40 protein-coding genes and 1 tRNA gene are annotated in these 45,512 nt (G+C 33.9%); 26 read left to right on the top strand and 15 right to left on the bottom strand.

What is annotated here, in order from left to right:
• Positions 1 to 95: 95 nt before the first annotated feature.
• Positions 96 to 1,184 (bottom strand): 6-bladed beta-propeller, encoded by a 1,089-nt coding sequence (locus AB1410_00520; protein ID MEW6455183.1) that lies wholly within the window; start codon positions 1,182 to 1,184, stop codon positions 96 to 98.
• Between the two features lie 218 nt (positions 1,185 to 1,402).
• Positions 1,403 to 1,687, bottom strand: a complete 285-nt coding sequence (locus AB1410_00515; GenBank protein ID MEW6455182.1) for a hypothetical protein — start codon at positions 1,685 to 1,687, stop codon at positions 1,403 to 1,405.
• A 294-nt stretch (positions 1,688 to 1,981) separates the two neighbouring features.
• Here AB1410_00515 and AB1410_00510 point away from each other — a divergent pair, with 294 nt between their 5' ends.
• Together AB1410_00510 and AB1410_00505 are read left to right on the top strand one after the other, a co-directional pair.
• Positions 1,982 to 2,467: a 6-bladed beta-propeller gene (locus AB1410_00510; protein MEW6455181.1), complete on the top strand. Its 486-nt coding sequence runs from the start codon at positions 1,982 to 1,984 to the stop codon at positions 2,465 to 2,467.
• Between the two features lie 185 nt (positions 2,468 to 2,652).
• Positions 2,653 to 3,174: a hypothetical protein gene (locus AB1410_00505; protein MEW6455180.1), complete on the top strand. Its 522-nt coding sequence runs from the start codon at positions 2,653 to 2,655 to the stop codon at positions 3,172 to 3,174.
• A gap of 99 nt (positions 3,175 to 3,273) precedes the next feature.
• On the opposite strand, the gene AB1410_00500 is transcribed toward AB1410_00505, so the two are convergent.
• The gene (locus tag AB1410_00500; GenBank protein ID MEW6455179.1) at positions 3,274 to 5,610 is read right to left on the bottom strand and encodes a prolyl oligopeptidase family serine peptidase; all 2,337 of its coding nucleotides are present in this window, start codon (positions 5,608 to 5,610) and stop codon (positions 3,274 to 3,276) included.
• Between the two features lie 276 nt (positions 5,611 to 5,886).
• On the opposite strand from AB1410_00500, the gene chrA reads away from it, so the two are divergent.
• Complete coding sequence (gene chrA, locus AB1410_00495; protein MEW6455178.1) at positions 5,887 to 7,044, top strand: chromate efflux transporter; 1,158 nt, start codon at positions 5,887 to 5,889, stop codon at positions 7,042 to 7,044.
• A 40-nt stretch (positions 7,045 to 7,084) separates the two neighbouring features.
• Here chrA and AB1410_00490 read toward each other — a convergent pair whose 3' ends face one another.
• Genes AB1410_00490 through AB1410_00480 form a run of 3 tightly spaced genes read right to left on the bottom strand, consistent with a single transcriptional unit; the run spans position 7,085 to position 9,066 of the window.
• On the bottom strand, positions 7,085 to 8,566 hold the full coding sequence (locus tag AB1410_00490; protein ID MEW6455177.1) for an aldehyde dehydrogenase family protein: 1,482 nt from the start codon (positions 8,564 to 8,566) through the stop codon (positions 7,085 to 7,087).
• 19 nt (positions 8,567 to 8,585) lie between these two features.
• Positions 8,586 to 8,894, bottom strand: coding sequence for a hypothetical protein (locus tag AB1410_00485; GenBank protein MEW6455176.1), 309 nt, complete (start codon positions 8,892 to 8,894; stop codon positions 8,586 to 8,588).
• Positions 8,887 to 9,066, bottom strand: a complete 180-nt coding sequence (locus tag AB1410_00480) for a hypothetical protein (GenBank protein MEW6455175.1) — start codon at positions 9,064 to 9,066, stop codon at positions 8,887 to 8,889. Before AB1410_00480 ends, AB1410_00485 begins: the two co-directional genes overlap by 8 nt.
• Before the next feature lie 298 nt (positions 9,067 to 9,364).
• Between AB1410_00480 and AB1410_00475 the strand changes: the two genes are divergently transcribed.
• Positions 9,365 to 12,124: a pitrilysin family protein gene (locus AB1410_00475; GenBank protein ID MEW6455174.1), complete on the top strand. Its 2,760-nt coding sequence runs from the start codon at positions 9,365 to 9,367 to the stop codon at positions 12,122 to 12,124.
• Positions 12,125 to 12,473: 349 nt separating this feature from the next.
• Here AB1410_00475 and AB1410_00470 read toward each other — a convergent pair whose 3' ends face one another.
• A complete protein-coding gene (locus tag AB1410_00470) occupies positions 12,474 to 13,178 on the bottom strand; it encodes a hypothetical protein (protein MEW6455173.1) in 705 nt (234 codons plus the stop codon).
• A gap of 31 nt (positions 13,179 to 13,209) precedes the next feature.
• Entirely contained in the window at positions 13,210 to 14,637 is a 1,428-nt protein-coding gene (locus tag AB1410_00465) for a DUF5916 domain-containing protein (GenBank protein ID MEW6455172.1), read from the bottom strand.
• Between the two features lie 171 nt (positions 14,638 to 14,808).
• On the opposite strand from AB1410_00465, the gene AB1410_00460 reads away from it, so the two are divergent.
• Entirely contained in the window at positions 14,809 to 15,000 is a 192-nt protein-coding gene (locus AB1410_00460) for a hypothetical protein (protein ID MEW6455171.1), read from the top strand.
• The gene (locus AB1410_00455) at positions 14,960 to 15,520 is read left to right on the top strand and encodes a nucleotidyl transferase AbiEii/AbiGii toxin family protein (protein ID MEW6455170.1); all 561 of its coding nucleotides are present in this window, start codon (positions 14,960 to 14,962) and stop codon (positions 15,518 to 15,520) included. The genes AB1410_00460 and AB1410_00455 overlap by 41 nt, the downstream gene beginning before the upstream one ends.
• Before the next feature lie 148 nt (positions 15,521 to 15,668).
• Here the strand turns inward: AB1410_00455 and AB1410_00450 are convergent.
• The 3 genes from AB1410_00450 to AB1410_00440 form a co-directional block, all read right to left on the bottom strand.
• Positions 15,669 to 15,754: transfer RNA gene (locus AB1410_00450), tRNA-Leu, on the bottom strand.
• 79 nt (positions 15,755 to 15,833) lie between these two features.
• A complete protein-coding gene (locus AB1410_00445) occupies positions 15,834 to 16,379 on the bottom strand; it encodes a class I SAM-dependent methyltransferase (GenBank protein MEW6455169.1) in 546 nt (181 codons plus the stop codon).
• Between the two features lie 160 nt (positions 16,380 to 16,539).
• Complete coding sequence (locus tag AB1410_00440; protein ID MEW6455168.1) at positions 16,540 to 16,998, bottom strand: hypothetical protein; 459 nt, start codon at positions 16,996 to 16,998, stop codon at positions 16,540 to 16,542.
• 319 nt (positions 16,999 to 17,317) lie between these two features.
• On the opposite strand from AB1410_00440, the gene AB1410_00435 reads away from it, so the two are divergent.
• The 5 genes from AB1410_00435 to AB1410_00415 all read left to right on the top strand — a co-directional run bounded on the left by AB1410_00435 (position 17,318) and on the right by AB1410_00415 (position 23,458).
• Entirely contained in the window at positions 17,318 to 18,184 is an 867-nt protein-coding gene (locus AB1410_00435) for an alpha/beta hydrolase family protein (protein MEW6455167.1), read from the top strand.
• A gap of 31 nt (positions 18,185 to 18,215) precedes the next feature.
• Positions 18,216 to 18,731 (top strand): NTPase, encoded by a 516-nt coding sequence (locus AB1410_00430; protein ID MEW6455166.1) that lies wholly within the window; start codon positions 18,216 to 18,218, stop codon positions 18,729 to 18,731.
• Between the two features lie 110 nt (positions 18,732 to 18,841).
• Complete coding sequence (locus AB1410_00425; GenBank protein MEW6455165.1) at positions 18,842 to 20,587, top strand: ATP-binding protein; 1,746 nt, start codon at positions 18,842 to 18,844, stop codon at positions 20,585 to 20,587.
• On the top strand, positions 20,532 to 21,011 hold the full coding sequence (locus AB1410_00420) for a response regulator (protein MEW6455164.1): 480 nt from the start codon (positions 20,532 to 20,534) through the stop codon (positions 21,009 to 21,011). The genes AB1410_00425 and AB1410_00420 overlap by 56 nt, the downstream gene beginning before the upstream one ends.
• 23 nt (positions 21,012 to 21,034) lie before the next feature.
• The gene (locus AB1410_00415; protein ID MEW6455163.1) at positions 21,035 to 23,458 is read left to right on the top strand and encodes a protein kinase; all 2,424 of its coding nucleotides are present in this window, start codon (positions 21,035 to 21,037) and stop codon (positions 23,456 to 23,458) included.
• On the opposite strand, the gene AB1410_00410 is transcribed toward AB1410_00415, so the two are convergent.
• The 4 genes from AB1410_00410 to AB1410_00395 all read right to left on the bottom strand — a co-directional run bounded on the left by AB1410_00410 (position 23,448) and on the right by AB1410_00395 (position 28,566).
• Positions 23,448 to 25,643 carry a radical SAM protein gene (locus tag AB1410_00410; protein MEW6455162.1) on the bottom strand — a complete coding sequence of 732 codons (2,196 nt, stop codon included), beginning with the start codon at positions 25,641 to 25,643 and terminating at the stop codon, positions 23,448 to 23,450. The two genes, AB1410_00415 and AB1410_00410, sit on opposite strands and share 11 nt — an antisense overlap.
• A 76-nt stretch (positions 25,644 to 25,719) precedes the next feature.
• Positions 25,720 to 25,863, bottom strand: coding sequence for a hypothetical protein (locus AB1410_00405; GenBank protein MEW6455161.1), 144 nt, complete (start codon positions 25,861 to 25,863; stop codon positions 25,720 to 25,722).
• 418 nt (positions 25,864 to 26,281) lie between these two features.
• The gene (locus AB1410_00400; protein MEW6455160.1) at positions 26,282 to 27,475 is read right to left on the bottom strand and encodes an isocitrate/isopropylmalate family dehydrogenase; all 1,194 of its coding nucleotides are present in this window, start codon (positions 27,473 to 27,475) and stop codon (positions 26,282 to 26,284) included.
• Positions 27,476 to 27,669: 194 nt separating this feature from the next.
• Positions 27,670 to 28,566, bottom strand: a complete 897-nt coding sequence (locus AB1410_00395; protein MEW6455159.1) for a GWxTD domain-containing protein — start codon at positions 28,564 to 28,566, stop codon at positions 27,670 to 27,672.
• A gap of 205 nt (positions 28,567 to 28,771) precedes the next feature.
• Here AB1410_00395 and mdh point away from each other — a divergent pair, with 205 nt between their 5' ends.
• The 15 genes from mdh (at position 28,772) to AB1410_00320 (ending at position 45,396) form a co-directional block, all read left to right on the top strand.
• Positions 28,772 to 29,698, top strand: a complete 927-nt coding sequence (mdh, locus tag AB1410_00390) for a malate dehydrogenase (protein ID MEW6455158.1) — start codon at positions 28,772 to 28,774, stop codon at positions 29,696 to 29,698.
• Between the two features lie 13 nt (positions 29,699 to 29,711).
• Positions 29,712 to 30,266: a Fe-S-containing hydro-lyase gene (locus AB1410_00385; protein MEW6455157.1), complete on the top strand. Its 555-nt coding sequence runs from the start codon at positions 29,712 to 29,714 to the stop codon at positions 30,264 to 30,266.
• A gap of 120 nt (positions 30,267 to 30,386) precedes the next feature.
• A complete protein-coding gene (gene sucC, locus AB1410_00380; protein MEW6455156.1) occupies positions 30,387 to 31,571 on the top strand; it encodes an ADP-forming succinate--CoA ligase subunit beta in 1,185 nt (394 codons plus the stop codon).
• Positions 31,555 to 32,427 (top strand): succinate--CoA ligase subunit alpha, encoded by an 873-nt coding sequence (gene sucD / locus AB1410_00375; GenBank protein MEW6455155.1) that lies wholly within the window; start codon positions 31,555 to 31,557, stop codon positions 32,425 to 32,427. The genes sucC and sucD overlap by 17 nt, the downstream gene beginning before the upstream one ends.
• A 113-nt stretch (positions 32,428 to 32,540) precedes the next feature.
• Entirely contained in the window at positions 32,541 to 33,362 is an 822-nt protein-coding gene (gene ccsA, locus AB1410_00370; GenBank protein MEW6455154.1) for a cytochrome c biogenesis protein CcsA, read from the top strand.
• 9 nt (positions 33,363 to 33,371) lie between these two features.
• Positions 33,372 to 34,001: a bifunctional precorrin-2 dehydrogenase/sirohydrochlorin ferrochelatase gene (locus AB1410_00365; GenBank protein MEW6455153.1), complete on the top strand. Its 630-nt coding sequence runs from the start codon at positions 33,372 to 33,374 to the stop codon at positions 33,999 to 34,001.
• Positions 33,992 to 35,278: a glutamyl-tRNA reductase gene (hemA, locus tag AB1410_00360; protein ID MEW6455152.1), complete on the top strand. Its 1,287-nt coding sequence runs from the start codon at positions 33,992 to 33,994 to the stop codon at positions 35,276 to 35,278. The genes AB1410_00365 and hemA overlap by 10 nt, the downstream gene beginning before the upstream one ends.
• Positions 35,268 to 36,269, top strand: a complete 1,002-nt coding sequence (hemC, locus tag AB1410_00355; GenBank protein ID MEW6455151.1) for a hydroxymethylbilane synthase — start codon at positions 35,268 to 35,270, stop codon at positions 36,267 to 36,269. Before hemA ends, hemC begins: the two co-directional genes overlap by 11 nt.
• 77 nt (positions 36,270 to 36,346) lie before the next feature.
• On the top strand, positions 36,347 to 37,858 hold the full coding sequence (gene cobA, locus AB1410_00350; protein ID MEW6455150.1) for a uroporphyrinogen-III C-methyltransferase: 1,512 nt from the start codon (positions 36,347 to 36,349) through the stop codon (positions 37,856 to 37,858).
• A complete protein-coding gene (gene ahbC / locus AB1410_00345; GenBank protein MEW6455149.1) occupies positions 37,855 to 39,039 on the top strand; it encodes a 12,18-didecarboxysiroheme deacetylase in 1,185 nt (394 codons plus the stop codon). The genes cobA and ahbC overlap by 4 nt, the downstream gene beginning before the upstream one ends.
• Before the next feature lie 10 nt (positions 39,040 to 39,049).
• A complete protein-coding gene (gene hemB, locus AB1410_00340; protein ID MEW6455148.1) occupies positions 39,050 to 40,072 on the top strand; it encodes a porphobilinogen synthase in 1,023 nt (340 codons plus the stop codon).
• Between the two features lie 166 nt (positions 40,073 to 40,238).
• Positions 40,239 to 41,306 carry a radical SAM protein gene (locus AB1410_00335; GenBank protein MEW6455147.1) on the top strand — a complete coding sequence of 356 codons (1,068 nt, stop codon included), beginning with the start codon at positions 40,239 to 40,241 and terminating at the stop codon, positions 41,304 to 41,306.
• Positions 41,307 to 41,313: 7 nt separating this feature from the next.
• Entirely contained in the window at positions 41,314 to 42,600 is a 1,287-nt protein-coding gene (gene hemL / locus AB1410_00330; GenBank protein ID MEW6455146.1) for a glutamate-1-semialdehyde 2,1-aminomutase, read from the top strand.
• A 7-nt stretch (positions 42,601 to 42,607) separates the two neighbouring features.
• Positions 42,608 to 43,645, top strand: a complete 1,038-nt coding sequence (locus tag AB1410_00325) for an Lrp/AsnC family transcriptional regulator (protein MEW6455145.1) — start codon at positions 42,608 to 42,610, stop codon at positions 43,643 to 43,645.
• 359 nt (positions 43,646 to 44,004) lie between these two features.
• Positions 44,005 to 45,396: an ATP-binding protein gene (locus AB1410_00320; protein ID MEW6455144.1), complete on the top strand. Its 1,392-nt coding sequence runs from the start codon at positions 44,005 to 44,007 to the stop codon at positions 45,394 to 45,396.
• Positions 45,397 to 45,512 lie beyond the last annotated feature (116 nt).

Here is a 45,512-nt window from a genome sequence, read left to right as displayed (position 1 = left end):
AAAAGAAAGTCATCCTTGACTCAATCCAGCCACTCTGAGGTATAATGAAAATTCAGCGTCACTTCGCTCCGACAGGTGGCCGGTTTCAATCAGAATCAGTGGCCAGATTCATCGGAATATGCAAATATACCTGTTTGAAATTTCTTCAAACTTTTCCTCGAAATGAATACTCCTTCAGGAGTAAAAATATCAAAAATTACCTCTCCTTCTTTCTCTCCTTTTTCATAGGTTTCAACAAATATCCTTCCTTCTTCATCTGAAAATATATTGTGATAGGGAGGAAGATGATCGGGAAAATATATTCTTCCTCTTATTTGATCAAAAATGGGACTCTTGAAGAGCTCTAAAAATTTTTTCTTGTATTCCTCTGTTGGAGAAACCCTTTTATATTCTTTTCTTATTTTCTTGAGTAATTTTCCATTCAAATCATAGAGTTCAATTTCATAGACATCTTTCTGGTTGTTTCCGATTATTATCTTGTTTTTTTGAGTTTTTGAGAAAACAGAAACTTCAACGCCTTTTATTTTTATGTTCTTTAGAGGGTTTGGTATTTCAACTTTTCCATTTAAGTCCTTAATTTTATGAAATTCTGAATCATAAAGAGAAAGTCCAATATACATATAATTTGCATTTGGGTCAAAGCTATGAATTGAAAATATATAGTTTCCATTTTCCAGTAAATAACTATCTGGAAGAATTCTCTCTGTCAGTGTTAGCTTTCTCTCTTTTAAAAGAGCTTCATCCTTTTTAAAAAAAGAAAATTTCATACTTAATGTATCCCAGGTAATTAACTCTCCAGAGGAATTAATATTTATTTTAGAAAGACTTCTAAACTCACCAGGGCCTTCGCCTTTCTTTCCTATAGACCTTAGATATTTTCCATTTCTATCGAAAACAAGAACCTTGTTAATTTTAGTCTCAGAAACATAAATATTCCCTTCATCATCAGCTTCAATTCCTCCAACGCTTGAGATAGCTTCATCCTCAAAAAATTCAGTGTCGATTGAAAACTCCTCTTGCAATGTCATTTTTGTCGAAACATTTTTTATCTTATAGGGCTCAAGATAATTCAGGATAACCTCAACTCCATCTTCAATTTTTTTATCAACTTTTTCTATGTTTTTATCCGCTCCATATACCAGAATCCCAAATAAAGCAGGAATTACAAAAAATATTTTTCTCATTTTACCCCCCAATTATTTTAATTAAATTCATTTTTATTTAAATTATATCCTTTCAAATATTTTAATATCAAATTTTAGAAAAAGCTTATGCTCAGAAAAAAACTTTTCAGTTTCAAGCTTGAAAATTTGATTTTTTAACCTTAACAATTTTTGACCTGTCTCCAATTTGCACTCCTCTTTGGAAAACAACTATAAACAAAACCAAAATTTGTTATCAATTATATAGATGATTCGTTTATTTCAAGAACTTTTATGAAAGGATAAGGATCCCCCCATCTGTAGAGAATTATGCGATTTTGCCATACTGCTCCTAATTCCATAAACTCACCCTCAGAAACCTCTCTTATCTTGATCAGGCGATTCTTTTTCAGACAATAAAGGAAGAGCTTTTTGGATTGTGGGTTTCTGAACGAATCAACGGTCTCATCCCTGTACTCCAATTTAGTTACTAATACGTAGATATTATTATTTATCAATATCGGTTGAGCAAAATTATAAAACATTATCCTCCATATATCCTGACTTTTAAGTATTTTACACTTCTTATAGCTTTCGCTTATAGGTATATTTTTTACTATTTTATGCAAAATGAGATGTCAAACAATTTTCATAATGCAGCCCAAGCACGCTTGACATCTGTTCTTTCCTTTGATGAAGAAGGCTTCCACAAAATAATTAAATACAGAATATGGGATTGATTATCTAAAAATCATCCTTTTGTCACAGATTTCTAAAATCATTAAAAAATTCATTTAATAGATTTATAATTTAAATTAAAATATAAACAGGATAGGAAAATGGTTAGGAAAATAATAACATTTGGACTTTTTGTTGTTTTAATTTTATTTTTTATGTCTTTTTCAAACTGTTCAAGGGAGAGATCAGAAAAATGGAAGGGAAAGATTGAGTATGAGGGAAAAATAAAAGTTATGAAAAACCCCTCTGAGCCTGTGTATGGTGAGTTAATACTTGAGCTAAAGGAGATTCTTTCAATTGGAAATCCAGATGAAGAGAATTACTCCTTTTCAGATGCCTGGAATTTTGATTTAGATGGAGCTGGAAATTTCTATGTACTTGATTCTGGAAACTTCAGGATTCAGGTTTATGATGAAAATGGAAAATATTTAAAAACCATCGGAAAAAAAGGGCAAGGACCTGGAGAATTCGAAAGACCTTTTGGAATGAAACTTGACAAAAAGGGAAATGTTTATGTGTATGACTCCCCTAAAAGAGGTCTTCTTGTTTTTGATAGAGAAGGAAAATATCAAAAAAAATCCCAATAAATTATTCTCTCCTGACATATTTTACAAGTTTACAAATAGACGAGCATGGATCAATCTTCTGTATTCTACATCGGACAACTGAAAAAGAAAGATATCAAACATTTGCAAAATTAAACAATGATGGAAAACTCGATAAAGAAATTAAAAAAATTCTTGATCCCATCACAACAATCAATACAGGAAAAATGATAATCCAATTCTCCCATTGGTTTGTTTTCAATCAATATTTTTATTTCTCAGAAATCTCAAATCAATTTATCCATGGAGAATCCTCTAAATATGAACTCTCATCTATTTCTCTTTCAGGAGAATTGGTTTTTAAATTTAGAAAGGAGGAGAAGGAAACTCCTGTTAGTTCAGAGGAAAAAGATAAAGTATGTGACGCCTTTAAGCCTTCTCTTACAAAAGAGGTGAGAGATAAAATTTACTTTCCACCCCATAGACCATTTTTTTCTTCAATTTTAGTTGATTCAGATGGAAGGATTTATGTATCAAGAATGAGATCACCTGTTGATGAATCAAAGGAATATGAATTTGATGTATTCAGTCAAGATGGATATTATATTTATAAAACAAAACTAAACTTTTTCCCGAGCATAATAAAAAATGGGTTTATTTATGCAAGAATAGAAGACGAAGAAACAGGCGACATATTTTTCAAGAAATTCCAGATAGCTAATTATAAATACATCAAGAAATCAATTTAGAAATCACTCCCGCTCAAGTTAAAATCAATTTATTAATTAAAGAAACTTTTTTACATCTGAATTATTTATATTATATCCAGAAAATAATAAATAATTTTTTTATTTTTTTAAATATCTCCCAAAAAGCTTGAAAATTCTTTTGTATTCGTCAGCCCAACTTGTGGGATTTTTGAATCCATGGTCTTCTACAGGATAGATTGCCACCTCCCAGTTCTCCTTTCTTAGTTCTATCAGTCTCTGGACAAGCCTTACTGTATCCTGAAAATGAACGTTTACATCAACCATTCCATGGCATATTAAAAGAGGATTTTTCAATCCTTCTGCAAAATATACAGGAGAACTTTTCTCGTAGGCTTCTTTGTCTTCCTGGGGAATGTTTAAGATGTTTGAAGTATATGAGTAACTATAATGAGCCCAGTCTGTTACAGGTCTTAAAGCAGCTCCAGCTGCAAAAACATCAGGCTTTGTAAACATAGCCATAAGTGTCAGAAATCCTCCATAACTTCCTCCATATATTCCAATTCTCTTAGGGTCGACTTTATGCTCTTTAACCAAATACTTTGCACCTGAGACCAAATCATCAAGGTCTTTGCCTCCCATATGGCGATAAATCGCAGTCCTCCAGTATCTTCCATAACCAGAACTCGCCCTGTAATCAATGTCTAAAACAATATATCCATGTTCCATAAGAAAATGATGGAACATGTATTCTCTGAAATAGCTGCTCCACCATTTGTGGACATTTTGCAAATACCCTGCTCCATGAACGAATAAAACTGCGGGATTTCCTTTTGCTGGTTTTTTTGGCTTGTACAACCTTGCATAAATTGTAACTCCATCATCACTTTTAAATGTTACAATCTCTGGTGCTATCCAGTTATACGAGCGAAACTCCTCTGTCGTTGATGTGGTTATCCTCTTTACTTTTGCACTGGGTTCATTTTTCTTTAGGTAAATCTCTGGTGGCTGATTACTGTATGAATAAAGAATCGCAATCATTGATTCATCTGGAGAAAGATAGCACATATTATTTCCAACCATTGAGGTAATCTTTGTCCTTTTTCCTCCCTCTATTGGCATGGAGTAGAAATGCCTCTCTCCAGGATGAACCTCATTAGAGGTAAAATACCACTTTGTTTTATCATTCGATATTTGAGGCGAATATATCTCAAATTTTCCCTGAGTCAGCTGGTTTAAATCTTTCCCATCCAGAGATAATGTGTAAAGGTGGGCATATCCATCTTTTTCAGAGATAAAATATACATGTTTATCATCTGGCATCCAACCGAAAGTATTTACTCCAGGGCCATCTATCCATGCATCGTCATGGAAATGATCAAGAACAGTAGTTTTTCCATCAGAAGGACTCAACAAAAGAATCCATCTATCCTTATGGTCATCAGAGAATGCGATCATAGCACAATTTTTGCCATCAGAAGACCAAGTATAATTTAGAATCGATACTTTTCTTTCTCCCTGCCCATGGTCAATCCAAACGACTTTTCCGTCATCTACATAATAAATTCCAGTTTTTGCTATTCCGAATACATCTCCAGCTTTTGACCTTGATTGAATATCCCTTGTGTATCCATCACGAGTTACATAATCTGGAACTATGGTTGGCTTTGAATCATCAGATCTTTCAAAAATTGTAAAAATTACATATTTCTCATCGGGTGAAAGCTTTAAATTTCGAACACTCTGATTTTTTTCAAGAAAAAATGGTTGCCTTTTATCTCTGAAAGCTGTTTCCATCCTCTGCCTCATAGCTCTACCAAACTGAGCTTCTCTTTCTTCCCTTTCTTTTTTAAATTGCTCGAACAACTTTTTCTGTTGTTCTATTAAAAATTTCTGTGTTTCTGTGAGTTTGGGTGGTGCCTCAGGTTTGGTAGTTTTAAAATCTGTAGCCTGAATTAATTCTCCTTTTTCTAAAGATAATACGTAAAGATTGTTATCTTTTGCAAATGTTATCTTTTTACCATCTGCTGTAAAATGAGCCTCCCATTCCATATCAGAGGTTCGTGTTATCTGGTATTTTTTGTTATCCGAGCTGTCAAAAATAAAAATATCCCCTCCTTCAACAAATAAAGCTAATTTTTTAGCTTTATCCCATTCAGCACTTGTAGGAGGAATATTTTTTATCTCTTCCTCAGCAAGTTTCTGGGGCTCAGCTCCATCTTTTGTAGTAAAATATGTTGCTGACTTTTCTTCTCCTGACTTTTTCCATTCAAAATAAATTCGCTCTCCATCGGATGACCATCTGATTCCAGATGGAGAAGTCCCAACAAGCTCCTCTTCTCTCATAATATTATCAATTGTCATCTGGAATTTCTTTGGCGATTTCTTCTCTGCCTGATATGAAGGAGAGAAAATCAAGATTAGCATAAAGAGAAGTAAAATCATCTTCCCAATTTTTTGATTTTTTCTTTTTCCCATAATTTCTCCTCCTAAATTTTGGAATTATAAAAATAAATTTATATGATTTTATTTATATTTAAAAGTATTAACTTCAGCGTTCAGCTTCATTTTGGTGTCAGGCTTGACTTTTTGATTTTATTTGACTTTACGTCAGATTGAATATAAATCTTTTCTATAATATGATTTTTGAAATGAATGACAAATATTCATTCGGATATGTTTTCTATAATAAAAACTATAATTTTCGGTATGGTGCTAAAGTGGGATTAGAGATGTATGTTCTTTTAAAAATTTATGATGGAAAAGTCAGTAAAAATTAGAAATTTATTTCTTTCTTTTTTAAAGCTTGGGCTCACTGCTTTTGGTGGCCCTGGAATGGCTTCGTATATTCGAGACATTTTTGTTCATCGAAAAAAATGGATCTCAGAAGAATTGTTCAATGATGGAATTGCCCTATGTCAATCAATACCCGGAGCTACTTCCATGCAAGTATCTGCCTACGTTGGTTTAAGGTTAAGGGGAGTATTTGGAGCTATAGCATCATTTGTTGGATTTGGGCTACCTGCTTTTCTGCTTATGGTATTTCTTACTTTCTTTTATACACACACCCGTAATATTCCTGTTGCAGCTTCTGTATTAAAAGGACTGCAGGTTATCGTTGTATCCATAATAGCAAATGCAACCATCTCTTTTGGAAAAAGTTCTATAAAGAACTGGAGATATATACTTATTGCAATTCTTGCGGCGATTTTTTTCCTTATAAAAATTAATCCAATCCTGGTGATAATTTTAATGTCAGGCGTTGGGATCCTCGTTTTTAAAAAAGAGGCTCCATCATCAACTGATCAAGCACCCTCAAAAAATGCAAATGGAATAAAGCGTTTATTAATTCTTTTTATGCCTGTGTTAATCGGCTTCGCTATTCTCAGACTTATAAATGAAAAATTATTCAGCCTCGCATTCCTGATGTTTAAGATTGACCTTTTTGCTTTTGGAGGAGGTTTTGTCTCGGTACCACTTATGTTTCATGAAGTTGTCCATTCTCGAAGATGGCTTGATAGTAGCACTTTCATGCATGGAATTGCACTTGGACAGATTACACCAGGGCCAATTGTAATCACAGCAACTTTTATAGGCTATTTGCTATTTGGCTTTCTTGGTGCTGTTGTTTCAACTCTATATGTGTTTTCACCATCTTTTATCATTCTGGTGAGCATTGTTCCTTATTTTGATCGATTGAAGTATTCATCCTATTTCCAGAAGGCAATCCAGGGAGCTCTTTCCTGCTTTATTGGCTTGCTCCTATCCACTACCATCCATTTTGCTTCAAATGTCCACTGGGATTTTCAATCAGTTCTCCTTGCTGGAGCTTCTTTTCTAGCTCTATTACTGAAATTTGACATTTTATGGGTAGTGATTGGAGGAATACTTCTATCAGGAATAATTTTTTAAAATTATATAATCTAAAAATTCTTTTACTTTTTTGAATTTCTTATTTCCCTTCCTCAATCTGAGCTTTCTGCAATTTAGAGCTATAATCAATAAAGACAGTTTTTATTTCGGTAAATTCATCTATCGCTGTAGAACCAGCTTCTCTTCCACCATTTCCGGAATCTTTTACCCCACCGAAAGGAAGTTGAACTTCAGCTCCAATCGTTGGAGCGTTAATATAGGTTATCCCTGCTTCTAATAACTCAATTGCCTTAAAAGCTAAGTTGATATTTTTAGTATAGATAGAGGAAGAAAGACCATATTCAACATCATTAGCCACAAAAATGGCTTCCTCAAAATCCCTGACTTTTATTAACGCTAAAACAGGACCAAATATCTCTTCTTTAGTAATTCTCATCCCATGTTTGGCTTCGAAAATTGTTGGCTCAATATAGAAACCTTTATCAAAAATGCCCCCTGTTAGTCTCTTTCCCCCAGTGAGAAGTCTAGCTCCTTCCTCCTGTCCAATTTTTATATACTCCATTATCTGCCTTCCCTGAGATTCATTTATGAGAGGGCCAATGTCAATCTCAGGGTCCAAAGGGTTTCCGATTTTTAATTTTTTCGTTCGGGTTATCAGTTTTTCCATAACTTGATCATACACTTTTCCTTGAATTATAAGCCTTGATGTTGCGGTACATCTTTGACCTGCTGTCCCAAAAGCTCCAAATAAAACTCCATCAACCGCTAAATCTATATCAGCGTCTTCCAATATAATCTGAGGATTTTTTCCTCCCAATTCCAATTCTACTCTGGCTAATCTTTTAGCGGCTTCGACATAAGTATGTCTTCCTACTTCAACTGAACCAGTTAAGGAAATAGCTTTAACATCCGGATGATGAACTATAGCTTCTCCTGCAACTGATCCTGAGCCAGTTATAAAATTAATCACACCCTCAGGAATACCTGATTCTATTAAAATTTCAATCAGCTTAGCTGCAATGAGAGGAGTGTCAGTTGCTGGCTTAAAAACAATTGCATTTCCTGCTACTAAAGCAGGCATTATTTTCCAACATGGAATGGCAAAAGGGAAATTCCAGGGCGTTATAAGTCCAACCACGCCTATTGGTTGCCGAACAGTCATAGCGAATTTATCTGGTAGTTCTGATTTGACTGTCTCACCCATTAATCTTCTACCTTCTCCAGCTACATATTTGGTCAAATCGATTCCTTCCTGAACATCTCCTTTACCCTCGGCAATTATTTTCCCCATTTCGGAAGTTAAAAGCGCCCCTAATTCATTCTTTCTTTCTTCCATAATATGAGCTGCTTTAAAAAGAATTTCTGCTCTCTTGGGAGCTGGGGTCTCTCTCCATTTAGGAAAAGCTTTTTTAGCTGCCTCGACCGCTTTATTTACATTTTCTTCAGTAGCCTTAGGAAAAGTGGCTAATACTTCTCCAGTAGCTGGATTTTTGGTCTCGAATATTTCTCCGTTAGATGAAAGAAGCCATTGCCCATCAATATAAAGCCCATATTCTTGCATTTTATAATACCTCCTTATTTTATTGAATCTCCAATTCCTTCATTTTCTCCTGAAGAGTGGCTACTTCATCCTCTACAGCAATAATTGGAAGAGACATTGCTCTAAAGGAACGAAACGGTCCTGAAATTTGATGCCAATCTCGCATATCCTCTCCTTTCATCACATTCCTTACTTCTACTACAACTCCCAATTCTTTTTCAACTGACTCCTTAAAATTTCTTATTTCTTCATCGGATTGTCCTATAGGACCACAACAGACAGATTCAGGTCCACAGGGAAATTGAAGAGGCATTGCAAATATTCTTACAATCTTGTTATTCTTATTCATTTTTATCGCCTCCTTTAACATTTCCGATAAAGCCTGCATCGTTTATAATTTTTATTATTTTGTCCTTTTTATTTTTGCTTTCAACCTGAATGATTGGAAACCCTTGTTGATTGTAATAATATGAGATAACTTTTACTCCACATTTTTTGAGAATACTTTTAATGAAATTCATCGCCAATGGACAGGGAAGAGGGATTTCTCTCTCTGTGAGCCTGGCCTCCTCTCCAACTAATATAAAAAATATCTTGTCAATGAAAAAATTTTTATAATTTTGAATAAAATTATGAAGTCCTAAGCAATGATGTAATTCTCAGTCTGAAATAGGGAGACACAATATTAAACAATAAATGGGATGTGCTCGTCATTAAATTTGAATTGGCGCACTTTTTATAATATATTTTATAAAATGAAGATAAGCCTGGGAAAAATAAAAAAATTAATAGATAAAAAACATCATTAAAGGAGGCTTTATGATATTAAAACGATTATCTTTGTTTTCCATTCTAATTTTCTTCCTGGTTTTATTCTCGATAGCCTCTGAGCCATTGGTAAAATTCGAAAAATTTGAATTGCAAAATGGACTTCGTGTTATTCTATCAGAAGACCACTCTAATCCAGTTATCGGATATGCAGTCTATTATAACGTAGGGTCAAGAAATGAAGTTAAAGGAAGAACAGGGTTTGCCCATCTCTTTGAGCATATGATGTTTCAGGGCTCTGAAAACATCCCAAGAAACATGCATCATATGTGGATTGGAAGAGCTGGAGGAAACGACAATGGCTCTACAAGTCAGGATAGAACCAACTATTTTGCAACCATGCCATCAAACCAGTTGGAAATAGCTCTCTGGACAGAATCAGACAGAATGAAAGCTTTAAACATCACAAAAGAAAATTTCGAAAATCAACGCGCGACAGTTAAAGAAGAAAAGAAACAGAGTTATGATAACCAACCCTATTCTGAAGGAAGAGCAAGACTTTATGAACTTGTTTTTGAATGCTTTCCATACAGCCACACTGTTATTGGCAGCATGGAAGACTTAGATGCAGCAGAATTAAAAGACGTCCAGGAATTCTTCAACACTTATTATGCTCCGAACAACGCAGTTCTTGCTATCGTAGGAGACATAAATCCCTCAGAGACAAAAAAATTAGTGGAAAAATATTTTGGTTCTATCCCTGCTCGAGTTTCACCTCCCTCAGTTGTAATCAATGAACCTGAAAGAACAAGAGAGAAAAAACTCACTCTTATCGACAAATATGCGAACCTTCCTGCGATATTTGCAGGCTATGGAATTCCGAAACGACTTCATCCTGATACTTATGCTTTAAGACTGCTATCCGACATTCTTCTTTCAGGAGAAAGCTCAAGACTCTATCAAAAATTGGTAAAAGAAAAAGAAGTGGCAATAAGTGTCTCAGGTAGTGCAAATCCAATGAGAGATGCTGGTATTTTTACCATTAACATCATGGTAAAACCTGATAAAAACCCGGATGAGGTATTTCAGATTGCCCTTGATGAGATTGAAAAAATAAAAAAAGTTCCTGTTCTTTCTGAGGAATTACAGAAAGCAAAAAATCGATTAAAATCGAGCATGATAAATATTCTTGAAAGAAATCTCTACAGGGCAATGTTTCTATGCGAATATGAACTCTATGACGGAGATGCAAATCTTATAAATACAGAGCTTGATAAATACATGGCAGTGACAGAAAAAGATGTAATGAATGTGGCAAATAAATACTTCGCAGTTAAAAACAGGTCGGTCGTCACAGTCCTTCCTTCATCCACAAAACTCCCTGATGAATCATTCAGAAAAAAAGTTCCTTTCAATGAAACTCCTCTAACTTATAAATTTCCTTCTTCAAAAGAAAAAACTCTTTCAAATGGTCTTTCTATTCAATCATTCGAAGACCATTCCCTACCTAAAATTACGATTCAATTCTATATGAAAGGTGGAGCTTACTTTGAACCTCATGATAAACCAGGTATCTCAACTCTTCTTGCAAATACAATTAAAGAGGGAACGAAAAATTTTCCAGGAAAGAAAATTCAGGAAAAGTTAGATTCATTGGGAGCATCAATCGATATATCATCATCACCAGACACAATCATAGTAACAGTAACAACTCTTAAAGAATACTTAACTGAAGTGCTTGACATTACCGCTGATTTAATTCTTAATCCAACTTTCCCTGAAGAGGAATTTCAGAAACAGATAAGAAATTTTAAAGCAAGAATAATTCAGCAAAGAGCTTCTCCCCTTTTCCTTGCTTCAGAAATGCTTTATAAACAGGTATTCGGAAATCATCCCTATTCAAAAATAACCACCCCTTCTGGAGCTCCTTATGTAAATATCTTCCAGATTCTTCCTACACAGGAATACCTTAACACGGCCACAAGACAGGATTTAATTGACTATTACAATAAATTTTTTATGCCCAACCAAACCTTTGCGATTGCAGTAGGAGATTTTAAATCCGAGGAAATTTTTAAAGAAATCGAAAAGAGATTCTCAGGATGGAAAAAGGGAGCTCCTATTGAAGAAATTAAATCAGAACTACCTTCAAAGCCTTCAAAAAGAGTTCTTTATTTAGTCGATAGACCTGGCTCTGTTCAATCATATATTCTCATAGGAAATCTTCTTTTTGAGCGAAAACACCCAGATTACATCTCCCTTCTCGTGGCAAATAAAATCCTCGGTGGTGGAAGGCATATCGGTGGAGGCGCTACAGGAAGACTATTCATGAATCTCAGGGAGGATAAAGGCTGGACTTATGGCTGCTACTCATGGATTATGCCTTTTCTAAATTCAGGAATTTTCGCAATCAACGCTGAAGTAAGAACAGAAGTTACAGCTTCTGCAGTAAAAGAAATACTGAAAGAAGTAGAAAGAATCAGAAAAGGAGATGCAACTAAAGAAGATTTGAAATATTCAAAATCTTTTCTCTCAGGTGTTCTGCCGCTTCTGATGGAAGGGTCAAGGGGAATTTCAGGTGCTGCAGCAGAACTTAAACTGAACGATCTTCCTTCTGATTATTGGAATACTTACCCTAATATAATAAATTCAGTAACGTACGATGAAATGAAAAAAGCTGCAGAAACTTACATCGCTCTTGATAACGCAGTTATCATTGTAGTTGGAGATGCTTCAAAGATTGAATCAGAACTAAAGTCTCTTTGTGATGAAATTGTAAAATTTGATACAAAAGGAAATAGAACAAAATAGTATTGCTAATACAAACGAAATTAATAATGTTACATTTACCGTCATTCCTGCAAAAGCAGGAATCCAGAAACATAATGATAAAACTGGATTCCCGCCTACGCGGGAATGACAATACTATTAGTTTATGTCATCTTATTTAATGCGTTTGTATTAATACAAACGCTTTAAATAACTTGGAGGGCAACCCTTCTCCGAAACTTGCCCTGAACTTGTTTCATGGGTTGATTGTGGGGTTGCTTAATGCAAGGCTAAAGCCTTGCCCTACATGTCAAACATTCCCTTATTATCATCACCATTTTGAGTATATAGCCATTATTTAATTCGTTTGTATTAGTGAAAGAGAATTAATTTAAACACGCCACCAGTAGGAGAATTTTAAGAAAATAGTACGATTAGTTCGGACATAACTTCCAAACTCATCCCTTTGGAAATTATCGTCATATCCCAAAAAGAAAACAGTTCCTGGCCGAAGGATGTAGCTTAAAAGAAAACTACCATATAATTTTTTATAATAATGATTATAATCAATTATGGTTCTCAAGGAGATAGTTTTAGATATTTGATAAGTTGTTATCTGTCTTAATACATTATAATCCCAGAGAAGCTTTCCTCCTCTTTTTTCCCAGAAAGTGTATTTGCTAAAACTCAATCCAGCTTGTAATTGAGTATTCGGTCTAAAATTCAACCATATCCATGGAGAAAAACTCCACCCTAAAAATGGACTCTCGGGATCATATTTAATCGAATCTCCGATGGAAAGTCCTGCATTAAAATCCAGCCAGCGGATGAAATTCGATTGACCATTAATCTGGAATCGATTTTTCTTAAAATTTATCCCTCCATACCTTTCCATGTTGTTTGAAAAATGAATAAAAATACGGTTGAAATTGGAGAATTCAACATTAACATTCATACCTGTCCATCGATCTGTCACTACATCTCCAGCATGATCATCCATCTTCCCTATGTTAAGAGATAAATTAATGGAATTAAAAAATTTCTTCTCTGGAAGCCAAGTGTATCTAATCCAAGTTCCGATTCTCCTGTAATCCACACGATTAACAAATCCTGAGGAAGCTTGGAAATCAGGGGTGAATACTCTGATACTCGATTCCTGAGCCCCAGTGTTTGGATGTGTAGAAGAATTCTGAGTAAAAAGCTGGAGCCCAACCAGTTTCTTCATCCTGATATTTTGTTTTTGCTCCCACAGCCTGAAAAGAAAAGTAGAAATTCTTCGAAAACTTAAATTTTCCATCAATTGAACCGACTCGATTGAAAGACCCATCTATTTCTTTATCTGTAAATGCAAATCCTACATAAGATTCTTTAAAGACATCTGTTTTCATTCTAAATATATTAAAGAGAGCATCTTCACTGAGGTTTTTACCGCCATTACTAATTTCCCACAAGCTTTCAGTTGGGTTTTGATCTAATGCAGATATATACCCAAGAGTAAATCGGCCAACTTTTCCTGTGAATTTTCCTCCCCATCGAGGGTCGATTATTCTTCTTGTATAAATAATATTAATTCCTTGAGGGTCCCACTGGGAGCCATACTGAAAAATCTCAGTTCCTTCAAGGAAAAAGGGTCTCTTTTCAGGATAATAAAGGGCAAACCTTTGGTTTATGTCAATCTGAGGAGCATCTGCCTCGATATGGCTGAAATCAGGGTTAAATGTGAAATCAAATGTTAAGTCTGAGCTTAAACCATATTTGAGATTCACTCCTGCTTCTGGGTCGATTCTTTCTCCTTCATTTTTCAAAGAGGTGAATATTGGCATAACTTCTAAATTTTTACCTCTTTCCACGTATCCTTCAATCATAATCTGGGCTTCCTGAGTAAGGACTCCTCCCATTCCCCTTTTAATTATTGGAAAAGTAATCAATTCACCCTTTCTCGGAATATTCCGAATTATAAAAATTCCCCAGACTTTCTTCTGAAGGTTTGGAAAACGAATGCTTTTAAAGGGAAGAGCAATTTCCACTACATATCCTTCCTCATTCAATTTTCCATCAGTATAAAAAACAGTATCCCATGTTTGCGAGTCGCTTTCGTTTCCACCTTCTTCAGTTCTGATACCATCTCCTTGAATTCCTATTGGATTAACAAAAAATTCAAAAGCACGTCTTTTTTCATTGAAAGTATCAAGAAATATCAAAATCCAATCATCATTGAAAGCACTATCGCGATTAGTTAAAGATGCACGAATTTTTTTAGGCTCTGAATCAAAACATTTAACTGCACAATAAAAATTTTTCTCATCATAACCCAGATATGCGATGGTTTTTTCAGAAGGAATTGCTCCCTCTTTTGGCTGAAACTGAACAAAATTCTCAATCTTAAGAGCTTCTTTTTCCCATAAAGGGTTATCCAGAACCCCATCTATCTTTGGAGCCCTGGAAAACTTTGGAATTTTAAGTACTTTTTCATCAGATAACATGAATCCTGTAAAAATAATTAACATCGATATCATCGATATTATTAGGATATATGGTGACTTATTTCTTTTCATTATTCTAAAACTCCTTTTCGAATCCATTGTCTTTCATGTATAAATAACGAAATCTTTATAAAAAAAGTTTCATTGCCCTCCAAAACAAAGTAAAAAAGATCTCTGAATAAAATTAATTTTGAAGTTTATAAAAAGATTTTAAAAAAATATAAAGAGTGCTATTATTATAAAATGAAAAGAAAAAGAAGCTTTGAAAATTTTCGAGAATTAAAAAAGTCAACTATTAAGAAAAGGTCAAGAAACATTCCTTTAGACAAAAAAATAGAAGAAGCAATTTTTCTATCTGAGCTCTGCCGAGATCTGAAAAAAGGAATAAAGAAAAATGCGAGAATCCTTTCAAAGGATAGTCAAATTATTAAATAATTTAACCCAAGAAAAAATTATTAAAAATTTTGCACTCGTAGGAGGTCTCGCTGTGTCTTCATGGACTGTTCCAAGGGCAACAAAAGATATAGATTTTCTTGTCCACCTTACAGAGCAATTAAATAAAAAAAATATTGACCTATTAAATAAAAGAATACAAAAGGAATTCCACAAGACTGAGGTAATGATGGATAACCTCTTGGGAATGTATGTTATAAGAATAGATGATGGAGTAACTATAATTGATTTAATAATTGCTTCAAAAAATTGGCACGAAAAAATTCTAGATGATTTAACTCAGGTTAATTCTTCTATTTTTGGAACACAAATAAATATTGCAAAGCCAGAAGGTTTGATAGTGATGAAAATGAAAGGAAGCAGTCCTCAGGATATAATTGATGTGAAGAATTTATATGAATTAGAAAACATAGATAAAAATAAATTATTTTTATTAGCAAAATCTGCAAGAGTCGATAAAAGATTAAGAAAACTTCTAACTAATAAAAAAGCTTTATCTTAACAAAGTTACCTGCTCCTGCTTTACCTAATATTTCAGTTTTGAATCAGTTTTTTCAATTGAGAATAATTACATTATTCTTCTTTATTCCTTTGTAAACAAACTCAAACTTCTTAACAAAAAAATTATTAATTAATAAATAATAATGCAATGCCGGGAGCCGGACTCGAACCGGCACAGCACTGACGTGCCGAGGGATTTTAAGTCCCTTGCGTCTGCCCATTCCGCCATCCCGGCAATATAGTTAATTTTTAACACTTTTTATTCTACCGGTCAACAGAGAGAAAAGTTAAAATATTTATGTTTTTCTTGTTTTCTATTTTCTACCAACGTATATTCCGTATCCCAGGTATTTAAAGAGGCTCTTAATGTGTCTGGAGAATATATTTCTTTTGCATACTTTCTGAAAGCTGAGCTTCTGTCTTTGTTTTACCACTCTCGCATACTCATTTACCGCTCTCTTTTTATCTTTTGGAAATGCGGTAACAGATTCGCAAATGACTGCATCGAAAACTCTCTCTTTAAAAGGAAGGTTCTGTGCATCAGCCATAATTAAATTAACTTTATCCTCTACGCCCTCCCTTTTCACTCTTTCGCTTGACCTTTCAATCATACTTTGAGAAATATCCACTCCCATCACTTTACAATCGTATCTTTTTACAATGTAACAGGTGGTCTTTCCAACACCACAACCTACATCCAGGATGTGTTTATCTTTATTTATTTTGCAGAGCTCTATCAGCTCCTTTGTGGCCTCTAATCCTCCCATATGTTTTGTAATTCCCCAGTATGCCTGCAATTCAAAGTATGAAAGCCGCTTTCTTGGTATCTCTTTTAGTAATAATTGTTTTCTGGTCAACATTTTTTCACTACTGTTAAAAATTATGGAATTATTGCATATTTTAATAGATTTCTAATCTGCCAAATACTTCAAATCTTCTGTTTTTTTGGTATTAATGGGAAAAGAGATTGAATAAGTGGTACAAAAATAGCGTTTTTATGTATCCATGATAATATTGAAATTACTCTATTTTTTTCTTCCCTAAAATGGTTTTTGCTGGAATTACTATACCTATAATGAATAAAATTAGACCCACAAGGTCCATTGTTATGCTGATTGGATCTTTACCAAAAATCCCAAATATCAATGAATTTACCCAAGCTATAAGGGAGACAAACAAGAGGCAGAACCAAGACCATTTTTCACCTTTCTTAAATGATGTTAAAAGGACAAAAAATCCAGCAACGACAGTTGAAAGTGCAAATCCTCCTGCCAATCTTGCAGTCGCTCTGTGGTGATTTGCTAATTTTGGACTTGAAGCAACAAAATCGGACCAGGATTGTCCTGTATATCCTGGAAATATTCGCACTGCAAAAACATCAGGAATTATTATTGAGATTAAACTATAAACTGCAGCGTAGGCCAAAACAATAAAAAGGATTATTGTAGCAATTTTAATTGATTTCTTTTCTTCCATCATTTTATCCCTCCTTCAAGTTTTTTTATTTTAAAATCCTGAATTTGTCAAATTTCTAGCCGAATCGCCTCTTTTTAGATAAAATGTTATTTTTTTATGGATATGTTATAAAAATATTAATACAAACGAATTAAATAAATTGACATGGAGGGCATGGTTTTACCTTGCATTAAGCAACCCCCGAATCAAACCATGAAACAAGTTCAGGGCAAGGTTAGGGGTAGGCTCTGAAGGGTTGCCCTACAAATTATTTATTGCGTTTGTATTAGTTGAAGTATACAAATGAGAAAGATTGCGATCAAATGGTAATTTTAAGCTAAAAATGAAAAGCCTGACGATCTCATTAATATCAATATCTTTATCATTATTTTCCTTTCAAAATTTATTATCCTCTAAAGAACCATTTTATTGGGAAAGTAAGAAAAATATTATCTTTTATAAGATTAAAATAAAAAATGCTTCTTCTTTTTCCTATTATTATAAACCCTCGGGTATTAAAGAGAAAATTCCAATAATAATTATCTTACCCCATCTAAGCGGTGGAATATTTATAGAGAAAATAATTTGTAAAAAATTTGCAAAAGAAAAAATTGCCACTCTTTTAATAGAAGAAGTTTATCAAAATGAATATAATTTTTTTAAAGCTAAGAAATCCATAACGGGTGATAAAAGCCTCAATATGATAAAACAAATTCTCATGCAAAGTCTAAATGATATAGAAATATATATAAATTGGGTTAGAAAGCAACCCGAGATTGACAATTCTAAAATAGGAATTTTGGGGATAAGTATGGGAGCTATAGTTGGAAGTGTTGCCATAGCAAGACTTCAGTGCTTTAATAAAGCAGTTTTAATACTTGGAGGAGCTGATATACCCTATCTCATTTTTCACAGCTCACTAACTAAAAAGTTAAGAGCGAAATTAATCAAAGAAAAAATATCAGAGGAGAATATAAAAGAAATACTTAACCAAGTCGATCCACTAAATTATTCATATAATGGATTAAAATCAAATATCCTAATGGTAAATGCAATTAAAGATAAAATAATTCCAAAAAAATGTGTTGAGGAATTACACGAAGCTCTTGGCAACCCTGAAATAATGTGGCTAAATGGAGGCCATTATTCCTCCATTTTTTATTTTTTTAAAATTTTAGATAAATCCATTAAATTTTTTAAGAATCCATAACATTTATATAATATATATATAAAATTAAACAATGAAAAAGCATATTCTCATTACAGGTAACCCGAGGGTGGGAAAAACAACACTTTTAAAAAAACTAATAGAAAATGTAGAATCAGCTGGGGGTTTTTATACTCAGGAAATAAGAAAAGGAGGCGAAAGAGTTGGTTTTGAGATAATTACCCTCGATGGAAAAAAGGGAATTCTTGCAAGAAAAGGGCTGAAAAGCTCCCATACTCTTGGTAAATATGGGATTAACGTTGAAGACCTTGAAGAAATAGGAGTCAGGAGTCTTAAGGATGCCATTGAAAACAAAGGGATAATCGTGATAGATGAAATAGGGAAGATGGAGCTTTTTTCAGATGAATTTAGAAAAATTGCCATCAAAGCCCTTAATAGCGATAAAAGAGTGGTGGGAGTTATTCATCGAAAGAGCATTCCATTTTTGAATGAAATCAAGCAAAGGAAAGATGTTGAAATGTATGAACTCACATTAGAAAATAGAAATTATCTTGAAACTAAATTGAAAAAAGAACTTGAAAAATTATGAAATTAAAAAAGTGTTGCATTTTCTATTTATTTTTAATAGACTTTAAGCATAAGTTAAAGAGGAGGGTAAATATCAAACTTAGAGAAAAATTATTTATCCTAAATTAAAAAATGAAAGTAAAGACTGATTATGTAAAAGAATTGTCCTTTGTCTCCGAAGCAATTGAAGAACTCTCTGGAGAAAAATACAAGTTGTTAGAAGCAAAAGAAATAAACAAATTTTTATCTTCTTTGATTAAATTGAGCAACCAAATAATTTCCTCTTTTGATCTTGATTCCTTCCTGAAAAGTGCATGCGAAAATGTTGTTAAAATTTTCAATCTGAAAATGGCCTGGATTGGCTTTCTGGATGAAAAAACTTTTGAAGTAAAACCTGTTGTATCTTACGGCTTTGAAAGAGACTATCTTAAAACGATAAAGATTAAATACGATGACTCAGAATACAGTCTGACTCCGACCGGAATGTCAATTAAAACAAAGAAGCCCGTGGTTCAAAATAATATAATTTCTGATCTAAAATACAAGCTCTGGAGAGAAGAGGCTCTTAGAAGAGGTTATAAATCATCAGCCGCAATCCCTTTAATATTTGAAGAAAAAGTATTAGGAGCTTTAAATGTTTACAGTGTAAAGTCAAAATTCTTCACAAAAGAAAAAATCTCCCTCTTAAGAATATACGCTAATATAATATCATCCTATATTTATCGAGTTAACATTTACAATGAATTAAAAAGATACAAAGAAGATTTAGACACAACTCTTTCTTCCATATCAGAATGTGTGTTTAAAATCAGTTACGATGGCAAGAAATTTCAACCAGTTTTTATATCCCCCCAGATAGAAAAAATAACTGGATATCCAGTTAAAAACTTTATTGAAAACCTGGAGAACATAGTAAGAATAGTTCATCCTGAAGATAGACAGAAAACATTTAAAGAAATTGTATCTATTCCAGAAAAAGAAAGGATTTTCTCAAAGTTTAGAATAATAAACAAAAAAGGAGACATTCTCTGGGTTGATGGAGAGGCCTTCGCTGAAAAAATTCCAGATTCAAACATTATTTATATAATAGGAAGCCTCACTGACATCACAAAAAGCACAGAGGAAAGGGAGAAACTTTATGAGGAACTTTTGCAGGCTCAAAAAATGGAAACGCTTGCTTCTTTAACCATCGGGATCGCCCATGATTTAAACAATCTCATTGCCATAATACTTGGATATTCAGATCTCGCAAAGATGCATATTCCTAAGGAAAATGAAAAAATTTATTCAATGATGGAAACCATTCAGAAATCATCGATACGAGCTTCAGAACTTGTTGACCGGATATTAGGTTACGGAAGAAAAGAAAAAATTTCCATAACCCATTTCAATGTAAATGATATCATTAACGAGTTAATGAAACTTATTTCCAGGGTCTTTGAAAAAAATATTAAAATTGAAACAGACCTGGCTCCGGATTTAGATTTAATTAAAGCAGATCCTAAACTTATATACCAGGCTATTCTGAATTTATGTATAAATGCAAGAGATGCAATGCCTGATGGAGGTAAATTACACATTGAAACAACAAATGTCTTTCTGGATAAATATTTTGTTGAATCCCATTTAGGAGCAAAAACAGGAGATTATATACTAATCTCCGTTTCGGATACAGGAATTGGAATGGACAGCGAAACCAAGAAGAAAATATTTCAACCATTTTTTACAACAAAAGCTAAAGGCTCAGGTCTCGGTCTCTCAGTTGTCTGGAATATAGTAAAAAACCTTGAAGGATACATAACTGTATACAGTGAACCAGGAAATGGAAGTATGTTTAATGTTTATCTTCCCTCGATTACAAAGAGAGCACCCAAATAAAGAAATAGAAATCGAAGAAGAAACTTTAGTAAGTGGAAATGAGAAAATCTTTGTGATCGATGATGAGGAATTCATCAGGGATCTTTCTAAAGAAATACTGGAAAAATATGGATATATAGTTGTTATGGCTGGAGATGGAACTGAGGCTCTTTCAATCTATGAAAAATTCGGAAAAGAAATTGATCTGATTATACTTGATTTAGTAATGCCAGGAATTAAAGGCGAGGATTTACTCAAAAAAATTTTAGAAATCAATCCAGAAGCTAAAGTTATAGTCTCATCAGGATATCCAAAAGAGGAAAGGATGAATAAATTGATAGAATTGGGTGCAGTTGATTTCATAAAAAAACCATTCCAGCTGAATAAATTGATTAAATTAATAAGAAAAATTTTAGATGAGAGTAAATCAAAGAAGAGTAATTAAATTAAAATAAAATGGGGGAAAAAATGAATGAAACAAAAATAAGTAGAGAAAAATCAAATTTTAAAATTTTAAAAGAGCTATATAAAGATCAGATCGGGGTTGTTTATAGAGCTATAGATCGAACCACTAAAAAAATGGTCTGGTTAAAAATTCTCCATAAATTTCTTTCCAGGGATAAAGACTACAGAACTCTATTTTTTCATAAAGCAAGAAAAGCAAAAATCCTTAAGCATGATAATATACAGGAAGTTTATGCAGTATGGGAAGAAGATGGAGAGATTATAGTTGAGCTTGAAGATATTACAGGGACTTTCCTGGACAAATTAGTGGATTCATATCCCTTTGAGCAGGAGAGAGCTATCCACATTGGTTATCAAATTTTATCCGCTCTTAACTACGCCCATAAAAAAAATGTCATCCATGAAAATATCAAGCCGGAGAATATAGTTCTGACCAGGAATGATAAAATTAAAATTATAAATTTCTTCGAGCCCAACCCTGTAATAGGTTATAAACTAAGCTGGGAATACACAGAGGTTGACCCAAAAAAGCCTTATGTAAGCATAGTAGAAGAAATTAAATATTTTTCTCCGGCTCATCTTGATGATAAGCCGATTGAGTTTAGATCAGACCTTTTTTCTACTGGCATTGTCTTGTATGAAATGACCTCTGGAGTTCACCCTTTTAAAACAGAATCGGTTTTCCTTTTTATGTTTACAGCTATTTATGATGATATAACTCATATTGAAAACATCAAAAGGGACATCTATTATGAGTTCGGAGATTTAATCATGATGCTTCTTGAGAGGAAAAAAGAGAAAGGGTATAGAAGTACTGAACAGGCATTCAGCGAAATGGTTCCCTTGTATACTGAACTTGTAAAGCCTTATGTGGAAAGAAGAAAGAAAAAACAGTACCTGACTGCCTTAGTGAAAAAAGTAGCTGCTTATTCTTTAGCTGCAGCATTGATAATTTCATTTGTTATAATTCCAGCAGTTAAAAAGTTTTATTATAAGCCCCAACCTACCATTTCAATCGCTGTTCTTCCCATTGATAATGCTACAAAAAATAAAGAGTATAACTTCATGAGCATTGGACTAACTGATGAAATTATTTCAAGCCTTTTTCCTGTAAAGAACTTTGCGGTCAGACCATTGAGCACAATGCTGAGGTATGAAGAAAAAAAGAAAGACATTCAAGAGATTGCAAAAGAACTTAAAGCCGATGTTATCGTTGATGGAGAATTAAAGAAAGAAAAGGATAGGATTAAACTTAAAACAAAAATTGTAAAAGTAAAGGAAGGAACTCCAGGGCTTCTCTGGGCAAGCGAATTGAATTTGAGTGAATACAATATTCCTTACATAAAATACGATATAGGAAGAGAATTAATCAGAACTTTAGATGTAGACCTTTCTAAAAAAGAAAGGGGAAGAATGGAAAAAAGAATGAAAGTAAACCCAAAGGCATACGAGTTTTACTTAAAAGGAAAATACTATAACGCTGAGTTTATAAAAGAAATAAGGAAAGAATATCTGGATAGATCTGATGAGATGCTGAAGAAATCTTTGGAAATCGATAAAAATTATGCACCTGCCTATGCAGCCTTAGGAAGAAATGCATGGTTTTATCTTGAATATGGAATTAAAAGTGAAGAGGATCTATTGAAAAAAGGAGGAGAGATGAGTTTAAAAGCTCTTGAGATAGATAAAGATCTGATTGAAGCCCATACAAATTTAGCTGCAATATATTTTAAAAATGGTGAAAAAGAGAAAGCTTATAAACAGATTGAATATGTCTATAAAATTAACCCTAACAATGAATTTGTAATCGCTATGTTAGGAACAATCTATGAATATGCAGGTTTACTGGATAAGGCTTTAGAAAAAGCTGAAAAATTAGAAAAAAATAATGAACTTAATGTTTTAAGCTACATAAACAGAGGTAGAATTTATATCTATAAAAATGATTTTTCTAAAGCAAAGAATGAATTAGAAAAAGTCTTTAAAATTCAAAACAATCATCCGATCGGATTGGTGTATTCTGGATATTTGTTATTTTATGAAAAAAAATATAATGAGGCTATGTCAACCTTAAAAGAAAGTTTGAAATATAACCCTGAGCACAAAGCACCTTATTTCATCCTTTCTATGATTTATTCAAAGCAGGGAAAAAATAAAGAAGCTGAAAAAGCTATAGAAGAAGTAATGCATTTAGCCAATTACGATGGAGATTTTACTTATTTTGTCGCCTCATATTATTCTTTGCAGAATGATAAACAATTAGCTTTGAAATGGTTTAAAGAAGCAATTAAATATGGAAATGAAAATTATCCATGGTTCCTTGTTGACCCTAACCTTAATAACATCAGAAATGAACCTGAATTCAAAAAAATAATGGAGAATTTAAAGAAAAGGTGGGAAAAATATAAAAAAGAATTCACTCTTTAATTAAACCTGGCATCCTTGATGCAATCTCCATAAAATTCACTATCTTTGATATAAAAAGGTATTTTCTCCTTATCTCACAATATTTTTTAACATCTATTGAAAGTGGAAAAACACATTTTGAACAGAATTCTTTTATCTCACAATAATTACAGCCTCTTATTTTTTTCTCTTTTTCAAATAATTCCAGAAACCTTTTTTCTATTTCATCAAGATTTTCTCCCACTGATCCTATTTTCTTTCCTGTAATACATGGTTTAATAGAGCCATCTTCTTCTATTATAATTTTCTGAAGGTTTAAAGATGGACATTCTCTGTTTGACCATCTGCATCCATTTAAAAAACATCCTTTAAAATCCATCAATTCTTTTTTTAATTCTTTTTTTTCTTCATCAAACATCAAAGGAATAAATTCTTCAAAATATTTTAAATCATCTTCATTTTTTATTTCATAAATAACTTTAGATATTTCATATAATTTTTTATTTTTATTATTTGCAAAATATCGAAAGGGAACAAAGGAAAAATACAAATCCCATCTATATGCTTTTGAAGTTACGAAATGATATATTTTTGCTTCCGATAGTTCTTTTTTTAATTTGTTTATTATTAGCTTTAGAAAGTAAAACTTTTTTGTTGGAACTTCACCATAAATCATCTTTTTTATTGTATCTTCACGCTCAAATTCTTTTCTATCATATAAAAAGATCATGTTTGAAAGAAGGGATGAGTTTTTTGAAAGCCATTCAATTAAATTATTATTAAGTTCATTTATATTCTTTAAAACTACATCTGTTAAAACAGAGGATTTTGAAAAAGCTCTTTCCTGGGAATTTACAAGACCTGAGATAATAAATGAAATCGCTTTATCTTTTTCATTCTGAATCGTTGAATTTTTTCCAAAAGGAACTTTTGATACATCATAGGAAAAAATTGTTTCAAATGGAAGTAAGGATGGGCTCTTTTCAATTCCAATCCCATAATTTTTATGAGTATAAAACAATTCTGTTCCTGGAAATATCTGTAAGAAATTATGGGCATAAAAATCTAAATTTAATTCTTTGACAAATTGAACTGTTTTTTTCCCGTCTTTTAGAGTTTCACCCGGAAGCCCTGAGATTATACTCACAACCGGGTTTAAACCTATATTTTTTGCAAAATTTACATAGTATTTAATCTTTTCGATGAATTCCTTTTCTTTCTTAAAATCATCTGTTCTAAAATCTCCAACTTTTTTTATGTTTCTTAAGATCTCAGGAACTGCACTCTCAAGCCCGAAGGATAAGTCCTTAATCCCTGCTTTTTTCATCAACTCTAAAAGCTCCTCATCCATTCTGTCAACTCTTGTCTCACAGGAAAATTTTATCTTAAAATTTTCTTTTGCAATTCTTTTACATATTTCCTTTGCCCGATTTATGTTTAAAGAAAAAGCATCATCATATATGTTTACTGATTCATTCAATAGATTTTCTTTTACCATTGTATCGTTTATGATTCTTAGTTCTGAAATTACCCTATCGATTGAATGATACCTTATTCTATTTTTAGACATAATCGTAAAATTGCAGTAAGTGCACTTAAAAGTGCAACCCCTCGATGTTAAAATCCCTGTTTTTTCATCTCCTCTAAAGACTCCCTCTAAATAAGGAGAGGGAATTACATCGAGTTCTCCATCTTTATTGGAAAAATCTCTAATCAATGGTCTATCAGGAGTTCTTTCTATTTTCCCATTTTTTCTGTAAGTTATACCCTGGATATAACCGATGTCATTTAAGTCTCCGTTTTCAACAAAATGATTAAGTAATTCATAGACAGTGTATTCTCCCTCCCCTCTTACACAGATATCGATGGATGGATTATCTTCCATTATCAATGAATCAGAAAAAGTTGCCGTTGGTCCTCCTGCTAAAATTTGAATCGATTTATTTCTTTGCTTTAATTTTTTTGAAATTATTTTAACAAGATAATAGTTAAAGTCAAAGACAGTAAATCCAATAAAAATAGGCCCAAAATCAAGAACTTCTTCCACAAGGGATTCTACGCTTAATCTTTCTTCAGGAACATATTGAATTGAATCAATTTCTCTTTTTTTCAAAAAAGCCTGGATGTATCCAACCCCTAAATGATGTAAAAAATCTTTTTTTGCAGCCTCTGGAGGGAAAATAAAAATTAGACTTCTATTATTCATTATTGGGAATAATATTAAATTAATATTATTCTTTTTTAAACTTTATTCTTTCTTAAAACAAATTTTTAAATTTTTTTTACTTAATCCCTGTAAATGCCATTATAGCATATAATACTGATTCACCTCCATTAAACTCTTCTTTTAATCTTTTTACAACCTCTTCGTAGGAGAGACCCTCCTCGATTAATTTTTTTGCCTCAAACAAAGCTTTGTCTGTCATTTTAAACCCTCCTTAATTTTTTTTTGCTTTCAATTATACCTCTCCAAAAAACAAAATTTCAATCAAAATTTTTTTTATAAAAAATGCAAAAAAAATTGGGGTCAGGTCTCATTTTTTGCATTTTTATCTAAAATTATTTTATTTATTTAATCACAAAGAATAGGTAAATTAAATTAAGAAAACAGCTTTATTTTTTGGTATAATTTAATTGTTTTATTGTTTAAGGTCTTTTTTGAAAGATAAAGTTTAATTTTTCTATTATGCCACAACTCAATTTCTGACCAAAAACTTTAGTTTAAAATTATTATTGGACAATAGGGGGCAGCCTACTTTTTTTACTCTATCTTATTCTATTTTTTATTTTCTTTATTTGGAAAAAGTTGCCTGTCCCCTTTTTTCCTATGTCCTCTTTTTCTTCTTACTGGAGGCTCTTCCACTTTTCTTCTAAATTCGGGTTGTTAATTTCTTCCATTAAATAATCAGCAAAAGCAGCTCCAGTAGCTCCGTCTTTCCTTCCAGTTATTACAAACTTCTTCTCAAAAATTCCGCATACATCGAGAGCTTTCTCAAGCTTATCTGCTCTATCAGTATAACCAATATGCCTCAGTAACATTACTGTTGCTCTGAGAATTGAGCTCGGGTCAGCATAATCTGCTCTTCCCTCTGTAACCATTCTCGGTGCACTTCCATGAATTGCTTCAAACATTGCATATTTCTTTCCGATGTTCGCACTGCCTGCGGTTCCAACTCCTCCCTGAAATTCAGCAGCTTCGTCAGTCAGGATATCTCCATAAAGATTTGGAAGAACTATTACTTTGAAGTCTGTCCTTCGTTTTGTATCGATTAACTTTGCTGACATTATGTCCACAAACCAGTCATCAGCGTATATTTCAGGATATTCTTTTGCAATCCTGTAAAATGTTTCAAGAAATTTTCCGTCAGTTGTTTTAATCACATTTGCCTTTGTGACCGCTGTTATACGATTAATTTTATTCTTTTTTGCATATTCAAAGGCAAGCCTTATTATCCTGTCACAACCCTGAGTTGTAATTACTTTAAAATCAATCGCCAGATCATTGGTTACGTTAAAGCCTTTGCTTCCAAGCACATATTCTCCTTCAGTATTTTCTCGGAAGAATATCCAGTCAATTCCCTCCTTTGGAACCTTTACAGGCCGAACATTTGCAAAGAGGTCAAGGTAACGCCTCATGGCGACATTTGCGCTCTCAATGTTTGGCCATGGATCACCTTTTTTGGGGGTTGTGGTTGGTCCTTTCAGGATTACATGGCATTTCTTTATTTCTTCCAGCACATCATCTGGAACTGCCTGCATTTTAGCTGCTCTGTTTTCTATCGTAAGTCCTTCAATCACTTTAAACTCAACTTTCCCATCTTTTGCATCATCTTTCAGTAAAAATTCAAGGATTCTCTGCGCTTGCTTTGAGATGTAAGGACCGATACCATCTCCTCCAGCAATGCCTATTATTACTCGAGGAAGCTTTTGATAATCGATCCATTCAGGCTCTTTTTTCATTTCCTCTACCCTGGCAATCTGCTCCTCAAGGAGTTTTGCCAGATGTTCTTTTGCCTTCTCTATTATTTCTTTATCCATAAATCCTCCTCATTTTTATAAATTATTTTTATTTTCTAAAAAGTGAGATTAAGGATATCAATTTAAACCTAAAAAATCAAGGTTACCATTACTAAACTAACAGCAATAATTAATTTGTAGGGCAAGCCTTTAGGCTTGCTTATTTTGCAGGTGCAGACCTGATCCCTTTGTTTGACCCCTATGTTACTTTGTTACTATACTGAAAATTTGAGGGTTTTGGTCTTTTTATCTCCTGTTACTTTATTTTCCAGAGTAACTTTTCCCTTATAATTCCCTTTTGAAACTTTTAATGGAATTTCAACCATATAGTCTTCCGGAGCTAACTTTTTTATCTCATCTTCAGAATAGGAAATTGTATATTTTTCAGAACGGGTTATCGGAGCTTTCTTTTTCCCTCCTGAAATTTCAAAGTTTAATTCTAAAACAGTTTCGAGCTTTTCATCTTTCTGAGTAAAAATAATATTTTTATAGGGTACAGATATTTTTATTTTCACATCTTCTTCTGTCACACTTTCAACCTCTATTTCATAGTTCAATATCCTGCTCTTCGCAGGCTTAATCGGTTCTCCAGTCAATGGTTTTGCAACCCATTTGATTTCATTTAAATACATCAAACTTTCCGGTGTTAGCTCATAATCTCCTGTTCTTGTGTAGTCAACGAAAACAATAGGAGTAAAGCCATAGTACCAGACTTCATAAGGTATATCAGTATAAATTGTTCCCATAGGATATCTATCTACTTCTGTAGGTGGGCCATACATTATGTACACTCTTCCCCTGTCCTGAAGCCATCCTGGCCTTGACCCTCCAACAAACAATCGATTTGCCTCTTCAATTCTCTTGGAATATTCATCCTTAAACTCATTCTCTTCTGTTTCTGGAGTGGGGTCTCTTTTTTTCCAGAATTCCTCAATAAATTCCTTTCTTTTTTCAGCTGGAACTTTTAGAAAATTTTTCCTTTCCTGGGAAGTTATTATATATCGAACTTTTGAAAGAAATTCCTTGCTTTCAGGGTCTAATTGTTGTTCCAGTTTATACATGGAACAACAAACAAAAATTAAAGTTAATAAAAACAAAAAAAATTTTTTCATTTTTCTCCTTCTAAATTCAATTATAGTCTCAAAAATAAAAAAAGCAATTTTTTAAATTTTTCTAAAGCAATTACGTGTTTACAATTTATCTTGAAAACTATTTTTTTTTAGGATAAATTAGACTCTAAAAAACTGATAATGTTAAAAAAAGTAAATCTAAAAAAATTTTTAATATTTAACATAAATTCATAAAAAAGGAGGAAAAATGAGGCCTAAAATTACTGTCATAGGCGCTGGATATGTGGGTGCTACAACAGCTCAGAGAATCGTTGAATCTGAGCTTGCTGATGTTGTAGTCCTCGACATTCTTGAGGGCATCCCCCAGGGAAAAGGGCTTGACCTTCTGCAAACGGGTCCAGTCTTTGGATTTGATACAAAGATTTTCGGGACTCAGGACTACAAGGACACTGCTAATTCAGACATTGTGGTGATAACAGCAGGAGTTCCTCGAAAACCGGGTATGTCAAGGGATGACCTCTTTTATACAAATTTTGACATAGTTAAAAGCTGCACCCAGGAAGCTGTCAAACACTCTCCTAATTCAATTCTTATAGTAGTTACAAACCCTCTTGATGCTATGGCTTATACTGCCTATAAAGTGAGCGGATTTTCAAAACATAGAGTCGTTGGAATGGCTGGAATCCTTGATTCTGCAAGGTTTTCTACCTTCATCGCGATGGAATTAAATGTTTCTGTTGAAAACGTTCAGGCATTTGTGCTTGGAGGACATGGAGATACAATGGTCCCGTTTGCCCGGTATACCACTGTGGCTGGAATTCCTGTGACTGAATTAATCCCAAAAGAAAAACTTGATGCAATCATTCAAAGAACAAGAGATGGCGGAGCTGAAATTGTAAAACATTTAAAAACCGGAAGTGCTTACTACGCTCCCGCAGCATCTGTAATGGATATGGTGGAATCAATAGTAAAGGATAAAAAGAAAATCCTACCCTGCGCAGCTTATGTAGAGGGAGAATACGGCATCTCAGATACATTCCTTGGAGTTCCGGTGAAACTGGGTTCTAAAGGAATCGAAGAAATAATCCAGATAAAACTCACACCTGAAGAACAGACCGCTCTTGAAAAGTCAGCTGAATCAGTAAAAGCTCTTATTAAAATGATGAAATTTTAATCAGGATTCCGAGATGGCAGAATATAAGATAAGCACTCCTCTAACAGACGAAACTTTAGAAAAACTTAAAGCAGGGGATAAAGTTCTGATTTCAGGACATATTTATACAGGAAGGGATGCAGCCCATAAAAAATTATTCGAACTTGCAAAAGAAGGAAAACCCCTGCCATTTGACATAAGAGGACAGATAATCTACTATGTAGGGCCAACTCCTGCAAGACCAGGTAAGCCAATTGGTTCTGCAGGACCAACAACAAGCTACAGAATGGACACCTATACTCCAATTCTCCTTTCTTTAGGGTTAAAGGGAACTATTGGAAAAGGTTCCAGGGATAAAGAAGTAATAGAAGCAATGAAAAAATACAAGGCGATATATTTAGCAGCTGTTGGAGGAGCAGGAGCTCTCATTTCAAAATGTATTTTAAAGTCCGAAATTGTAGCCTATCCAGAACTTGGACCAGAGGCAATCTATAGACTCGAAGTTAAGGATTTCCCTGCCACAGTGATAAATGACATATATGGAAATGACCTATACGAGCAGGGCCGCTCCCAATACGAAATAAAATAATGCAAAAATGCAAAGAATGGGGGTCAGGTCTTGTTTTTTGCATTTTTGAACAGATTTAGATTTATTAATTTATTGAATTCGATTTAGCATTAAATCATCCATCATAATGGGAAGGAACAAATGAAAATACATGAATATCAGGCAAAGAAAATCCTGGCCAACTTTGGTGTAACCATCCCTGAGGGAGATGTAGCAGATACTCCTCAGAGAGCAAAGGAAATAGCCCTTGAGTTGAAAAGGCCTGTTGTAATCAAGGCTCAAATTCATGCAGGAGGAAGAGGAAAAGCTGGAGGAATAAAAATTGCGAATACACCTGAAGAGGCAGAAAAAATCGCTGATGAGATGCTTGGAAAAAAACTCGTTACCTACCAGACTGGACCTGAAGGCAAAATTGTAAGAAAAGTTCTTGTAGAAGAATCCCTCGATATTGAAAAGGAATTATATCTGGGAATCGTCCTGGACAGAGTAAAAGAATGCCCAGTTGTTATGGCATCTCCGGAGGGAGGGGTTGAAATTGAAAAAACAGCTGAAGAGCACCCAGAATTGATTTTTAAAGAATGGACAAATCCTGCAACAGGTCTTCTTCCCTTTCAGGCAAGAAACCTTGCTTTAGCTATAGGCCTTAAAGGTCCAGAGTTTTTAGAAGCAACAAAATTTATACTCTCCCTCTTCAGAGCGTTTGAATCAGAAGATTCATCTTTAGCAGAGATAAACCCCTTAATTCTAACCAAAGATAAAAGAGTTATTGCCCTTGATGCAAAGATGAACTTTGATGACAATGCCCTTTTCCGACATCCTGAAATCCTCGAGATGAGAGACATCTACGAAGAGGACCCCCTTGAAGTGGAAGCCTCTAAATATAATCTTAACTATATAAAATTAAATGGAAGTGTTGGATGCATGGTCAATGGCGCAGGGCTTGCAATGGCAACAATGGACATAATTAAGCATTATGGAGGAGAGCCTGCTAATTTTTTAGATGTGGGTGGCGGAGCAAATGAAGAACAGGTAAGAAATGCATTCAAAATTCTCATCTCGGATAAAAATGTCCGTGCAGCTTTAATAAACATTTTCGGTGGAATTATGAGATGTGACATAGTGGCTCAGGGAGTTATAAATGTTGCAAAAGAAATTGGAATTAAAATTCCAATGGTGGTAAGACTCGAAGGAACAAATGTGAACATAGCGCAAGATCTTTTGAAAAAATCAGGGTTAAATTTTTCAGTGGCATCAACAATGAAGGAAGCAGCTGAAATGGCTGTAAGTTTAGCAAAAAAAGAGATACTCGATGAGTATTCTGATTGACAAAGACACAAGAGTGGTTGTTCAGGGAATTACTGGAAGAGAAGGTTCCTTTCATACTCAACAGATGATAAATTATGGAACAAAAGTAGTTGCAGGTGTTACACCTGGAAAGGGGGGCTCAGTCCATTTAGGAGTTTCTGTTTACAATACTGTAAGAGAAGCAAAAGAAAAGAATGAAGCAAATGCTTCAATCATATTTGTTCCATCTGCTTTTGCTGCGGATGCTGTTTGTGAAGCTGCTGATGCTGGAATGGATTTAATTGTCTGTATAACTGAGGGAATTCCTGCATTGGATTTAGTAAAAATAAAAGCTTATTTAAAGGATAAAAAATCAAGATTGATCGGCCCGAACTGTCCTGGAGTTATCTCCCCTGGAAAATGTAAAATGGGAATAATGCCAGGCCATATCCATAAAGAAGGAAGCGTAGGGATTGTGTCACGCTCAGGAACTTTAACTTATGAGGCAGTTGATCAAATAACTAAATTAGGCTATGGGCAATCCACAGCAGTTGGTATCGGAGGTGACCCGATAGTTGGCTCTTCATTCATAGATATATTAAAGCTGTTTAATGAAGATAAGGAAACTGAGGCAGTTGTCCTTATAGGAGAAATCGGTGGAACAGCAGAGGAGGAAGCTGCTGAATACATAAAAAAAGAATTTAAAAAACCTGTTGTAAGTTTCATTGCAGGTCAGACTGCTCCTCCGGGAAGAAGGATGGGACATGCAGGAGCTATAATATCTGGGGGAAAAGGAACTGCTGTAGAAAAAATGAAAGCTCTTGAAGGAGCAGGAGTCCATGTGGTAAAAAGCCCCGCAGAAATCGGAGTCACTGTAAAAAAAGCCCTCCTTTTCTGAGTAGGAAGGGCAATTTGAAACACTGATTTAAATAAACGCTTTTAATTGTTTAAACATAAAATTTTATTTTTTTCCTTATTTATGATATATTGATTAATTCATATTAATTTTTCATGAAAGCTCTAATAAGTGCATTAAATACACTATTACCAGTTCTCTATGTAATTACAACAATTTTTTATGGGATTTATTTTTTCAAAAAAGAAAGTTTTTTTGAGAAAACTTTAAAACCCCTGATTCTAATGGCTATTTCCATCCATGCCTCAAGTATCATTCTCCGAACAATTGTATTTAAACATTTCCCCATAGCCTCTCTGTTTGAACTCCTCACATTCCTCTCCCTTGCCATTGTCATAATTTATTTTTTTATTGAACAGAAAATCGGAGAGAAATCAACAGGTTTTTTCATTCTTATAGTCGTGTTTTTATTTCAAACAACTTCATCGGCATTTATATCAATTCCTCCGAAAATTAATCCTTTGTTAAAAAACTTCCATCTCGGGATCCATACTGGTTCAGCCCTGATTGGTTATTCTTCCCTCATTATCGCTGCACTCTACAGTCTGATGTACCTTATGCTTTTCTACGATATAAAAGGAAAAAAATTTGGTATTATTTATAATCGTCTTCCCTCTCTGGAAATCCTCGATGGGATGAATTCCAGAGCTTCTCTTGTAGGATTCTGTTTTCTCACAATCTCAATCGTTTCAGGAATCATATGGTCAACAAAGGTTATAAATACTCGATGGATAACAGATTTAAAAATTATCTTTGTTTTTTTTACATGGATGATATTTGGATTTAGCGTCCTAACAAAAAAATATTCTGGATGGGCCGGAAAAAGAACAGCTCTTCTTTCGTTCTCTGGATTTCTCGTGCTTCTCTTCTCTCTTATTATAGTAAATCTTTTTCTTACAAAATTTCATGTATTTTGAGATAAAAAGATGAACTATCTATACCCAGTATTTCTTAAACTTGAGAACAAGGATTGTCTTGTAATAGGCGGAGGAAAAGTAGCGGAGAGAAAAATTTTGTCTCTTATTGAATCAAAAGCGAGGATAACAGTGATAAGTCCGAAAGTGTCAAAAAATATTTCAGACTTATCAAGAAAATATCCTGTTCAAATACTTAAAAGAAATTATCAGAAAGGAGACATAAAAGATTTTTTCATTGCAATTGCTGCAACTGATTCTGATTCCACTAATAGATTAATAGCAAAAGAAGCAGCTAAATATAAAATCCTCTGTAATGTTGTAGATGCTCCGGAAAAATGCAGCTTTTTTGTTCCTTCTTCATTCCATAAAAAAGATTTGAAAATAGCTATTTCAACAAACGGGAAAAGTCCTTCATTGGCAAAAAAACTTAGAGAGGAAATCCAGAATCTCATAAATGATGAAGTAATAGAACTGCTTAATCTCTTGGGAAAACTTAGAAAAAAATTAAAGAAAATCTACCCTGATGATGAAAAGAAAAGGGAGAAAATTTTAGAATCCATTGTAAATTCCGAAAATATCCTCTCCCTGACAAAAAAAGACATAAAAAAAATTAAAAATAAAATAAAAAAATGGATTTAATAACAATTGGCGTAAATCATAAAACAGCTCCTCTTGATATAAGGGAAAAATTAGTATTCTCTTCATCTGAAATTTTTGAATCTCTTAAAGAAATCAAAAAAGAAAAAAATCTTATAAAAGAATCTTCAATCCTTTCAACCTGCAACAGGACTGAATTATATCTTGTCACCACTTCTTTAAGGGCTGAAGTAATTGATTATATTTTTAATTTTATATACTTAAAAAAAGGAATAAATTTATTGATCGATGAAAAAATTTCATATATCTTAAATTTAGAACAATCGATAAAACATATCTTTGAAGTAGCCTCAGGGCTCGATTCAATGGCTGTTGGAGAAAATCAAATCCTTGGTCAGATTAAGCAGGCTTATTCACTCTCATGTCAGGCCGGGACAAATGGGATAATCCTTAATAAGCTCTTTCATAACTCATTCAGAGTTGGAAAAAGAGTTAGATCCGAAACAGATATAGGATCTGGAGTAGTTTCAGTAAGCAGTATTGCAGTGGAAATGGCTCAAAAAATATTTAAGGACATCTCATCCCATCCAAGCCTTTTAATAGGAGCAGGCGAAACAGGAGAGCTAACAGCACAACTTTTAAAAGAGAAGGGTATTAAAAAACTATTCATTGCTAACAGAACTTTTTCTAAGGCAGAAGATTTAGCTAAAAAAATGGAAGCTGAAGCAATTCCGTTCGATAAAATTACTGAGATCCTTAATAAAGTAGACATTGTAATAAGTTCAACAGGCTCAGCTGAACCGATTATAATACTTGATCAAATGAAATCAATAATGAATTTTAGAAATCATAGACCTATCTTTATAATAGACATTGCTGTTCCAAGAGATTTTGAACCAGAGATAAACAAACTATACAATGTGTTTCTCTATTCAATCGATGACCTTCAGACTATTTCTGATAAGAATTTAGCCAGAAGATTTGCTGAAATTCCAAAAGCTGAAGCAATTATAGAAGAGGAAGTAAAAAAATTTTTTTCCTGGTTCAGATCCTTAAAAGTTTCACCACTAATCCAGAAGTTAAAGGAAAAAGTTGAACATATAAGGAACGCTGAGATTCAAAAAAACAAGAAATATTTCAAAGAAGAAAACATAGAAATGCTCGATATTTTTGCAAAAAGCCTTGTTAATAAGATCCTGCATGGGCCGATGACTAAAATAAAAGAATTCAATGAAGATTCTGAAATAGGTCTTCTTCGACTTGATACTATAAGAGAAATTTTTGAGCTTGAAAAAACACATGAAAAGAATGAAAATTAAAATTGGAACAAGAGGAAGTAAGCTATCCCTCTGGCAGGCAAACTTTGTAAAAAATAAATTAGAGAAATTAAATAATTTAAAGGCTGAAATAATTCCGATTAAAACAAAAGGAGATAAAATTCTTGATACTCCCCTTTCAAAAATAAACGATAAAGGAATCTTCACAAAAGAAATTGAAAATGCTCTTATAGAACGAAAAATTGATTTAGCTGTTCACAGCATGAAAGATTTGCCCACGGATTTACCAGAGGAATTGATAATTGCTGCAGTCCCGGAAAGGGAAATCCCAAATGATGTTTTAATCTCCAAATATAAGCTGAACGAACTTCCTTATGGAGCAAAAATCGGAACCAGCAGCTTGAGAAGAATTTCTCAAATTTTATACTTCAGAAATGATATAAGAATAGAAACTATCAGAGGAAACATAGACACGAGAATCAAAAAACTTGAAAGCTTGGGTTTAGATGGAATCATCGTTTCATATGCAGGCATAAAAAGACTCAACCTTGAATCTTTTATATCTGAAATAATTCCTTTTGATACAATGCTTCCAGCTCCGGGTCAGGGAGCCATAGCGATTGAAATAAGAAAAGATGATGAAGAGATTTATAAAATTGTCAGGAATTTAAATGACTATAAGGCTTTTCAATCTATAAAAGCTGAGAGAAGCTTTTTAAGGAGAATATCGTGGACACACCAGAAAAGTATCGTGTTTCAACATGATAACAAAAAATATTTAAGGGATAAGATACCTGGAGGAGGCTGCCAGATTCCAGTTGGAGCAGTAGCACTTATAGAAGATAATAAAATAAAACTCACAGGAATGATATCTAATTTAGAAGGAACAAAAATAATAAGAGGAAAAATTGATGGTTATCCTGAGGAAAGTGAAGAAATTGGAGAAAACCTTGCAAATACTCTGATTGAAAAGGGAGGAAAAGAAATCCTCCTCTCTATAAAAGAAAATAAAGGAGATTTCTTTGAACAGTAAGGGTGCTCAGAAAATTTTTATCAGATTATCTTACCTCAAAACTTTACTTATTAACAAAAATTTATTTTAGAACTAATATGAAAGGAAAGGTGTATTTGATAGGAGCAGGGCCTGGAGACCCGGAACTGATATCTGTAAAAGGTCTCAGGTTTTTAAAAAAAGCTGATGTTGTTATTTATGACAACCTTATAAATAAAAAACTTTTAAAAGAAGTAAAAGAAAATGCAGAGCTAATTTACGTGGGAAAAAGCTCAGGAGAACACACCCTTCCTCAGGAATCAATAAATAAATTAATGGAAGAAAAATCAAAAGAAAAGGAGATAGTTGTTAGATTAAAAGGAGGAGATCCATTTGTGTTCGGAAGAGGAGGAGAGGAAGCATTGTATTTAGCTGAAAAAGGGATTCCATTTGAAGTAGTTCCGGGTATAACAGCAGCAGTGGCTGTTCCTGCCTATGCAGGGATTCCCGTAAGCCACAGAGTTTTTAATACAACAATTGGATTGATCACTGGACATGAGGATTCTTCAAAAAAAGGAAGCAGACTAAACTGGGAAAAGATTTCCTCCGCTTACGAAACTCTAATATTTTACATGGGGATGAAGAATATAGAAAAAATTGTTCAAAATCTCTTAAGATATGGAAAATCGCCAGAAACACCTGTGGCTATAATAAGACTTGGAACACTTCCCTCTCAAAAAACAATTATGGGAAATTTAAAAAATATCGTTAAATTAGCAAAGAAAAACAATTTTGAACCTCCTGCGATAATCGTTATTGGAGAAATAGTTAAACTGAGAGAAAAATTAAACTGGTATGAATCAAAACTTCTTTTTGGAAAAAAAATAATCATTACAAGAAGCCGTGAGCAGACAAGTAAATTAGCTGAACTGCTGGAGGATCTGGGAGCTGAAACGATAGAAATTCCTACGATTAAAATTTTGCCACCCCGCAATTTAAAGCCTTTAGATAATGCAATGAAGAGAATAAAAACTTTTAACTGGATTGTTTTTACAAGTATAAATAGTTTTAAATTCTTTATCGAACGATTTCTAAAAATAAAAAAAGACTTAAGGGAACTTTACGGAATAAAGATAGCAGCCATTGGCACTGCTACAAAAGAATTTATTGAAAGTTTCAATCTCAAAGTTGATTTCTACCCTTCTGAATTTACAAGTGAAATATTCCTGAAGGAATTTAAAAAGAAGGAAAAAATTATCGGGAAAAAAATTCTTCTTCCCAGAGCAGATATAGCAAGAGATTTAATCGAAAATGAACTTAAAAAAGAGGGAGCAGAAGTTGAATCAATTGTAGCCTACAGAACAGAGAGAGAATTAAATATACCTGAAGAAGTTAGAGAATACATTAATAAAGAAAAAATAGATTTTATAACATTTACAAGTTCTTCAACTGTAAAAAATTTCTTTAGTCTAAAGCTGAAAATTGATGGAGCTAAAATAGCAAGCATCGGTCCTGTTACCTCCCATACTCTTAAAGAATTAGGCTATACGCCTGATGTTGAAGCAAAAATTCATATAATTCCCGGACTGGTGGAGTCAATTTTAAATTATTACAAAAAGGAAAACAAATGATAGGAATATCTAAACTATACCTTGGAACAGTTGAACCGTCTGATTTACTCAGATACGGAAGAAAATCAAAAAACCTTCCCTCAAACCTTCTTCAGTTCTCTGAAGACAAAAAACCAGTTGTTGTCTGGAATATGACCCGAACTTGCAACCTTAAATGTGTTCATTGCTATTCTCAATCAACTAATAAAATTTATGAAGATGAGCTAACTACCCATGAAGCAAAAAAATTAATAGAAGACCTTGCATCCTATGGAGTACCTGTTCTTCTTTTCTCAGGCGGAGAGCCATTGATAAGAAAGGATTTTTTCGAATTGGCAATTCATGCAAAAAATTTAGGAATCAGAACGGTTGTTTCAACCAACGGAACGCTCATCACAAAAGATGTTGCAAGGTCCCTTAAAAAAATAGGATTGTCTTATGTGGGAATAAGTCTTGATGGAATTGAGGAAACAAACGATAACTTCAGAGGTGTTAAAGGGGCTTTTAAAAGAGCAATTGGAGGAATAAGAAATTGCCAGGAACAGGGATTAAAAGTAGGCCTGAGGTTTACAATCAATAAAAGAAATGTAAAAGATATTCCCGAGATCTTTAATCTAATCGTTGAAGAAAATATTCAACGAATATGTTTCTATCACCTTGTTTATTCAGGAAGAGGTTCAGAACTTATCGATGAAGACCTTTCTCATGGAGAAACAAGGGCCACAGTAGATTTAATAATTGATAAAACAAAAGAAATGTATGAAAGAGGCTTCCCTAAAGAAGTGTTAACTGTTGATAATCATGCAGACGGAGTCTATCTTTACCTTAGAATGAAAAAAGAAAAGAATCCGAGATCAAACGATGTTCTGAAGCTTCTTCAAATGAACGGAGGAAATAGCACTGGAATAGGAATTGGATGCATCTCCTGGGACGGCAATGTTCACCCAGACCAATTCTGGAGGCATTATTCCTTTGGAAATGTTAGAGAAAAAAAATTCAGCCAGATATGGGAGGATTTGTCTGATCCCCTTATAGCGAAATTGAAATACAGAAAGCCCTATTTAAAAGGAAAATGCTTAAGATGCAGATGGATCAATATCTGCAATGGAAATTTCAGAGTGAGAGCTGAAGCAAAAACAGGAGATGTATGGGAAAAAGACCCTGCATGCTATCTTACCGATGAAGAAATAGGTCTTAAATAAGGAGGAAAATATGAGCTTTCCTGTGAATCGAATGAGACGTTTGAGAAAAAATGAAGTTATAAGAAATATGGTCAAAGAAACAGAGCTTTCAATTAACGATTTAATCTATCCCCTTTTTGTAAGACCCGACAGAAAAATTAAAAATGAAATAAAATCAATGCCCGGAAACTATCAATTTTCAGTAGATATGCTGGTTGAGGAATGCAAGGAAGTCCTCAATCTTGGAATTCCAGCAGTTATACTTTTTGGAATTCCTGAGAGAAAAGATGAGAAAGGATCTGAAGCCTACGATGAGAATGGAATAATTCCTCAGGCTCTAAAATCAATAAAAAAAGAAATACCAGACTTGATACTGATCGCTGATGTATGCATGTGTGAATATACAAGTCATGGTCATTGCGGGATTGTCGAAAATGGATATGTAAAAAATGATGAGACCTTAAAACTTCTTGCTAAAGCAAGTGTTGTGTATGCAAATGCTGGAGCTGATATAATTGCTCCATCAGACATGATGGACGGAAGAGTTAAGGCTATAAGAGAAGCTCTTGATTCGAATGGATTAATAAATATCCCCATAATGGCATATTCTGCAAAATTTGCCTCTGCTTTTTACGGCCCGTTCAGAGAAGCAGCAGAATCTGCTCCAAAATTTGGAGACAGAAAATCATATCAGATGGACCCTGCTAATCAAAGAGAAGCATTGAGAGAAATAGAGTTAGACATTGAAGAAGGAGCTGACATTGTAATGATAAAACCAGCTCTATCCTATCTTGACATAATCTCTCAGGCAAAAAATAGATTTTCTGTGCCCATTGCTGCATATAACGTAAGCGGAGAATTTTCGATGGTAAAAGCTGCCTCTAAATTAGGATGGATAGATGAAGAAAAAATCGTGTATGAAATATTAACCTCGATAAAAAGAGCAGGGGCAGATTTAATTCTTACTTATTTTGCAAAAGACATGGCAAGAAAGTTGAAAAGTGGAAAAAGGGGTGTCAGGCCTGACACCAATGCTTTCTTGGGTCAAGACTAATGTTTATTATTAATACAAAAGCAATAAATAATTTGTAGGGCAACCCTTCAGGGTTGCTTAATGCAAGGCTAAAGCCATGCCCTACATGTCAATTTATTTAATTCGTTTGTATTAGTGTTGAGATTTGACTTTAATATTTCGGGCCATTTTTGAATCAAATGGAATTATGGAACAAAAATTTATTCCAAAACTGATAGCTTTTGAGGTCACCAGGACTTGCAATCTAAAATGTAAACACTGCAGAGCTGGAGCCTCGGCAGATTTTTTTCAAGATGAATTAACCACTGAAGAATGCTTTAAAATTCTTGAAAATATTTCATCTTTCGCAAAGCCAATAATAATCTTGACTGGCGGAGAGCCGATGATGAGAAACGACATTTTTGAAATCGCCTCCTATGGCACTCAATCAGGCCTAAAAATGGTAATGGCTCCATGCGGGATTCTCGTTTCAGAAAGCTCAATTGAAAAAATGAAACAATCAGGGATTAAAAGAATAAGTCTTAGTATAGATGGAGCGGATGAAGAGACTCACGATGGCTTAAGACAGGTCAAAGGCGCTTTTAGAGATGTTATTAAAGCTGCAGAAATCGCAAGAAAGGAAGGAATAGAATTTCAAATAAATACAACAGTGAGCAAGTTAAACTATCAGGAACTTCCTCAAATTCTCAATTTAGCTGTAAAACTTGGAGCGATATCTTTCCATCCATTTTTGCTTGTTCCAACTGGAAGGGGAAAAAACATGGCTCACCTGGAATTGTCTCCCCAAGAATATGAAAGGATACTCAATTGGGTATATGAAAAAAGAGAAGAAAATCCGATTAATTTTAAACCGACATGCGCACCTCACTATTATAGAATCCTCAGAGAAAGAGAAAGAGCAAAAGGAAGACCTGTTAACGTTCAGACTCATGGGCTTGATGCCATGACGAAAGGATGTATGGGAGGACAAAGCTTTGCTTTTATTTCCCATACCGGGAAAGTTCAAATTTGCGGTTTCCTCGATGTTGAAGCAGGAGATTTAAGAAAAGAAAATTTGGATTTTAAAAAAATATGGGATGAATCGTCTCTTTTTCAGGAGATAAGATACATTGATGGGTACAATGGAAGATGTGGATACTGTGAATATAGAAAAATATGCAGTGGATGCAGAGCAAGAGCTTATGCTATTTCTGGAAATTACTTAGATGAAGAACCCTTTTGCATTTATCAGCCAAAAATTAAGAAAATAATATGAGCAGAAAATGAAAACTAATAAGAAACTATATGAAAAAGCGAAGAAACTGATGCCGGGAGGAGTAAATTCTCCTGTTAGAGCATTTAAAAATGTTAGGAAAACTCCAGTATTTATCGAGAAAGGATTGGGCTCAAGAATATGGGATTCAGAGGGGAAGGAATACATTGATTATATTCTTTCATGGGGACCTCTGATTCTCGGTCACTCACACCCACAGATAGTAAAAGCTATAAAAGAATCTGTAGAAAAAGGAATAAGCTTCGGAGCTCCAAATGTACATGAGATAAAACTTGCTGAATTGATAATTGAAGCAATTCCTTCAATTAAAAAAATAAGAATGGTAAATTCAGGAACTGAGGCGACCATGAGTGCCATAAGAGTGGCAAGGGCTTATACCAATAGAGATAAAATTATAAAGTTTGAAGGATGTTACCATGGCCATAGCGATAGCTTTCTGATTAAAGCTGGTTCAGGAGCCTTAACTTTTGGCACACCTTCAAGCCCAGGCATTACCAGGAGTTCAGCGAAAGATACATTGAATGCAAAATTTAATGATATAAACTCAGTAAAGAAGCTTGTGGATGAGAACAAGGGAAAAATTGCAGCAATTATCATTGAGCCAGTTGCAGGAAACATGGGATGCGTCATTCCTGAGGATAATTTTCTGAATCAGCTGAGAGAAATAACAGAAAATGAAAAAATATTGCTCATCTTTGATGAGGTTATGACTGGTTTTAGAGTAAATTTTGGAGGAGCCCAGAAAATTTTTAATGTAAACCCTGATCTGACAACACTTGGGAAGATAATAGGAGGGGGATTTCCTGTTGGAGCTTATGGAGGGAAAAATGAAATAATGAGTTTAATATCCCCTGAAGGACCTGTTTATCAGGCAGGCACTTTATCCGGCAATCCAGTCGCAATGAGAGCAGGTTATGAGACTCTTAATTTAATAAAAAATACTCCAGATTTTTACGAAAAACTTGAGATTAAATCAAGAATTCTTGAGGAAGGAATAAAAGAAAACATAAAAAAATTAAAGGCTCCTTTAAATTATATAAGATTTAATTCGATGAGCTGCCTTTACTTTACAAAAGAAAAGATAAATGATTTTGAATCAGCCCAGAAATCTGACACAGAAAAGTTTTCTATCTATTTCAGATACATGCTAAAAAAAGGAATTTACATAGCTTCATCACAATTTGAAGCAATATTTTTATCCTCAGCCCATACTGAAAAAGATTTAGAACTCACGATAAAAGCGAACTACGAGTCATTGAAATCTATATTCTCCTGAGATAACAATGAATAATATCGACGATAAAGATAAAGAATTATTAAATTTAATTCAGAGACAGATTCCATTGCAAAAAAGACCTTTCAAAAAGATCGGAGATTTATTGGAAATCGGAGAAAATGAAGTGATTGAAAGAATAAACAATCTTAAAAAAGAAAAAATAATAAGAGAAATCAGGGGGATATTTAACGCCCAGAGTCTTGGATATAGCAGTATCCTGGTAGCTTTTGAAGTTGCAGAAAAAAATTTAGAAAAGGCAGCAAAAATTATAAATTCTCATCCTGGGGTAAGTCATAATTATCTAAGAAATCATAGGTTCAATCTATGGTTTACTTTAGCATTACCCTCTGAGCTAAATTTAGAAAAAACTGTAGAAAAAATTTATCTTCTTTCAAAAGCAAAAAACTATCTTATCCTTCCTGCGATTAAAGTTTTTAAAATTGGGGTAAACCTTGATGCCAGTGGAACTGAATCTATTACAGTGCAAAATGAACGTAGAAATGAATTTAAACCCAGGGATTATATCCCCAAACTTTCATCTCTTGAGATATCCTGTATCAAGGAATTGCAAAATGACCTTCCTTTAGAACCAGAACCCTTTAAAGAGTTATCAGAAAGAATTGATATATCCCAAAATAATTTAATAAAAATCGCAAAATCTCTGATTGATAAAAAAATCATGAGAAGAATGTCAGCTGTGCTATATCACAGAAATTTAGGGTTTAAATTTAACGCCATGGTTGTCTGGGTTGTTGATGAAAAATACATCGATAAATGTGGAAAAATAATGGCTTCATTCAATGCAGTGAGCCACTGTTATCAGAGACCCACCTACCCGAACTGGCCCTATTCTCTATTTACAATGATACACTGCAGAAAGGAAGAAGATTGTTATGAAATTGTTAAGAGAATCTCTGAAAAAACAGGAATAAAAGATTACGAAATTCTATCCAGTTTAAAGGAATTTAAAAAGAAAAGAGTCGTCTATTTTAGCAATGAATTCTACGAATGGGATAAAAAATTAATGGAAGGTTCCATTTTTTAAGTGGTAGCGTAAAATATTTTGTGTATAGAGCTCTGAAAAAGCAATAATTAATTTGTAGGGCAAGCCTTTAGCCCTGAACTTGATTCAGGGTTAATTTGCAGGGCTAAAGCTCTGCCCTACATAAATTTATTTATTATCATTAGTATATCCATTTTTTGGTTAGATTGAAGAACTCCGCCATAAATGGCGGGGATTCTTCGACGACAAGATATTTTATCATTAATATTGCTCGCCTTACCTGCCCCTGAAGGGACGGGATTGCGGCGAGCCTTCTGTTTAAGATGAGGCAATTCGCCCATTTGCTTTTTTATATACTCTTGAGTATAATACTCTAAAGTATATTTTAAGGAGGTTTTGATGTGGAATTTATCAACAGGGAGAAGGAATTAGCATTTCTCGAAGAAAAGTGGAAAGAGCAGAAGGCCCAGCTTATAATCCTATGGGGAAAACGCAGGGTCGGCAAGACTGAACTTGTAAGACAGTTTGTAAAGAATAAGCCCCATGTGTATTTCCTCTCAGAAAGCACCAATGAGACTGAACAGTTAAGAAGATTCTCTATTGCTATCGGGCAATTCTTTAATGAACCTCTCCTTTTGACAAGGGGATTTGCTGAATGGGAAGAATGCTTTAGATACATCAAAGAAAAAAGCCTGAGATTTGTGCTGGTAGTAGACGAATTCCCCTATTTAATACAGTCCAATCCTGCAATTCCGAGTCTGTTTCAGAAGGCGTGGGATGAATACTGGTCTAAAAGTAGTATATACCTTATCCTTCTTGGTTCAAGTATCGCAATGATGGAGACAGAGGTCCTCGGCTACAGGTCGCCCCTTTATGGCAGGAGAACAGGACAGTGGAAGATTGACCCCATGACTTTCGAAAATGTCAGCAGATTTAGGAGGGGGAAGACCTTTGAAGATAGACTTTTCCATTTTGCCATAGCGGGTGGGATTCCTGCTTACTGGCTTCAATTTTCAAATAAGAAGGATTCCATCGGAAATCTCAAAGACCATGTCTTGAAAAAGGGGCAGATGCTCTATGATGAAGTTGAGTTTATCCTGAGAGAGGAACTGAGGGAACCAAGATATTATTTTGCCCTTCTTCAGGCTATTGCCCAAGGAAAAAGAAAGCTTTCAGAAATAGTGAATGCCACAGGAATCCCCCAACCAGTGGCAAACAAATATCTTGGGGTTCTCTCTGACCTCAAGATTGTAGAAAGGGAAATTCCTGTTACTGAAGAAAGACCCCTTAAGAGCAAAAAGGGTCTCTATAGAATTACAGAAGAATTCTTTCAATTCTGGTTTAAATTTATCTTTCCAAGGCGTGCTGAATTAGAGATGGGAAAGATAGACAATGTCCTTAAAAGTATCAGGGAAGGAGTGCCTCAGCACCTTTCACTTGTTTACGAAAAAGTCGCCATTGAAACTATACAGAGGTATAGTGAATCTTTCCACTTTACATCTATTGGTAAGTGGTGGAATAAATATACAGAAATTGACATAATTGGCATAAATAAAGATTTAAATTTAATTTTATTTGGAGAGGTTAAATGGAGCAAAAAGCCAGTAGGGCTGGATATTTATGAGAACCTGAAAAATAAGGCTAAAAAGGTCAAATGGGGAGATAAAAACAGAAAAGAGCTTTTTTGTCTTTTTAGTAAGAAAGGATTTTCAGATACAATGATAAAAAGAGCAAAAGGGGAAGGGGTGATGCTTTTTATCGGAGATCAATTATATTCTAAAATCCTAGCGTGACTTTATTAAGAAAACCTTGCAAATGTGTGGCTACACAATTTTTTTCCAGCAATATCAATATGTTAAAGACGGAAACCAATCAATTTAAATGTATACACTGAAATTAATATCTTTAT

This window comes from Acidobacteriota bacterium (assembly GCA_040756905.1).
Taxonomy (GTDB): Bacteria; Acidobacteriota; Aminicenantia; order JBFLYD01; family JBFLYD01; genus JBFLYD01.
This window is presented reverse-complemented; position numbering and strand designations above follow the sequence as displayed.

Coding starts and splice junctions, on each gene's coding strand:
- AB1410_00520 (MEW6455183.1), bottom strand. CDS start 1,184: ATGAGAAAAATATTTTTTGTAATTCCTGCTTTATTTGGGATTCTGGTA.
- AB1410_00515 (MEW6455182.1), bottom strand. CDS start 1,687: ATGTTTTATAATTTTGCTCAACCGATATTGATAAATAATAATATCTAC.
- AB1410_00510 (MEW6455181.1), top strand. CDS start 1,982: ATGGTTAGGAAAATAATAACATTTGGACTTTTTGTTGTTTTAATTTTA.
- AB1410_00505 (MEW6455180.1), top strand. CDS start 2,653: ATGATAATCCAATTCTCCCATTGGTTTGTTTTCAATCAATATTTTTAT.
- AB1410_00500 (MEW6455179.1), bottom strand. CDS start 5,610: ATGGGAAAAAGAAAAAATCAAAAAATTGGGAAGATGATTTTACTTCTC.
- chrA (MEW6455178.1), top strand. CDS start 5,887: ATGATGGAAAAGTCAGTAAAAATTAGAAATTTATTTCTTTCTTTTTTA.
- AB1410_00490 (MEW6455177.1), bottom strand. CDS start 8,566: ATGCAAGAATATGGGCTTTATATTGATGGGCAATGGCTTCTTTCATCT.
- AB1410_00485 (MEW6455176.1), bottom strand. CDS start 8,894: ATGAATAAGAATAACAAGATTGTAAGAATATTTGCAATGCCTCTTCAA.
- AB1410_00480 (MEW6455175.1), bottom strand. CDS start 9,066: ATGAATTTCATTAAAAGTATTCTCAAAAAATGTGGAGTAAAAGTTATC.
- AB1410_00475 (MEW6455174.1), top strand. CDS start 9,365: ATGATATTAAAACGATTATCTTTGTTTTCCATTCTAATTTTCTTCCTG.
- AB1410_00465 (MEW6455172.1), bottom strand. CDS start 14,637: ATGAAAAGAAATAAGTCACCATATATCCTAATAATATCGATGATATCG.
- AB1410_00460 (MEW6455171.1), top strand. CDS start 14,809: ATGAAAAGAAAAAGAAGCTTTGAAAATTTTCGAGAATTAAAAAAGTCA.
- AB1410_00455 (MEW6455170.1), top strand. CDS start 14,960: ATGCGAGAATCCTTTCAAAGGATAGTCAAATTATTAAATAATTTAACC.
- AB1410_00445 (MEW6455169.1), bottom strand. CDS start 16,379: ATGTTGACCAGAAAACAATTATTACTAAAAGAGATACCAAGAAAGCGG.
- AB1410_00440 (MEW6455168.1), bottom strand. CDS start 16,998: ATGATGGAAGAAAAGAAATCAATTAAAATTGCTACAATAATCCTTTTT.
- AB1410_00435 (MEW6455167.1), top strand. CDS start 17,318: ATGAAAAGCCTGACGATCTCATTAATATCAATATCTTTATCATTATTT.
- AB1410_00430 (MEW6455166.1), top strand. CDS start 18,216: ATGAAAAAGCATATTCTCATTACAGGTAACCCGAGGGTGGGAAAAACA.
- AB1410_00425 (MEW6455165.1), top strand. CDS start 18,842: ATGAAAGTAAAGACTGATTATGTAAAAGAATTGTCCTTTGTCTCCGAA.
- AB1410_00420 (MEW6455164.1), top strand. CDS start 20,532: ATGGAAGTATGTTTAATGTTTATCTTCCCTCGATTACAAAGAGAGCAC.
- AB1410_00415 (MEW6455163.1), top strand. CDS start 21,035: ATGAATGAAACAAAAATAAGTAGAGAAAAATCAAATTTTAAAATTTTA.
- AB1410_00410 (MEW6455162.1), bottom strand. CDS start 25,643: ATGAATAATAGAAGTCTAATTTTTATTTTCCCTCCAGAGGCTGCAAAA.
- AB1410_00405 (MEW6455161.1), bottom strand. CDS start 25,863: ATGACAGACAAAGCTTTGTTTGAGGCAAAAAAATTAATCGAGGAGGGT.
- AB1410_00400 (MEW6455160.1), bottom strand. CDS start 27,475: ATGGATAAAGAAATAATAGAGAAGGCAAAAGAACATCTGGCAAAACTC.
- AB1410_00395 (MEW6455159.1), bottom strand. CDS start 28,566: ATGAAAAAATTTTTTTTGTTTTTATTAACTTTAATTTTTGTTTGTTGT.
- mdh (MEW6455158.1), top strand. CDS start 28,772: ATGAGGCCTAAAATTACTGTCATAGGCGCTGGATATGTGGGTGCTACA.
- AB1410_00385 (MEW6455157.1), top strand. CDS start 29,712: ATGGCAGAATATAAGATAAGCACTCCTCTAACAGACGAAACTTTAGAA.
- sucC (MEW6455156.1), top strand. CDS start 30,387: ATGAAAATACATGAATATCAGGCAAAGAAAATCCTGGCCAACTTTGGT.
- sucD (MEW6455155.1), top strand. CDS start 31,555: ATGAGTATTCTGATTGACAAAGACACAAGAGTGGTTGTTCAGGGAATT.
- ccsA (MEW6455154.1), top strand. CDS start 32,541: ATGAAAGCTCTAATAAGTGCATTAAATACACTATTACCAGTTCTCTAT.
- AB1410_00365 (MEW6455153.1), top strand. CDS start 33,372: ATGAACTATCTATACCCAGTATTTCTTAAACTTGAGAACAAGGATTGT.
- hemA (MEW6455152.1), top strand. CDS start 33,992: ATGGATTTAATAACAATTGGCGTAAATCATAAAACAGCTCCTCTTGAT.
- hemC (MEW6455151.1), top strand. CDS start 35,268: ATGAAAATTAAAATTGGAACAAGAGGAAGTAAGCTATCCCTCTGGCAG.
- cobA (MEW6455150.1), top strand. CDS start 36,347: ATGAAAGGAAAGGTGTATTTGATAGGAGCAGGGCCTGGAGACCCGGAA.
- ahbC (MEW6455149.1), top strand. CDS start 37,855: ATGATAGGAATATCTAAACTATACCTTGGAACAGTTGAACCGTCTGAT.
- hemB (MEW6455148.1), top strand. CDS start 39,050: ATGAGCTTTCCTGTGAATCGAATGAGACGTTTGAGAAAAAATGAAGTT.
- AB1410_00335 (MEW6455147.1), top strand. CDS start 40,239: ATGGAACAAAAATTTATTCCAAAACTGATAGCTTTTGAGGTCACCAGG.
- hemL (MEW6455146.1), top strand. CDS start 41,314: ATGAAAACTAATAAGAAACTATATGAAAAAGCGAAGAAACTGATGCCG.
- AB1410_00325 (MEW6455145.1), top strand. CDS start 42,608: ATGAATAATATCGACGATAAAGATAAAGAATTATTAAATTTAATTCAG.